Source organism: Tildeniella sp., from assembly GCF_059505325.1.
The window spans coordinates 1-57,671 of record NZ_JCACKI010000019.1 but is presented as its reverse complement, the minus strand read 5'-3'; the positions used below and the strand labels follow the sequence as shown (position 1 = coordinate 57,671).

Genomic DNA, 57,671 nt, shown 5'->3' with positions numbered 1-57,671 from the left:
TGGTCAGAATGTGGCGCAGTAGTTTTTCATCAAGGTCACACGTTTTTTGTATCGCCGTTTCCGTTTGAGTAAAGACGATCGCGTGTTGAGTGGCGATCATTGTGTTGTCATGCTGAGTGTTATCATGCTGAAAGTCTGCTATTAATTGACGACAAAAGTCGGCTAAAGCAACGGGCGCTGGATTGCACTTCAATTCGCCCGCCTCAGCCGCGCTAATAAGCAACACTTCTTCAAGTAACTGCTTCATGCGATCGACGGCTTCTCTAGCTCGATGCAAAAAAAGCTTCTTTTTAGCTAGTGTGAGTTGATTGTCGTAACGTTGCAGCATATCAATTGACAAGAGAATCGAACTCAATGGGTTGCGAAATTCGTGAGACACGATCGCAATAAAGTTTGACTTTAAATCGTTGAGCGCTTTCTCCTTTTCCAGCGCTGCTTTAATTGCTTTTTCTGTCTGATGTTTATTAAGAGCAACTTCGATCGCAGTGACGAGATGATGGGTTTCAAACGGTTTAACAATATAGCCATAAGGCTGTGTAGTGTTCACCTGCTCGATTGTTGCTCGATCAGCATGAGCAGTCAGAAAGACGATGGGAATTGGGTTTTGTTGACGAATTTGAGCCGCTGTTTCAATGCCCGTTCTATTGCCTCGGAGGCGGATATCCATCAAGGCGAGATCGGGATGCCAGCGATCGACTGCATCTAGCGCTAGTTCGGCACAGTCGGCGATCGCCACTACTGTATAACCCAGTTGAAGCAACTGTCGTTGAATATCTAACGCAATGACAGGTTCGTCTTCTACAACAAGAATTTTAGCGCTCATCGTTTTTCACATTCATCGTTGTTTAGGCTGGTTTTGGAAAAGAAAGCTCAAATCTACTGCCACAGGTGCGATCGAGCACTAAGGTGCCACGCAACTGATGCAAAAAGGCATTCACAAGCTGGAGTCCTAGTGAGTTTAGATTCGGTAGATTGTTAGTCTGAGACCAAACAATTGACTCTGGAATGCCGACACCGTTATCAGCAATGACCAACAAGCACTGATTATCTTCTCGCAACGAAAAGCAGATTTGAAGCTCACCAGCGCGATCGTTCGGAAACGCATACTTCAACGCATTAGTGACCAATTCATTAATCATAAAACCGCATGGAATGACGGCATCTACAGACAGGTTGACTTCAGAAATTTCAAGCTTCAGCTTTATCTTTGTGGCATCAACGCTGTAAGAGCGAAGCAAATTTGCGACTAAACTATGCACATAGTCATGAAAGTCGATTTTGGCTAAACTGTCAGATTGATAGAGTTTTTCGTGGAGCAGTGCCATTGCCTTGATGCGATTTTGGCTATCTTTAAAGAGTGACAGTATGGCTGGATCGCGAATGGCATTTGCTTGCAAATTAAGTAAGCTAGACACCGTTTGCAAGTTGTTTTTAACGCGATGATGCACCTCTTTTAGAAGAATTTCCTTCTCTTGCAAGGACGCTTTGAGTTGGTTTTCCGCTTGTTTGCGATCGGTAATATTCCGCACAAAGCTACAGTGATACTCTTTATTGCTCAACTTAATATAATTAGCCGTCACCTCAGTCAAAAAAATTGTGCCATCTTTGGCTTTGATGCGTGCCTCAAACGTAGACGAACCTTTCGCCTTGATCGCTTGCCAGTGTTCTTCCCAAGCCGTTATGGGTAAGTCTGGATTCAAATCAGAAACCCGCATACCGATGATCGCTTCACGAGGGTAGCCCAGATCGCGGCAGGCAGCGTCATTGACATAATAGATTGAGCCATCCGGCTCCACCCACCAGATGGGATCAGCCGCCCGATCAATTGAAAACTGAGTGAGCCGGAGTGCCTTTTCTGCTTGTTTACGCTCTGTGATATCGTCATAAGTACCCAAAACGCCGACGACAGCACCATCTTGATCGTGTAGCGGCACTTTGCTTCTTGTAATCCAGCATTGCTCTTGCCCTGCCTTGACCAGCGTCTCTTCAATGGCGAGTTGAGACTGATTAGATGTGATGATCTGTCGATCTTCTACCTGACAACGTTCTGCATGAACAGCCCAGGGCAGTTCAAAATCATTTTTACCGATGATGTCGTTTGGCGCAGTTAAGCCTGCATCGATCGCAAACTGATAGTTGCAACCGAGATAGTTAAAGTTTTTGTCTTTCCAGAAAATAGCAGTGGGAACGGTATCAATGACCCGTTGCAGTAACTGCTGACTTGCACGCAAGGCTTCTTCTGCTCGCTTGCGATCGGTGATGTCTTCAATCATGCCCAGGCTGTAAGTATGACCATTTGGATCGCAAATAAGAGCCACAGTCAGGGTTGTCCAAAGCCAAGCCCCATTCTTCTTCCGAAACCGTTTTTCGATTTGAAACCGTGAGATGGTTCCATCTCGCAATTGTTTGCTCAGGTCAAGGTTTTGGTTAACATCATCAGGATGGGTGAAGTCAACATAGGTCATTGCGGCAAGGTCGGTATCGCTGTAGCCTAACAGGGCACGATGAGCCTGATTGACTTTGAGAACGTGGTAGGTATCAGCATCGGCAAGGCTAATGGCGATCGGTGCGTTATCAAAGATGGCGCGAAACTGCTCTTCACTCTTGCGTAACGCGGTTTCGGTTTCTTCGTGAGCGGCGATCTCAGCCCGTAACTGTTGATTTAATGCTTCAAGCTGAGCGGTACGCTGCTGCACACGTGCTTCAAGTTCCTGGTTGAGGGTTTGGAGCGCCAGTTCTGCCTGTTTACGTTTAGTAATGTTCCTGGCAACGCCGAGCATACGGATAGGGCGACCCTGCTGATCAAAGTACACTTGACCCTGACTGCAAACCCAGTGCTGCGCCCCGCCTGCCCAATGGACGCGAAATTCAATATTGTACTCTGCCCCCTCCAGAGCAAGCGCTAATGCTTGTTTCACAAAGGCGCGATCGTCTGGGTGAACGTCATCTAAAAAGGATGCATAGGCATTGGTATGGATCGGTGAAGCGATCTCAAAGTCGGCGCTCAGGCTGCCAGCATAAATCGCTATATCAGTTTGGATGTCCCAGTCCCAGTTGCTCATTTGCGCCGCTTTGAGTGCCAGTCTGAGCCGGGTTTCGCTGTCGCTCAGGGCGGCTTCTGCCTGCTTGCGATCGGTAATGTCCTGAACCTGATACACCACGCAAAGGACGTTTTCCTGCTCATCGCGCACGGCTGAAACACTCAACAAGCCCCAAACGAGATGCCCCTGTTGATGAAAGTAGCGCCGCTCTACATTGTACGCGGTGAGTTCTCCTGACAGGAGCTGTTGCAGTGGTGCCTGCCCAGACTCAAAATCATCGGGATGGATCAGTTGTTGACAGGTTTTGCTTAGAAGTTCGGTTTGGGTATAGCCCAGCATTTGACACAACGCAGCATTGACCTGCAAGAGCACACCGTCGGGCAATGTAACCGTCATCCCTACTGCTGTCGTGTCAAACACGCTGCGGAATCGTTGTTCGCTCTCACGTAAATTGGCTTCGATGCCTTTCCGTTTGGTGATGTCTTGAAAGTAGACTGCAAGCCCGTTAGCAAGGGGATAGACGCGCACCTCAAGCCAGGCGTTGAGAGGCGTGTAAAACGATTCAAAGGCTGTACTGCACTGTGCTTCAACGGCTCGACGATATTCGCTATCAAAAATGGAGCCGACTGCTTCGGGAAAGCGTTCCCAGACGTTGTTGCCCAGTAAGTCTGCCCGCGATCGCTGGAGTAACTGCTCAGCCTGGTGATTGAGATAGGTAAAGCACCAGTTTTCATCCAGGGTGTAAAACGCATCGGTAATGCTTTCGAGAATATGTGTCACCCATTCATTAGGCGCATGTTCATTAGGCTCATGCATGGCAGCCCTGCTGACGCGCACCGCTGCTTCTGGTTCTGGGTTAAGGCTTTGCGGCGATCGCGGTTGCACCGAGGCTGAAACATCCCGAATGACTAGCATCACGCCATTCTCCTCAGGCAAATTAACTTCAAGCAAATGATCTTCAGGCAAATTGGCTTCAGGCAAATTGGCTTCTGCATCTGGTAACGGTGCGACGGTAATGGCAAGGGCAAAATTGCGATCGTGCCTGCGGAAGCCATACTCCCCTTCGCAGCGCTGCTTGGTTGCCAAACCCCAATTCACTGGATGCTGTGACAGTGGCAACGGTTCTCCCTGATGTGTCAGAGGCAGTAGCTGAGTCAGCCGTTGCTCTGCTAATGTCGTGGCGGTTTGGTTGACGAGGCGCTCAAAGGCGGCATTGCACCACTGAATCCTCCCCTCACCATTTGTCCAGACGATCGACTCATTGACCCAACTGAGTGCGAATGCCATGTTGCTCAATGTGGCTTGCAGTTGACGGCTCAAAACGGTTGAGTCAGCAGAATCGCGCATAGCAAAAATTTCCAGGAGCGGACGATCGATTCAATTGTGGCAAATCTGTACAAGATTTTTGCCTGATCGCTGCAAAACAGGTCGAAGCTAATACAATATCGGCACAGTGCCACAGAGCCGCACGTCGATCGCAGCTCTGTGGTGTTGGCTTTGAGGACGCATGAATTGACTGATGAGACTGAATCAGGACTTACGCACTTGGAGCTTCGATCCTCCCTAGCTCCCATTGAGAAGGGGAAAGTCTGAAAGCTCCCTGGGCGATCGCAACAATCAATGGTTGTTTGAGCAGTGAGATTGTTAGTTCCAGTAGGGGTGCTGAGCTAACCGCTAAGTTTGTATCGTGCGGAAGCGGGTGTTATGGCAGGAAAATCGGTTGATCGATCGCGGGTACAAGCGTTTAAGTCTCGCTTTCAACAGACGGCAAGGCGATCGAACGTTACAGATGGCTCTGTTTCAAAGGTAGCTGTGAAGCAAGTGCCCACGGTGGCAGAAACTAACGCTAGTGGAAGGATGAGTGGCGATCGCGTTCAGAATGGGTCTAACACCATCATGCCGCTGCGTCATAGTCGTTTGTCTGCTCAGATCACACGAGGCTTACGGTTTTTGGCGGCACCGTTGGTTTGGTTCTGTCTCCTGGCATTTTGTGGCGGTACGGGTGTGGCAGCGTTTCTCTGGCTGACAACACTGCCGCCTGTAGCCAACTGCCAGAAGCTGCTCCCTTCTTCTGCCGATACCGACAAACTTTACTGCGCTGAGCAAACAGCTCGATCGGGCAAGGTCGAATCGCTGCTGGCAGGGCTGACGCTGGTCAAACATTGGTCGCCTGACCATCCCCTCTACATTCGTGCGAACCGGGCTATTAAGGAATGGTCGAAATCCCTTTTAACGATCGCCCAGATCAAAGCAGATCAGGGTGATTTGACAGGCGCGATCGCTCTGGCAAAAAAGATTCCGGCTAACAGTCCAATTCATGCCGAGGTGCAGACGGTACTGCTGGCTTGGCAAAAAGGTGCCAATCGTGGACAGGCGATCGATGCCGTGATCCAAACCGCTCTGAAGCAACAAGACTGGCAGACGGCGGCAACGAAAATTCAGGCGCTTGCAAGTCTAGATGATAAGTACGCGCAGCAAAACCTCAGTCGTTTACGGCAGCAGTTGGTCGCCGAACGTGCCGCTCGTCAAACGCTTCAGCAGGCGCGTCAGGTGGCGGAGAGTGCCCCTGAAAATGTAGTTATGATCGGACGTGCGATCGCGCTGGCGGAGCAGGTTGGTGCCCGTACCTATGCCCATATTGAGGCACAGAACGATGTGCAAACCTGGGGGCAATTGCTGCTCAATCGTCTGACGGCGCAGTTAGGGCAAGCTGATCTGGCTGGCGCGATCGCGACTGCTCAGGGACTGCCACTCAGTCTGCCGTTACCAGCAGTAGTCCGCGATTTGGTGTGGTTCAGTCGTGCCCAACCGCTCGCCGCCAACCGTCTGCTAAACAAATCGGTAGAGGAGCAGTTTGGACAACTCTGGGTCGCCCTGGCGCAGGTACGACAAATTCGGGCAGATAGCCCCCTTTATCCACCAGCAAAACCGCTCCTTTCCCGACTAGAGCAGCAGTCGCAGGATTTAATTCAGATCAAAATGGCAACATCTGTCGCCAAACTCAAGCAGATTTCAACGCTTCAGGGAGCGATCGCCCTGATGCAAGCCGTAACGCCCGATCGTCCTCAGCGGCTCTATGCTCAAACGCTGATTGCTCAATGGCGCAAAGAAATTCAGCAGCTTGAAGACCGCCCGTATCTCATGCAGGCAAGGCAGTTGGCAGCAACAGGCACGCCTCCCAAGCTGACTGCCGCGATCGCTCAGGCACGGCAAATTGCCCCTGGTCGAGCACTACGGCTGGAGGCTCAAAGCGCGATCGCCAAGTGGACACGCCAGATCCAAACCATTGAAGATCAACCGTTGCTGAACCGGGCACAGGCGCTTGCCAAAGAGAAAAAGCTGAAAGAAGCCATTCAAACAGCGACCAAAATTCGTGCGGGTCGGGCACTATACAAAGATGCTCAAGCCTCAATTGGCACCTGGACTGCCCAAATTCAACTTGCCGAAGACCAGTCGTTACTTGATGAAGCCAGAGCGCTGGCAGACCGGGGTAGGCTCACTGCTGCGATCGACCTTGCATCTAGAATCGGTTTGGCACGATCGCTGTATGGTGAAGCTCAACAAGCGATCGATCGCTGGTCTGCCCAACGCGATCAGCGCCTGAAATCCCGCCGCTCTTCACCTCGCTATGAACAGCCGTCTAGCCCAGAACCCTACAGACCAGAACTTTATACACCAGAGCCAGAACCCGCTTATGTGCCTCCAGTGAATGCACCGACGCTATCACCGGAATTGCCGCCGCCTTAAGGTAGGGAGTAGGGAGTGGGGAGTGGGGAGTAGGGAGTAGGGAGTAGGGAGTTGAGGGGGTAAGTGGATGGGAAGATGAGGAGATGAGAGGGGGGAGCAGAGGGAGTAAGGGAGGCAGGGGAAGCAGGGGAGCAAGGGGGGCAGAAGGAGTAGAGGGAGCAAGGGGGAGATGTTTTTTGACCGCTGACCGCTGACCGCTGACCGCTGACCGCTGACCGCTAACTGCTGACCGCCGACTTCCGCCCTTTGCCTTTTACCTTGTATCTTGTCAGGATGAACTCATGTCAGCTTAGATCGATCGGAGGATTGCATGAGCCATTCACGTGAGACACGTCTGCACGATCGAGTCCTCAAAGTCATGCTGATTGAGGATGATCCAGTGTTTCGCCTGGGTTTGGTTGCGTGCCTGGAACCGCTTGCCGACTTGCAGGTTGTCGTGCAGGCTGATGCGACTGATAAAGCGCTACAACTGCTGTGGGAACTGTGCGCCTCAAGGGACACGATCGCCAATCAACCAAACGCCAATCAACCAAACGCCAATCAACCAAACGCCAAGGGCAATGAGAGGGCGGCACGATCGCTTGATTTAATCATTCTCAACCTGGATCTGGGTCAAGCGTCTAGTCAAGGGGTTGGGTTAGCGCTCTGCCAGCAGTTAAGAACACAATTTCCCCAATTTCCCCTGCTGCTGTTGGGGTCTACGTTAGAATTAACGCGACTAGCAGCGGCGTTTCAGTTGGGTGCAGGTGGCTACTGTCTAAAAGGAACGGGCGTGACGGAACTGGTGACGGCGATGCGCCAGGTTGCCTCTGGGCAGCCGTATTGGGCAGAAGGCATTCAGGCAATGAGTCAACTAACCCGACGATCGACTGCTGACGCTACCTCAGTGAGAATCTTGCCAAATGAAACAGTTTTGACACGATCCAACCAACGCTGGCTGACATGGCGACGGAAACTACGGCGGTCTGGAGTGGGGCAAATTGAGCAGGCGATCGCTGAATTAGAGATTGAACTGCAAGCCGATCGGTCAGTCCTCGATCGGTTAATTTTGGCAGGACAACGCCGCGAACTCTATACAGCTCGTTGGCTGGTCAATCGCTTGCTACCCGCTTCAGATGTGCTAGAGCAAATTGAAACAAGACAGACACTGAATGTTGATCGTCAAGCAACGCCGTCGCTTGCGGCTGAAGCAGCTTCAGAGGCAACCTCAAACAAGAGTCCATCTGCGTTAACAGAGACGATCGCGGACAGCATTCAATCGCCACAATCGGCGCTTTTTCAGATAACGTTCACTAAACTGCAAGGGAATCTGCAAAACCTCACCGCAACTGCACTCGAAATCGACATCTTAAAGGATGCAAAAAAGCGAGAACTGCTGCATATTGTGCTGCGAAACCTGCAAGACATTTTGGCTGCGTTGCGATCGCACCTGTTACCCGATCAGTTTGAAACGAAACGTAGCGCGATTTTACACGATCTATGGCAGGCAAGCGTCACAGATTTTTTTGGTAAATACTATACAGTGCAGGTTGATACGCAGCCGATCGAGGTTGTCGCTGTTTTGCTGCAAGATGTAGCGATTGTCGAGGCAGAAATGCTTGCTAAAATTCCGTTGTTTCCAGAATTTTTGTCTCATTTGCTTTTTCAAACACCATTAACGATTGAAGAGGCTACCTATGCAGTTGGCACCGTGGAAGCTAGAACACGAATAGAATTGCTGCTACAAAATGTGATGATTCAGATAGCGAATGCAGTCATGCAGCCCCTACTCAATCGGTTTGGTAGCGTCACTGCTATCAAACAAACGTTTTACGATAAACGGTTGCTTTCCAACCGTGAAATTGAGCGTTTTCGCAACGATTTGTCCTGGAAATATCGCACTCAGCGCGTGTTTGCAGAACCCACCGCCATTTTTGAAAGCCACTATAGTTTGCTGACTCTCACGGAAAATGGCATCAGCAAAACAACTATTTATGCGCCTCGCAACGATGAGCTAACTGAACTATCTGGGCTGCCGTTTCTGGTGACATTGATACTCGAAGCGCGCGATGCGATCGTCCCTCGTGTCCGCACCGCCGTTTCGTTCTTGGGCAGGGGCATTGTTTACGTGCTAACAGAAATCATTGGTCGCGGTATTGGTCTCATTGGTCGCGGCGTTATCAAAGGGGTTGGCAATGCCTTACAGGATACGAAACCGAAGCGAAGCGAACGCTGGCGTTAGTTGAGTACCCTAAGAGGACGTTTTAAAAGTCCAGATGCTTGTAGCTCTGGCGACTGAAGTCGCGGCTACACGCACAAAACCTGCCTACGCAGGTTCCAAAACCCTCGTGCTGAGGTAGTCCGCGCAGGCGGACTTTGTTGATGTAGTCGCGGTTTTAACCGCCAGACACTTTTCAAACAGCCTCTAAGAGGATAGTTTAAAGCTATGGCGCGGAAGGCTTGTGAAGCAATAGCAACAGAGCTTAAGTTAATCGCTCCAGTCAAGCAATCCACCTATCTGAGGGCAATGAGTAGTAGTCGATCACTTTAACTTGATACCGCTCAACTTTATGAATGTCTAGCGTTTAGATTCACTTCTAGCAACGATCGAGTAGCTGACCGCTGACCGCTATCCCAAAGTAAGCAGCTATTGTCTAATCAACCCCTACTCTGCGCCTTCGATCGGTGCAAAACCCTGACGCTGGATGTTTTCGGTGACAACACGGGGTTCCAGAAATTGCAGCAGGTAATCGGGTCCGCCTGCTTTGGAGCCAACACCGGAGAGCTTAAAGCCACCAAAGGGTTGACGCGCCACGATCGCCCCCGTAATGCCCCGATTGATATATAAATTGCCCACTTCAAAATCGCTACGTGCCTGCTCAATGTGTGACGGGGTGCGGGAGTAGAGTCCGCCAGTCAACGCGAATTGAGTACCGTTAGCAAGCTCTAGTGCCTCAGTAAAGGTTTTTGCCCGCATGACTGCCAGCACAGGACCAAAAATTTCTTCACGGGCGATCGTGGCGGTGGGTGGCACATCATGAAAGATCACGGGACCCACGAAGTAGCCGCCGCCCGGTGAAGGCATTTCTAAGGCGAGTTCACACTCCTGTCGTCCTTTTTCGATGTACTCCAGAATGCGATCGCGGGCAGCGGCATCAATGACGGGACCGACACGAGTGCTGGGGTGATCGGCGCGTCCCAGGTTGAGCGATCGGGTTGCTTCGACTAACCGCTGCAAGAACAGGTCGTAGATTGGCTCCAGCACGATCGCCCGTGAACAGGCAGAACATTTCTGACCGCTGTAACCAAAGGCAGACTGCACTACACCCTGTACTGCCTGATCCAAGTCGGCGCTTTCATCCACGATGATGGCGTTTTTGCCACCCATTTCTGCGACGACGCGCTTCAGATGCTTCTGTCCGGGTTGCAGGATTGCCGCATCGGCATAAATGCGACAGCCCACTTCCTGAGAACCTGTGAACGTAATCATATTGGTGTGTGGATGCTTAACCAGATGTGCTCCCACTGTGGAACCCTTACCGGGAACGTACTGGAACACGCCCTTCGGAATGCCCGCTTCAACCAAAATTTCGGTCAGCTTGGCGATGATTACGCTCGACGTTTCAGCAGGTTTCAGCAACACACAGTTACCCGCCACCAGTGCCGCAACCGTCATTCCGGTTGGGATCGCCAGCGGAAAGTTCCAGGGTGAAATGACGACGACAATGCCCAACGGTTGATAGTGGTAGCGATTGGTTTCACCCGGAAAATCGTAGGCAACACCTGCATCGAGCCGCTCCATTTCATCGGCATAGTAGCGGCAGAAATCGATCGCCTCTGACACTTCACCATTCGCCTCATTCAACGGCTTGCCTGTCTCAAACACCATCCAGGCAGCGAGTTCATCACGGCGCTGCGTTATCAGGTCGGCAGCGGTATACAAAATGGCGGCTCGTTTCGTTGGGGGCGTACGCTTCCAATCCAGAAAGGCGGTTTTGGCAGACTCCATCGCACGATCGGCTTGCTCAACGCTAATCTGCCCAACCTGTCCCACCGTTTCGCTAAAGTTCGACGGGTTCAGCGAATTAATGTGTACCTCAGTCGCCACATACTCACCATCAATCAGCGGTTGATAGGTTTTGCCAAGCTGTTGCCGTACAGTTTCGATCGCTTCTAAGGCACGATCGCGCTGTTCAACATTGGCATAGTCAGAGTCCGGAGCATTTTGAAAGGGGTGTGGGGTGTGGGGTGTGGGGTGTGGAGTCGCTTGATTCTGTCTTCTGCCTTCTGCCTCCTGCCCTCTGCCTTCTCCCTCCTGACTCCCTGGAACTGCTAACAATTCTTCGATCGGTCGCTCTTCCAGATTTTGGCGTAAAAACGAGCTATTAGCAGTATTCTCCAGCAGGCGACGAATGAGGTAAGACATACCCGGAATGAGTTCACCATAGGGACAGTAGACTCGCACACGGTAGCCTTTATCGACGATCGCTTTTGCCAGCTTATCCGCCATGCCATACAGCACCTGGAGTTCAAAGCGACGGGGCGGAATTTGGAGCGTTTCAGCGATCGCGATCGCGTATGCCTGAGAGCGAACGTTGTGGCTACCGATCGCGCCGTAGAGATGCTCGTGGTTCTCTAGCAACAGGCGCGTCATCGTTTCAAAGTTCGCGTCAGTCGAAGCTTTATCGTTGAAAACAGGCTGCTGCCAATCTTTTTGCGCGGCTTTGATCGTTTCTTGATCCCAGTAGGCACCTTTCACTAGACGGGCGGTGAGAGGCGTACCGCGCTGTTTTGCCCAAGCGATCAATTCGGTCAAGTCGCGCTCGCTGTCGCGCAGATATGCCTGTAGCGTTACACCCACATCGGTACGGGTACGAAACTCGTCTTCTAGCAGCAGATCTTTCAAGATCGCCAGCGTTGAGTCTTTGTAGGTGTATTGCTCCATATCAAAGTGGACAGCCGCACCAAGTTCTTTCGCCCGACGCAGCAGCAGTCGGATGGAGTGGCTGACTCGATCGCGACTGCCCTCAACGTCCAAGGGATCAAATTGAGAATAGAAGGCAGTGAGTTTGACAGAAACTTGCGCTTTGGACAATGCTTCACCGTCTGCCTGATCAATCTGTGGCACCTTTGACCAGTTTTTGGCAGCAGTGGTGAGTTGCGCCATCAATTCCAGGTAGCGATCGAAATACGATTGCGCTTCAGCCTCGGTGATGACTGCTTCGCCCAACAGGTCAACGGTGAAGGTCATTTTGTCCTTGCGCAGACGCTCGATCGTCTTCAGCACTTGCTGAATGGTTTCACCTGCAATGTACTTATGTGCCAGCGTTTCAACAGCAGTAGAAATAGTCGTTGCCGCCAACTGTCCGGGTACAGAATCGGGGTTGGCGAAATTGAGCATTCCTTTCAAAGCACTGGGTAGCTCGACGGTCGCATCACCCAGATATTCCTGAAGATGACGGGCAATTTCGGGTTTGCTGCGGAGTGAGGGCAGGCAGTCGATGAAGCGAAACAACTGCACCCGCAAGCCTGGATTGCCCATCGTCCAGGCAAGTAGCTTGTCATCCCAGCGCATCTGGTCGCGCATTTGAGCAAAGAACGAGCGATTTTCGCGGGTAGCGCTGAGAAGCTGACGGGCGATCGCCTGAGTTTGGGCTTCGTAGAGATTGGCAGACACTTGTGCGACCACAGCCGTTGGCTCCTAGTTAAATGCAGGCGATCGTTCCGTGCGACCGAATGCTGCAAACGGTCTAGCGGCGAGAGGATTCAGCCTATAGAACTTGTCTATTCTAGCGTCGATCGCCCCTGCCCAAGCGGGATGGAGTCTGGATTGAACACTTAGAGCTTGCTAAACAATAACTGCACACTTTTGGATCAGCGATCAGCGATCAGCTATCAGTTTTTCGCTGACGGCTAACAGCTACAGACCATGCTGTTAGTTCTGTACAACTCCTTACTCACTGTTACTAACTGTCACAACACCGTGAACAGCGCGTTAACGTGATGGGTCTGTAAAAATTGAGTGGCTTCTGTGGCTGGCAGTGGGCGGCTGAACAGGTAGCCCTGCATCTCCTCACAGTGACGCGATCGCAAGTAGTCCATCTGTACCTGTGTTTCAACGCCTTCAGCAACGACGTTCAGGTTGAGTCCGCGTCCCAGGGCAATGACTGCGTTGACGATCGCAGCATCATGCGGGTCGATCGTCAATTCGCTGATGAACGATTGGTCAATCTTAATCGTGTTTAATGGAAAATGCTTTAGGTAGCCCAACGACGAGTAGCCCGTGCCAAAGTCATCCAGAGAAATATGGACACCCAGCGCCTGCAACTCTTTGAGCAGTGACGTGGTGGACAGCACATTTTGCATTGCTACGGTTTCGGTAATCTCCAGCTCCAGGTAGTAAGGATCGAGTTGAGTTTCTGCCAGCAACTGGGCAACCGTTGTAACCAGACGAGACTGCTGAAACTGCCGCGCTGAAAGGTTTACTCCAATCCGCAGTGGTGGTAATCCGGCATTCTGCCACGCTTTGTTTTGAGCACAGGCAGTGCGTAATACCCATTCGCCAATGGACACAATCAGACCGTTTTCTTCTGCCAGAGGAATGAAGATAGACGGTGCGATCGCCCCCAGTATAGGGTGCTGCCAGCGGATCAGTGCCTCCATCGCCGTCACGCGCCCACTGTTAAGGTTAATCTGCGGCTGGTAGTACAGCACAAACTCATTGCGCTCCAGCGCCTGGTGCAGGCTACTCTCAAGCGCTAGCAATGCCGATGCGTGTGAGTTGATAGCGGGGGTGTAAAGTTGATAACCGTTACGTCCTTCCTCTTTAACGCGGTACAGAGCCGCATCAGCATTTTTGAGCAAGGTCTGGGCATCGTCGCCATCGTGGGGATAAAGGGCAATGCCAATGCTGCTGCTGATATAGAGTTCGTGTGTTTCGAGATAGAAAGCGGGCTTTAGCGCTTCGCCAAGGCGTTGAGCCGCTTTAGCCGCATCTTCAGCATTGCTGATTTGAGGCAACAAGAGGGTAAATTCGTCTCCACCCCAACGGGCGATCGTGTCGCCTTCTCGCAGACACTCGGCTAAGCGTGTGGCAACGGCTTGCAGAAGTTGATCGCCGATCGCGTGCCCCAAGGTGTCGTTAATAGTTTTGAAGCGATCGAGATCGAGAAACATCACAGCCAACATCGTTTCGTTGCGATGCGCGTTTGCCAGTGCCAGGGGTAGGCGATCGTTAAACAACATCCGATTGGGTAAGCCTGTCAACAGGTCATGAAATGCCTGATAACGAATGGTGGCTTCTGCCTGCTGGCGTTTGAGCGCTCCGCCAACGCTGGCAGCCATCGCTACTAGAATGGACTCTTCATTACCAGACCAGCGGCGTTGTGTTTTACAGTCATCGAAACCAATAAAGCCCCAAAACTGACTATCGACCAGAATCGGCACCAGCAGCACCGAAAGAATGTGATCGAGTTGCAGCGCCTGCTGTTTGGGTGCGTCAAAGTCATCCACGATCCCACCCACTGACTGCCCACTCGATAAGGCATCGTACCAGCCATCTAGCGCAGGCGTAGTATAGGGTTGGTTCTGCCAATACGGTTGCTGAAGGGTAGTTGAAATCGACTCGCGCACCCATTCGTAGCGGATGCTCGTAACACTCTCGCCTGTTTCGGGGTGAGGGTGGTTCTCGTAAATATAGACGCGATCGACTCCAGCAGCCTGTCCTAATGTTTCCAGAACTTTGGCGATCGCCGCTTCATAGTTAGTATCGGTCAACAAATAGGTCATAGCAGTGGCAACGCCTTGCAGCAGGTTATCGCGTTGCAGCAGCTCGGCTTCTGCCTGCTTGCGTGACGTGATATCTTCGACGGTGCCTTCATAACCCAATAAGCAGCCATGAGAATCACGCATGGCGCGGGCGTGTTCAGAAATCCAGATGATGCTTCCATCTTTGCGGTAGACTTGCGACTCAAAGTCTAAAACGGCATCCTGCGCCTGTAGCAGCCGACTGAACTCATCCCGTCGCTGCGGGTCAACGTAAAGCTGATGTCGAATATCGATCAGGCTGGTCGTTAATTCTTGCGGAGAGTCGTAGCCGTAGATCTTTGCCAGCATGGGGTTCGCGGTCAGGTAGCGACCGTCTGGCGTAGTTTGAAAAATGCCCTCAACGGCGTTTTCAAAAATACTGCGATATTTTTCCTCCGCTTGTTTGAGTGCGATCTCTGCCTGTTTGCGATCGGCTTCACTCCGCTTGCGATCGCTCACATCCCGACAAACGCAGAGCAAGCTGTCATCGTTTAACAGTGTAACTGAGACTTCTTCGGCAAAATTGCTGCCGTCACGCCGTTTGGCTATGACCTCTCCCTGCCAGCGTCCCTGCTGCTGCAAGGCTGGAAACACTTCACGCTCGTAACGCTGTGCTTCATCAGGAGCATAGAGGATGCGCCAGTTTTTGCCAGTTAAGGCAGCCTGGTCGTAGCCGAAGCACTGCGCGTGTGCCGGGTTCAGGTAGACAAATTCGCCGCTGGCGTTAATGACCGCAATGCCTTCGGTGCAAGCTTCGATCGCGGCAAGCTGAAGGTGAATCACTTCTTCTGCCTGACGGCGATCGGTAATATCCTCAATGGTGCCCAGGACACCGATCACTGTACCGTCAGCATCGTGAATCGGCAGGATGTTTGCTTGCGTCCAGTTTTGACCTTCCTTGGCGAGCGTATTTGCTTCAATGAGTCCCAGGAGTGGCTGCTCAGAGGCAATGACTTGACGATCTTGCTGCTGAAAGTGTGCGGCGATGGGGCGCTTGTAGGGCAGTTCGTAGTCAGTTTTGCCCAGCACACTGGCAACCGTATCAAGCTTAAGATTCTGAGCAAACTGTTTGTTGCAGCCCAGATACACTGAGTTCGTGTCTTTCCAGAAGATGGCGAGGGGAAGGTTATCGAGCAACAGTCTCAGGAAGCCTTCTTTTTCGCGCAGAGACTTTTCGGCTTGCTTTAGTTCTGTAATGTCGGTAATAAAGCCTTCAATGCCAAGTACGGCACCGTTTGAGTCGTAGAGTCCATGTCCTTTCTCCCATAGCCATTTTTCCGGTCCGGCTTTGGTGTAGATACGGTACTCAACGACATACGGCTCTTGACGGGCGATCGCCTGCTCAATGCTGCTGAGAAGAGAGGGTAAATCGTCGGGATGGCAAATATCGTTGTAGGAACGCTGTCGTTGGCTGCCAGCAAGCTCTTCATTGCGATAGCCAGTGATAGCCAAACAGCCTTCGCTGAGGTAGAGCATGGTCCATTCTGGGTCGCTACCGCCCATGAACACAATCCCTGGTAGTGAGTTAATCAACCGACGTAGCCGCTGCTGGTTCTGCTCCACCGTTACTTCGGCTTGCTTATGCTGAATGACGGTGCCTAGCTGTGTCGACACATTGCAGACAATTTGTACGTACGCTTCATCTTCAAAACGTGGTGTTGCCAGGAAAAAGACAATCGTCGCCAGAACCTCACCCTTTGCCAAGATGGGCACTGCCAGCGCCGCTTTCAATTGAGCCGCTTGAGCAAGGCGTGCCCTTAAAAAATCGCGGTCAGACGATCGGCTAATATCAGGAATCCATTCTGGTTGTTTGGTGAGCCACACGCGTCCCGGCAACCCCTCACCGCAGGCAAACACTACGTTTTCGCTGGCGGCTCTGAAGGCTTGCAGTTCATCTTTACTGTCATACCAGGCGCGACTGTATTCCAGCTGAGTCTTGGCAGTGTTGGGCACCCAGGCTTCAGCAAACACCCAGTTTAGGCTCTGGCAAACCTGCTGCAACGCCAAGCTTAACGCACGATCAAACGTTTGCGATCCCACGATCGCATCGGTAATCTCTTGCAAAAGGCACACTTCTGCTTGCGATCGCTCACATGCCGCTGCGCTTTGCTCTAAATCGGCGATGTTAAACGTAGTGCTACCTGGTTCAGTCTTTGACATCAGCAGTGTAAAAGCTCGGCTTCAGCGATGGTACTGACTACAGCAGCATGAGCGGTAGACAAATGATGCACTACGTTAACCTGGCTATCAGTGATATATATCACCTTGCCTAGCGTGAATATACGGATCTAAGTTAACCAAACTCAATCTCAGCATGTCAGGTTCTTTGCTTGACTCAGCTAGAGCGAGGTGCCGCTTCAGCGATCGGACATACAGTTGGAAACAACGACTGACATAGCTGATTTAGCTGAAAACGCACCCTGCTACTGATAAAACTGGACATCTTTCCGTAGGCAAAAGGAAAAGCGTGGGAAGTCTCTTTATTTGTTCTAGTGTAAGCCTTAACCTTACTTTGCAGCGAGGTCTAGTTTTAGTCGCTAACAACATACACAAAGGAGCGACATCAAGCCTCTGTGCAGCTTTAAGCGACAAAAGGGGCAAACAGTCGTTTACTTCTGGCGGCAGTGAGATGGGCTGCGACAGCGTTGTTCTCTCTAGAGTCCCCAGTTTTAGCCGCCAACGAACTCAAAGAGCACGATCGGCGATCGCATGCATGACCACTGCATTGACTGCTACTGTAACCGACGTTCCAATCTTGTCTGTTGTCTGTAGTACTCCTGCGAGGCGGCATCGTACTGTAGGATGTCTAGGCGAAACGTGGCACACGCAACCCGCGCTGGTCTTAACCGTCTCAACCAACCCGAAAGGAGGAGTTAGCATGTACATTGAGGAAATTATTGCAAGCGAAGTGCTGGACTCACGCGGCAATCCTACGGTCGAAGCACGCGTGGTGCTGGAGGATGGCACAGAGGGATCGGCGATCGTCCCTTCAGGTGCATCAACGGGTGAGAAAGAAGCGGTCGAACTGCGCGATGGTGACCCGAAACGCTACGGCGGGAAGGGCGTGCTCCAGGCGGTTGAGAACGCGAATCACAAACTTGCGCCTGAACTGGTTGGCATGGTCGTCACTGATCAACGGGCGATCGACCTTGCCATGATTGAGCTAGATGGCACACCCAACAAAGCGGCAATGGGCGCAAATGCCATCCTTGCGATCTCGCTAGCGGTTGCCAGGGCTGCTGCAAACTACCAACAGTTGCCGCTCTACCGTTACCTGGGCGGCATCAATGCGTCGCTGCTGCCTGTTCCCTGCATGAACGTCATTAACGGTGGCGGTCACGCCGATAACACAGTGGACTTTCAGGAGTTTATGATTGCGCCTCACAACGCGCCTTCGTTTACCGAAGCGATTCGCATGGGCATGGAAACATTCCACGCACTTAAGTCGATCCTCAACAAAAAAGGTTTGAGTACAGGTGTGGGCGATGAAGGTGGTTTTGCTCCTAACCTCCAATCCAACGTAGAAGCGGTAGAAGTCATTTTAGAAGCGATCGAGAAGGCAGGCTACAAGCCCGGTGATGACATTTCTATCTGTCTTGATCCTGCGACGAGCGAAATGTGGAAAGACGGCAAGTACGTCTTCTTCAAATCCGATCAATCCACCAAAACGTCTGAAGAAATGGTGGACTTGTGGGCATCCTGGGCACGGCAGTACCCGATCGTCTCCCTCGAAGACGGCATGGGCGAAAACGACTGGCAAGGCTGGAAGCTGTTAACAGACACGATCGGCGATACTGTTGAACTCGTCGGCGATGACCTGTTTTGCACCAACACCAAAATTCTTGCTGAAGGCATTGAGGCGGGTGTGGCTAACTCGGTGCTGATTAAAGTGAATCAGATTGGTACGCTGACTGAAACCCTGGACACGATCGAACTGGCGGGCAAAAACAACTACAAGTACTTCGTGTCCCATCGCTCCGGTGAGTCAGAAGATACGACGATCGCAGATCTGGCGGTTGCCACCAGCGCTGGTCAAATCAAAACAGGCTCTGGCTGCCGGGGCGAACGGGTTGCCAAATTTAACCAACTGCTCCGCATTGAACGCCAGTTGGGTAAGTCGGCACGGTTCGCAGGTAAAGCGGCGTTTAAGTAAAGTACGGTGTTTCGGATCGGTTGTCTTTGCAGAGACGTGAGGAAACTGCGGGAAAAACAAACGGCGTTGCTGAGTGCAAGGCAGTCAACTCAACATGCAAAACGTTTCTCCTTCACGGTACTTTTATGACACTGTTGAGTTGAGCAGGTTAGAATCCTGACGAAATCGATCGCAAAGCTCATGAAATTTTTCTTCCGCACAGTCGCGGCTGTCAGCGTCGCCGTTTTGTTGAGCGGAAAGTCTTCTGCCTTATCAGCAGCGGCGTTTCGGTCACAAACGCATCTCGATCGTTTGCAAATGCAGACTGACGTATCGTTGTCTCAGCAGGTGATTTCAGTTTTACCTCAAGAGACTCGACGCATCAGTCAAGTGGACAGCAAACCTGATCTTTTGCTTCTATCTAAAGTCATCACAGGGTTTCTCAAGAGTGACGACTATCAAACGCAGTCCACGATGAATGTGAATGCCGTCATTGGTAATACAACCGTCACGTCCGATGCTCAAATACAGACAACCGCTCAATTTCCCAATAAATTTCGGACAGAGGTTTTATTCGCTAAACCAGGAACAAAGACGCAAATTAAAACGCTGATTGTTTCTGATGGCAAGCTGGTGTGGGTGTACCGCGCCGATTTAAAGCAGTATGCCATTTTCAATTATGAGAAATTTGACCAGTTAGAGGATAGCTACTGGATTGGTTTTGCCACAACGATGTTTGCCCAAACGCCGCTAGAGGTAAAAACCGCCGTAGCGAAAGGTGCCTTGTCTGATACGAATCTATTGCAGGAAATTGGCTTAGCGCTGAGCGACTTAAAGGGAGGTACTCGCACCGTTGATAGCCAAACGTTCTACGCCTATGAATACAACGCCGCGAAACAAGGCTTTCTCATGAGTGCCTTTATAGAACCTGATTCTGCTGTACTCAAGCAGTTGCGGATTGTTGGAAAGTATCTAGACTCCGATATTTCAATGGTCGAACGCATTCTGAGCCGCGTTGCGATCGCGCCTGTCAGCACTAACACATTTACCTTTACACCACCAAAGGGCACAAAGAAAGTAAAGGCTTTGGTGCTAGGACCGTTGTAGAAAGAAGGCAGGAGGCAGAAAGCAGAAAAAGCTAATAGCTGATAGCTGATAGCTGATAGCTGATAGCTGACCGCTATCTAAAGGTTGTCGATCGCGACAGGTTCCACATCATCCGCCATCGCAAACCCAAACACTCTGGAGTAAAAGTAGAATTCTCCATCCAATGTGCGTTTGATGTTTTCGGCTTTGCGAAAACCGTGCTGTTCGCCTGCAAAAAGCACATAGGCAACGGGGAGCTTTTTGGCACGAAGGGCATTGACCATCATTTCTGCTTGATTGGGCGGCACAATTTTGTCTTCGTCGCCCTGAAAGAAAATGACGGGACAGGCTAGGCGATCGGTCGCATAAATGGGCGATCGCTCTTGATACAGCGCTTCGGCTTCAGGATAAGGACCAATCAAACCGTCCAGATAACGGGACTCAAATTTGTGGGTGTCTTGTGCCAGCGCTGCCAGATCGCTTACGCCGTAGAAACTTGCCCCTGCTTTGAAGACTTTGCGAAAGGTCAGCGCTGCCAGGGTTGTGTAGCCGCCTGCACTACCACCGTCGATGACAAGGCGATCGCCATCCACCGCCCCAGACTTTGCCAAATAACTGGCACCATTGGCGCAATCATCGACATCCACAATGCCCCACTGCCCTTTCAGGCGTTCACGGTAGGCGCGTCCGTAACCTGTACTACCGCCATAGTTAACATCTAAAACGGCAAAGCCACGACTCGTCCAGTACTGAATTTTGAGGTTGAAAACGGTTGAAGTCGAGCCAGTCGGACCACCATGACTTTTGACTAACAGGGGCGGGCGTTCATTACTTGAAGCGGCGTAGTCTTGATTTTTAGGTGGATAGAAAAAGCCATACGCCGTCAAGCCGTTTTCAGTTGGGAAGGCGATCGACTGTGGCACCGACAGATAGCCAGGATCGATCGTCAACGTGCTGGAGCGTTGCAAGACCTCAAGCGTCTGCGTTGTCAGGTCTAGCTGCACGATTGCCCCTGGTTCTGTTGCCGAACCTGCATTAAACAACACGCGTTCGGGTGCAACGTGAATGCCGCCAATTTCGGTATAGGGCGTTTCGATTAACTCCAGTTGCTTGGTTTGCGTATCGAGACGGGCGAGGTAAGAAAGCCCTTCTTTGCTGTAAGTGCAAATCAGATGCTGCGCCGATTCAAACCCATAGTTTGAAATGCCAAAGACCCAATGCGGCGAGCCAAATTCGGCTGCCATCGGGCAAAGCGGCTCAATGTCTCCTTGCCAGCGGTAAAGATTCCACCAGCCAGAGCGATCGCTCACAAAGTACAGCACCCCATCCGGCGACCACTGCGGTTCCAATACCGACTCGTTAATGCCGCCTGCAATCTTCTGTGGTGCTTCTAGCACATTAGCTGCGACCGTTGCGATCCATAGCTCGGTGCCATCCCACGGCATATTCGGATGATTCCAGCTTAGCCACGCCAGTTGGGAACCGTCTGGACTGAGGCGCGGTGACGAGTAGAAGTCACTGCCAGAAACGAGTACTTGCTGTTCAGTGCTGCCATCAAGACTGATGCTAGCGATCGTATTCACCGCTTCGCCATCGCCACTATGGTCTTCCCGCACGCAGATTAACCGCTGCCGTTGTACGTCAACCACACCGTCGGCGTAGCGCAAAGCGGCTTCGGGTGTAATTGCCACTGGCTCTGCATCAGCATCCTGGCGATAGAGCCGTTGATCTGCAAAATGAGAAAAGTAGACAGTGCCTTGATGCACCAGGTAAGAGCCACCACCGTACTCATGCACCCGCGTCCTGACGTTGAACGGTTTGGGCGTGATGTCTGTCATTTTGCCATCAGGAGTTCGACGTACAAGCACATTACGACCCGCTTCGGTTGGGCGCAGTTCAGTCCAGTACACAGACTCGCCATCCAGCCGAACGCCACCCAGCCCGATCGTGCCAGCCACAATCAAATCAGAAGAGATGGGAGATTTCCAGGAGCCGTAAGATGCAGTGAGAGATTCAACCATGAGTTTGGAGTAATTTTGAGTTAGTTTAGCTTTCAGTTATCAGCTTTCAGCCATCAGCTTTCAGCTTTCAGCCATCAGCTTTCAGCCATCAGCTTTCAGCCATCAGCTTTCAGCCATCAGCTTTCAGCCATCAGCTCTCAGCCATCAGCTTTCAGCCATCAGCCTTGCTTTTTGTAAGATCATGAACAATGGCACTAAAAATGTCATCGATCGCCTGCTTTGCAACATGAAACTCAGGCACGTTCCACGATGGCGGCGTTGCTTTCTCTAGCTCAGCAGCGTTGAGATACACATGATAACGAACTTCAATCTGAAGCGCTTCAACACCTGGCATCTGACCATAGTGACCCGTAATGTAGCCACCATTAAAAACTTTGTTTCTCACAACTTGATAATTTTTGCGGCGGAACTGGGTTTCTACAGAGGCAATTAAGCGTTCCGAGCATGTTTTACCGTTGCGATCGCCCAAACAAACCGCTTCAGTAATGGGACCAAAAAAGCTGTGTAAATCCAAAAGATACACCTTACCGAAAACAGCAACCTGTTTTTTGAGAAGTTCGGTTAGCTTTTGATGATAGGGAACGTAGAAGTTTTCAACGCGTTCTTGTAACTGTTCTAAGCTTGGAGCCGTTGCGTAAATCGGTTTTCCAAAGGCAGTTTGTGCTGGTATGACCGATGCCCAAAAACTACCAAAAATGGGTTCTTGTAATTGCCGATTAAGGTCAACAACATAGCGACTGTGGGTTGCCTGCAATACTGTAATGCCCAAGGCAGGCAGCGATCGATATAGTTGATCAAGATGCCAATCGGTGTTAGGTAATGATTCCAATTGCGCGGGTAGAAACTGTGCCGCGATCGCATCAGGAACCAACAGACCGCTATGGGGAAGATTGGCGACGATCGGCACTGTCTGCCCTTGCGGTGTATGCAAAAGAAATGGTTCCATCGGTTACGCAATCTACTCTAATGTCTAGCGTAACGCACTCGCTTCTCCATGTTCATCACTGAGCATTGGTGAGCTATTCTACGATCGTGGTTGCTTTTTGTTTGCGAAAAACAGCCGTTTTCTTTAAGAAATTTAACTGCCCTGGCTCAGTTTGAAGGGCAGATTTAAACAACTTCAGCGCCGTTAAGCGAACGGTTAGTTTACGCTTTAAATGATAACGGACTGAGTGCGTTATTGATGGGCAGCGATTGTGGGAGCGATCGCAGACCACAACTTTAGGTGTAATTTTGTAGTATTTGCATTTCGGCGATCAATCTGATTGGTGCAGCCTTCTTTAAATAGCCATTATAAACGGTCGATAACATCATGCATACTGCTATAGCCTCTGCTCTGACCCAAACAAGCGTTTGCTTACTGGCACCGCTGTCCGGCTATCTCCTTGCGATCGATCGCGTCCCTGATCCTGTATTTGCCCAAAAAATAGTAGGCGATGGCATTGCCATTGACCCCACCAGTCAAAGCCTTCAGGCACCGTGCGATGGAGAAATCATTCAGCTCCATCCCTCGCACCATGCGGTCTCAATAAGAACCGCCGAAGGCTTAGAAATTCTCATGCACATTGGGCTGGATACGGTTGAGTTGCGGGGCAACGGATTCACACCGCAGGTCAAAGTGGGCGATCGGGTAAAAGCGGGTGATGTGCTGATTGATTTTGATGCCGATTACATTGCGCTGCACGCGAAAAGTTTGCTGACGGAAATTGTGATTACGAATGTCGATCGCGTTGGCAGCCTGTCTTGCCGCTCTGGGTCAGTCGCTGTGGGAAAAGATACAGTCTTGGAAGTCACCCTCGCTGAAGGGGTGGACGCTGCGGTCGCAACCCCAGTCGGTGAGCAAGTGACATCAGAGCCGATCGTCATCCCCAACCCAGTGGGACTGCACGCTCGACCCGCTGCCGTTTTAGCGAATCTTGCCAAAAACTATCAAGCCAAGATTCAATTGCATCGCGGCAAGGACAGTGCTAATGTCCGCAGCGTGATTGCGCTCATGAGTCTGCAAGTAGGACACGACAAGACAGTGACGCTAACCGCGAGCTGATGCCAACGCTGCCGTTTTAGCGTTGACGGACGCGATCGTCGGTGGCTTAGGAGAGGATGTCTCGGTTCCCGCTGCCGTATCTGAGAAGCGGGAGCAATCGCAGCAACGTCTGCCGCCACCTCCTCGCTCTACCGACGCGAACCTACTGTTGGGTGTTTCGGCTTCTCCCGGTCTCGCTGTTGGTCAAACCTATCGCGTGCGCGAACAGGCGTTGGAGCTTGTGGAAACGGCTCAGAATCCGGCTGAGGAGAAACAGCAGCTTGATGGCGCGATCGCCCAGGCATCGCTAGAGATAGACGCAGTACGAGCCAAAGTCGAACGTCAGGGCAAGCCAGACAAAGCCGCTATCTTTGCGGCTCACCGTGAACTATTGGCAGCTCCAGAATGACTGGATGTCGCACACAGCAACATTGATCAGGGTAAGAGCGCAGCCTACGCCTGGAAGCAAGCGTTTACTTTGCAAGCAGAACAGCTTGCCCAGTTGCCAAATGAACTGTTTGCCCAGCGTGCCAATGACCTGCGTGATGTCGGACAGCGCGTGCTGCGTCTGCTTATAGGAGCCAGCACCGTTACAGCAACCTATCCACCCAATACGATTCTGCTGGCGGAGGACTTTATGCCCTCGGATATGACAACCCTCGATCGAGAGACTGTTAAAGGCTTCTGTACACTGGCAGGCGGCGCGACTTCTCATGTGGCGATTCTGGCGCGATCGATGGGCATACCCGCGATCGTTGGCGCAGAAGCCCACCTTTTAGACTTGCCAGACGGAACAGCGGTCATCCTCGACGGCAGCAAGGGCACCTTACGCCTCAATGCCTCACCTAACGAACTGGCACAGGTACAGCAACGCATCACACGACAACAGACAAAGCAAACGACTGATCGCCAGTGGGCAACGCTACCTTCCGTGACGATCGATGGCTACCGGATTGAAGTCGTCGCTAATATTGGCAGCCTTCACGATGCCAAAGAGTCTGTCGAACTCGGTGGCGAAGGGGTAGGACTGCTACGCACCGAAGTGATATGACGAAGGTAAACAAAGCAAAACTCAAAGCTCTCGGCGCTTCGGGCGTGCTGGAAATTGGTGACAGCGCTCAGGCGATTTTTGGGACGCGATCGGAAAACCTGAAAACTGACATGATTGAATATCTCAAGACCGCTGGGGCAGACGCTGATCCAGTGGATGATCTGCCTGATGAACCAGTAGTGACCGAGATGAAACCGTTAGAAGAGCAGCCTGCAATGATTCCACCCGATCCAAATGCTGCCAATAAAGCTCAAGCCATTGTGAACGGTCTGGGTGGTCAAACCAACATTCGACAGGTTGAGTCAGTTGCACTCACACGGCTCTGCGTTGAGGTGATCGATCGTGCAGCCGTAAACGAACAAGCGCTGCAAGCCGCTGGCGTAGAGGGCATTTTGAGCTTGCCGGAGGGCAAGATGCATCTACTCGTCGGGTTAAATGCCGCCCAGTATGCCGCCGCAATGGATAGTGTCCAGGATCTAACGATAGGGACGTAGAGTTTCTGTTGGTCTAGATCGATTGGTCTATGAAAGTCGGGATGCTTATCCTGGTATGAATGTCATTGCCACACCGTTCATGCAATAGCGTTTGCCAGTCGGCTTCGGACCATCATCAAACACATGCCCTAGATGCCCACCACAGCGATGGCAGTGCACTTCCACACGAGTCATAAAGAGTGACGTGTCGGTTGTGGTATCTACAGCCCCTTCAATAGGAGCGTAAAAGCTGGGCCAGCCCGTACCGCTATCAAACTTAGTCGCTGATGTGAACAGCGGCAGAGCACAGGCAGCGCAGGCAAACGTACCCTCACCATGCTGCTGGTTGAGCGCACTGGTGCCAGGGAGTTCTGTTCCCTCTTGACGCAACACCTTAAATTGCTCTGGTGTCAGGATTTTGCGCCACTCTTGTTCCGTCTTCGTAATCTCAAAGCTGCTTGTCTTTTGCGAGTTTGTGGTTGCCATTTCTGCTCGTGTCCCAGGAACATGGCGTGATAACCAGGCTGTGCCAAGCATAGCTGTGCCAGCCCATAAAAAATAGCGCTTCTTCATGTTTCAGTTTCGTTGCTACGTTGCTCGTTAATCCGACCTGTAAATCATTGCTAAGGCTAGACCACTATCATGCACAACGCATCTGAATTAAGCATGAAGAATACCTTAGAAAGCGCTAAGCAACCTCTAAGGTCAAGACCATTTTGCTGGTGTAAGCTACTCTTGGTAGATGGAACAGCAGTAGAGAACAAAGATGGGCACGGTCAGGGTCTTTAAGAGCGCTCAATTTTTGCAGCCGACGGATGAGGAGCCGATACGATCGGTCGTCACAGAATCTAAAGCTGCCGTTGTAGTTGCCTGGTATGTCAAACCAGGTCAGACAATTCCTGCACACTGTCATCCTAACGGACAGGACACCTGGACTATTTTAGCTGGGAGCGGAGACTATTACCTGGATCAAGCGGGTATAACCACGCCGATCGCAGCCGGAGATATTGTCATTGCACCGATCGGCTCTGTACATGGGGTTGTCAATCCTGGTGATGAACCACTGATTTTCATCTCTGTGGTAACGCCAGCCGATGCAGGGTATCAACTGGTGGCGTTAGACGAGTCGTTGATCCTCCCTTCCTAATCGCAACCAAATGTTACCGCTGGTGAAGATGGCGATCGTCAGCTAAGATGGAACGCATGAACTAATCTGAAGTGGTCGTCATGAATATCTTTCGGCGCGTATGGGACTCATTTGGGTTTGAGGATCGCTACGACGAGAACGAGTATGACTATGAGTACGAGGAAGAAGACGGCTCTGCCTATTATGCCTCTGACACGATCGACCCCGCGCAACAGCAACTGACTCCGCCCAGTAATGTCGTAGGGATGCCAAACCGTAAAATGGCGCATACAGAAATGTACCTGATGGAGCCGCGCTCATTTGAGGAAATGCCCCAGGCGGTAACGGCATTACGCGAACGGCGATCGATCATCCTGAACCTGAGCTTAATGGATGCCGATGCCGCACAGCGCTGCGTCGATTTTGTTGCGGGTGCAGCGTTCGCCATTGATGGACACCAAGAGCGCATCGGTGAGCATATTTTCCTGTTCACGCCGAGCTTTGTGCAAATCAGCAGCTATCCGACCGGAATGCAGCCAGCACCACAGCGGATACCAATGCCACCAACTCAGATCACTCCGCCTGCTCCTGCCTGGGGCAATACAACCCAGATGAGCCATTAGAATCCGTTTAGCATCACGCAAAGCCAAAGCCAGCGTGTAAGACAGCAGCGTATTCAAATGCTCTCACATAGCCACCTAACTCTCGTAATCTACCATTGGTAGGCATGTACTGAAGAGGTTGCGATCGCCACTGTACTGAGGTTTTTTGTACTCAATGCTGAAGACTGCATTCCAATAACGCTGTTTTCGTTTGTACCTAACGTCTAAGCTAACCGGACAACGGTAACTTCTGCAAATTCAACAATTTGCGGCTAGGTCCGGTTCAGCGCAGTTGTTAGGTGACTGGCAGTAATGGGACTTTTTCAAGTAGACTCTCTGGAACACTGTATGTACTTTCCAAAAGGAATGGGTCATGCGAAAATAATTCTGCCCAGTCTAAAATCAACTCAGGCGTTATTAAGCGATTTACCTCTTCTCGCAACGCCACAGTCTTCTCTTGAGGAAGGAAATATATATTGTCGTTGTGCTCTTCCATTGGCGGGTATTTTGCATCTACCGAACCAGCGATAGAACCAAGCATTCTTGAGCCTTGCCAAATAACTTGAGGAATGGCTCTATCCACATCAGAAGGAACAATTATAGATTTGCATAATAAATCGCTAGCGCCCAATAACCAAACTGACAGTGCACCTCTCCAATATGGATCATAAATTGAAATACAAGAATGTATCCATGTATAAATTTCTTTTGGCTCCAGATATTTTAAGCAGAAGAACATCATGGATGAGAGGTTGCAATTTGCTTTTCTTGCATTCCAATCCATTCGTAAAGTGTCATTTTTGTTTCTCCAGATTTGAAAGTTAAATTTGGGGTATGAACTTTTCGTAAGTTCATCTTGATAATCAATCCATAAATCAGAAACCATAAGACTGACAGATAACGAGCAAATAACATCCTCCCGAAACTCAGGATATTCTTCTGGAATTCCTTTCCAATAAATACACATAAACGCTGCTGCAATATCTTGAATCAGCAGCGTTTCGTCATAACTTACCAACTCATGGCAGCGAGCAATTGAATACGGCAGCAGATACTTAAACCATTGATCCCACTCATCTCTATGACCAAAACAACAAGTTCCAGAAGATATTTCAGTCAGTGCTTTCGACAAAATCTTGACTGGGACTTGTTCAATAGGTTGCTCCATCAGCTCATGGAACATACGTCTTTTTTCGCTCATAAACCATGCTTCACCCATTGGTTCCAAAGGTTTGTGGAAATGCGCTTGCATTCTGCCAAGGGAATCTAACGCAATCTCTTGCTTCGGTATCCATCGGTATTCAGGTTTACTAGCCATGTCTGGTAGTTATTTCAAAGCAATTACCTTACAAAACTCTAACGAAAAACTCTTACGCATTGCTCAACTCAGTAGATGAAGCCACCTAACTACTGATTATACGGAAAGTTTCCGTATATCTCCCTGATTTGGGCGGATACCCTGAAACTTTCCGTGTATTTTCCCTCACTTTCCATTAGATATTTTGATTACATAAGATTAGAACCATTATTTTGCTGAAGAATCATAAAATTCTATGGATGAGCGTCCCAAAATACTATTGGAGGTTGTGCGGGACACAATTCGGCCCAAACATTACTCGTGTCAAATTGAAAAAGTTATGTTCAGTGGATTAAGCGATACGTTGCTTTTCATCACAAGCGGCAGCCACGGAAAATGGGGCTACCAGAAATCGAAGCATTCTTGACGCGTTAGATGAATACGCAGGATCGGGCAGTGCATGATGGCGCACTAGCTCAGACTGCTTGCTTTTCAACGGCGACTTAGCTTTCGTAAGCAGTCATGGGTGGGCAGGTGCAGACAAGGTTGCGATCGCCATACGCCTGATCAATCCGTCCCACAGCCGCCCAGAACTTGTTGTTGCGTGTCCATGCGGTTGGATAGGCAGCTTGCTGACGCGAGTAAGGATGATCCCAATGGTCGGACATCAGTGCCGCAGCAGTGTGAGGGGCGTGCTTGAGAAGATTGTTTTGGCGATCGACTGTACCATCCTCAATTGCCTGAATTTCAGCGCGAATCGCAATCATGGCATCACAGAAGCGATCGAGTTCCTGCTTCGACTCACTCTCTGTGGGTTCTACCATGATGGTACCTGCAACGGGCCACGACACCGTAGGCGGATGGAAGCCATAGTCGATGAGCCGCTTGGCGATGTCATCCACTTCAATCTCAGCGGTTTTTTTGAACTGACGTAAGTCCAAAATGCACTCATGAGCGACCAAGCCATGCTTGCCCTTGTAAAGTACTGGATAATGACCTTCCAGCCGTTTGGCAATGTAGTTTGCGCTGAGAATTGCCACCTGCGTCGCTTTAGTCAGCCCGTCTACACCCATCAGCGCAATGTAAACCCAGGAAATTGGTAGAATGCTGGGGCTACCCCATGGCGCGGCTGAGACGGCACCAATACCCTGTTTGCCACCGACGGGCACGATCGGGTGTTGAGGCAAAAAGGGGACAAGATGCGCTGCTACGCCGATCGGACCCATACCCGGACCGCCGCCGCCATGTGGAATACAGAAAGTCTTGTGCAGATTCAAGTGGCAGACATCCGCACCAAAGTCACCGGGGCGGCACAAGCCTACTTGCGCGTTTAAGTTAGCACCGTCCATGTAAACCTGTCCACCGTGAGCATGAATCGTCTCGCAAATGTCTTGAATCGCCTCTTCAAAGACACCGTGCGTGGAGGGGTATGTCACCATCAGCGCGGCTAGATGCTCTCGATGCTGCTCTGCTTTTGCTTTGAGATCAGCAACATCAATATTCCCGTCGCGATCGCAGGCAATGGGCACTACGTTCATCCCTGCCATGACCGCGCTGGCAGGATTGGTGCCATGAGCCGATTGAGGAATCAGGCACAGATTGCGGTGCCCTTCGCCACGCTGCTCGTGATACTGATGAATGACCAATAGTCCGGTATATTCACCTTGTGAGCCTGCATTTGGTTGGAGCGATACGCCAGCGAACCCCGTAATTTCTGCCAACCAGTGCTCTAGCTGCCGAAAGAGCGTCTGGTAACCGTGTGTCTGGTCAAGTGGTGCGAAGGGATGAATCTGCCCGAACTCTGCCCAGGTAACGGGTAGCATTTCGGCAGTCGCGTTGAGCTTCATCGTGCAAGAGCCAAGGGGAATCATCGCCGTTGTGAGCGATAGATCTTTGGACTCCAGACGATGCAGGTAGCGCAGTAGCTCTGTTTCTGAGTGGTAGACATTGAAGACGGGATGCGTCAGGTAAGGCGTAGAGCGGAGCAACGATGACGGGATGAGGTGAGGCGGCGCGGCGGTGAGCAAATCTTCGGGGGTGAAGTGAGTAATTTCTGCACCCGCAAAGACCTGGAAGAGAGCAAGCAGGTCATCTGAAGAAACGGTTTCGTCTAGAGCGATCGTGAACGTCTGGGCATTGAGCTGCCGCAGATTAATTTGGTGGGAATGTGCCCGCCGAGTGATTTCGGCTACTTTATCGTCAGGGACGGTAACGCGCAAGGTATCAAAGAACGGCTCTGCACTGGGGGCATACCCTAGCCGTCGCAAGCCTTCTGCCAGGATGACTGTGAGACGATGGACACGATCGCCAATCTGCCTTAATCCAACGGGACCGTGGTATACCGCATACATACCAGCCACGATCGCCAGCAGCACCTGTGCCGTACAAATATTGCTGGTCGCTTTGTCTCGCCGAATATGCTGTTCGCGGGTTTGCAGGGCAAGGCGCAAGGCAGGCGCTCCATGCACATCTTTGGACACCCCTACCAGGCGACCCGGCAGTTGTCGCTTGAAGGCATCCTTGGTGGCAAAGTAAGCGGCATGGGGTCCGCCATAGCCCAGCGGCACACCAAACCGTTGGGTATTACCGATCGCAATGTCTGCTCCAAATTCGCCCGGTGGCACTAGCAGCGTCAGGCTCAACAAATCGGCGGCAACAGTAACTAAGGCTCCAGCAGCATGAGCGCGATCGCAGAAATCCCGATAGTCATAAATCGCCCCATCGGTGGCTGGGTATTGCAGCAGCACGCCAAAGACAGGTTGATCAAACTGGAAGGTGTGGTGATCGCCCACAATTACTTCAATGCCCAAAGGTTTAGCGCGAGTTTGCACTACCGCGATCGTCTGCGGATGGCACGCTTCAGACACCCAAAACGCGGTTGCTTTCGTCTTGCTCACGCCATAGCTCATCGTCATGGCTTCTGCCGCTGCCGTTGCTTCATCCAGCAGAGACGCATTTGCAATTTCCAGCCCCGTCAGATCTGTCACCATTGTCTGAAAGTTGAGCAGCGCTTCCAATCGTCCCTGCGCGATTTCGGGCTGATAGGGTGTGTACTGCGTATACCAACCGGGATTCTCTAGAACGTTGCGCTGGATCACAGGTGGCGTAATGCAGTTGGCGTAACCCATGCCAATGAAAGAGCGAAACACGTGGTTTTCTTGCGCAATTTCTCTCAGCTCTGCCAGCAGCTCATACTCTGCTTTGCCCGATTCGAGCCGCAGTGGTTTTCGTAGTCGAATGGCGCGCGGAATGGTTGCGTCAATCAAGGCTTCCAGGCTGTCGAACCCGATCGCCGCCAGCATTTGGTCAATGTCAGGCTCACGTGGACCAATGTGGCGATCGACAAAAACATCGGTGTACTCTAGCGGGTTAGAGGTTGAGACGCTGGGCGGAGAAACGGTAGCCCCGTTCACCTTCGGCTCGGTTCTCTTGGTCTCACTGAAGCTGGATTGAGAAGGCTCTAGCATGGACGGCTCTGCGGTAGGGCGTTAGTGAAAACAGTAGCAGCCCGATCGCGTTGTAGATTAAGACACACTACACGCATTTACGACAGGCTGTCTTCATATTCTGCAACATTTGGGCAGAAAGCGTGGTGTAGGCGATCGCTGGCATCGTGATCGATCGCACAGTGCGGATTACCATGAACCTAGAAGATTTCTGACAAAGAAACTACCCGCTGGCTTCGACTTCGCTCAACCAGTTTGCACTCTGAGCGGAGTCAAAGGGTAGAATCTTTTCTGAAAATCGCCCTAGCTTTCCCGATGCGCCTGTGTACCCGGCAGTTAGCTTACTCACCTTCGACTTGCTGGCGATACTCATCTGCCGAGAGCGCGTCATCTAAGTCGTTATGATTGTTGACTCTGACCTTCAGCAGCCAACCTTCGCCATAGGGGTCTTCCGCAAGCTGCTCTGGTGTCTCAATGAGCGGAGCGTTGACTTCAATGATCGTGCCTGTAACGGGAGCGTTGAGGTCTTCAACCGCTTTAACCGATTCTACAGTGCCAAACTTTTCACCTTTTGCGATCGCATCGCCCATCTCTGGCAGTTCCAGAAAAACAATATCGCCCAGTTGATCGACCGCAAACGCACTGATGCCGATCGTTGCAATTTCGCCTTCCAGTCGGGCGTATTCATGCGAGTCCAGGTACTTTAGATCATCAGGATAGTCAAATGTCATGTGGGTTCCTCAGAGCAATTTGGAATACAAGCTATCAGCGGTTAGCGGTCAGCGGTCAGCTATCAGCGGTCAGCTATCAGCGGTCAGCTATCAGCGGTTAGCGGTCAGCGGTTGGCGGTCAGCGGTCAGCTATCAGCGGTCAGCCATAGTGATCCTACTTGAATTGTGTCGATCGTTTGGTTTAGACAACAGCCCGTTACACAAAGCTGACGGCTGACCGCTGACCGCTACTTTGCACGACGGTAAAAGGGCTTTTTAACGACCAGAGCCGGGTAAAGTTTACCTCGAATGTCTATGTGTAGCGTCTGATTGAGTTTAGCAAGCGGTGTGGGCACATAGGCGAGGGCGATCGCCTGCTCTACCGTGGGACTTTGGGTACCGCTAGTCACTTCACCGACAGGCTGCCCCTCATAGAACACCCGGTAGCCGTGACGGGCAATATTGCGCCCTTGCATTTGTAGCCCAACAAGCCGCCGCTTCACACCCGCTTGCTTTTGCTGCTCTAGCACCGATCGTCCGCTAAAGTCGCCTTTACTCTCCAGATGTACCAGCCAACCCAAGCCCGCTTCTAAAGGTGTGGTCGTGTCGTCAATATCCTGTCCATAGAGCGCCATGGCGGCTTCTAACCGGAGTGTATCGCGCGCACCGAGTCCGCAGGGGATAACGCCTGCATTGAGGAGCGATCGCCACAGCTCCACACCCATCGCTGGATCAACCATCACTTCAAAGCCATCTTCACCCGTGTAGCCTGTGCGCGCTAAGAAGCCTGGTTGCCCTAGAATGGTGCCCTCAAAATGACCAAAGGCTGGCACTGTTGACAGATCTTCCAGGACAAGCGGTTGCAACTGCTTCACCGCATCAGGTCCTTGAACCGCCAGCAGTACTTTGGTCGTTGAGTCATCCTGAAACGTGACCCGGCTGCGATCGAGATGCTCTAACAGCCAGGTCTTGTCTTTAAGCGTTGTCGAAGCATTGACGATCGCATACCAGCGCTCTTGACCCGTTTGGTTCAACCCCTGGTAGTAAAAAATCAGGTCATCCACAATGCCTGCCTGGTCATTCAGCAGCACGGTGTATTGTGCTTGACCGGGCTGTAACCGTCTCAGGTCAGAGGGTACTAGCCGTTGCAATTGCTCCACCAGTCGATCGCCTGTGAGCCGAAATTTGCCCATGTGCGAAATATCAAACATGCCAGCCGCCGATCGCACTGCCTGGTGCTCACGTGTAATGCCGCTGTACTGGATGGGCATCTCCCAACCAGAAAACCCAGTCATCCGCGCTTTCAGGTTAAGCCCCAACTCAAACAGAGGCGTTCGCGCTAATGGAAGCGGTAGGTCTGATGGTGGCGCTGCCTTCGTGTCGTCTGGTATCACAAGTTCTGCTTCCGTGTCGCTAACATTCATCCTAAAGGAAACCTGGTCGCTGTGATTGTAGCGACGCGCGATCGCCTGTGAAGATGGACGATCGCTGCTGCTTGCATGGGTGATTTCCCTCATCCCCAGCCCTTCTCCTCAAGGAGAACGGAGAAGGAATCCAGTTCCCTCGCCTTTTGGGAGAGGGCTAGGGTGAGGGCGGATTTTGCGTTTCGTCCCTTGATTCAAAAATGCCAAGATGACCATCGCTACCGAACCCTTTGACTCGATCGCAGTAGCAGTCATTGAGAGCGTCTACTGGGCGGACTGAAGGAATCTGGCGCTCTCTTGCCTGTTTCGTCAAAGGGCGGCAGCAGCAGGCTTCTCAGTACCCCTTCAATGCGATCGCGCTTATCTTGCTCAGCATTTCTAGCCTGCCCAAGAGCGGTATTAATTTGACCAAAGATGGAATTGAGCAAATCAGGAACGCCGATCGGGTTAATGGGCACCGAAAAGTAAAACGGTTGTGCCTGTGACGAACTGCCATCGGCTCCAGGACGCTCTCTGCGGACTGTTTCGGCATACTCTCGAAACGCCGCAGCCTGATTGATGGCAGTTGCCAAGCGCTGCTTAAAGTCAACCTCAGAGAGTTCGGTGCGAGTCTGGTTTGCCAGCATAACTTGCACAATGACAGCGTTGATTGCAGACGCTGCCTGATTGTAAAGCTGCCGTCCCCTTCTGTATTTGTTCCAGTCGGTTTCACTTAGACTGTCGCTCGTACCAGTCGGTTGAAATTCTTGCTTAAAGGTGGCTATGGCACCTTCGACGCTGTAGCGTGCCTGCACAAACGGTGCCAGTGGATCAGGGTTAAGTAGGGGATCAGACCGACCGCAACTCGCCACTAACACCGCACAGGCTAAACCCATTAAGTTGACCTTGATGATCGACGCAACCCGTCTTTTCCAGTCATCATTCGCAATGCGATCGCTCATTCCTCTTCCCTGGCAAACTCTGACCCGAAAATTTTGGCAGCCAATGCAGAACGTCAGGGTATTACCAACTCCAGCTATCCTACGCTGACATAATACTGTTCACGAAGCATTTCAGACCAACGCATTGTCAAGAGTAAGCATATTGTCAAGAGTAAGCATGAAGATGATGCAGCGTACGATCGTGTTGCGAACGACCATCCGTTGTACCGATCGCTCTCAACAAATGAGCCTCGGCGATCGGTCAATTGTCGCCGCCTACTTAGGAGTTGTACAGAACTAACAGCATGGTCTGTCGCTGTCAGCCGTCAGCGAAAAGCTGATCGCTGATCCAAACGTGTGCAGTTGTTTTTTAGCAAGCTCTTAATCAAATTTAATCAGTCTGTTGCGGCGTATCTGACGGAAGCGCAATACTAGACCAAGCGTAATCTGCTTCATGATCCAATACAGAATAGTGAGACCGATAAAGGTAATGAAAATCACCAGCAGAGGCAGCTTTGCGGTTAAGTCATCCATTGTTGCTATCAGTACATTGCCAGGGTCAGTCACGAGATCCCAACTGTTGTAGCGGCGGAATCTGCCCAAAAAGATGCCGATCGCGCACAGTCCATGCATTGCCAGCTCAGACCATAGAACCAGATGCCGTTGCCCTTGCTGCTTTAAGTAATGTCCTTGATTAATGAGGGCAACCACATACGCCTCAAAGCCGCTCGTAATTGCTGCAATGTGTAGCGGAATGAAAACCAGCGCAATAATCCAGGTCGCATACCCAGCCCGGGTGCCACGAATCAAATGAATAATATCGGTCAACAAATACGGCGCATTGGGCAGAAAGGCGATAAACACAATCCACCCCAGCCACCACAACGCTGAGCGATCGATCGTTCGCCGCCGAAAGAGCCAGAAGCTCAAGACCAAAGGAATAAATGCTAAAAAGAGATTCCAGAGAATCCAACCGCTGTAAACACCAGAGAAGGCTCCGATCGCCTCCAAAAATCTTGATTGCATTTCGATCGCTCGATTTCGATAGACTTACCTTGCCACAGGTTAACCTCAAGTTAAAGTAACTTCCAACTCACTCTGAAGGCATCAAGGGCTACAGCTTTCAGTTCAGAAACCTGTAAAAGATGAAGAAATCGGGTTGTCACGGGGCGATCGCAAGAACGCTTTAGAACAACCCGGTTTCTCCTGAAGCTCTAAGGGCAAACACCCAGATTGCTGCTGCCACCTGGGAAGCCATTTGACACCCATCCAGCCGCTGGTTTGGCAATCTGTATCCAATTACGACCATCAGGTCCACGCTTCGACGTAGCAGGTGTTGTGGTCAGATCAAGGCGCTCCAGATACGCTACACCGCTGATGTAAACCGAATCGGGTGAGGCTTCTCTGCGGATGGCTAAACCCAGAGGTTGAATGACACGGCGGCACGTGTTGCCTACAGGCGGAGTGCCACTGCACAGTTTCAAGTTAGCAACCTGTACGTAACCACTGACTGGGCTACTGATGCCGATAAAGCCACCACTGCCGTTGTCAGCCAGCGTGACTTTCGTCTCAGCATTGAGGGTGCTCACCACTGCGCCCGTAGTCGATGCCTGCTTGTAGACCGAAACCCTTTTGTTAACAGCGCGACACTGACCAATCAGTGCTTGAGCTAGATTGGTAGGCTCACTCAGTACAGATCCAGCAAGGACAGGTGCACTCAGCCCTGTAGTGGCGATCGCTATGGCTACAGCGCCAACAGACAGTTGGAAACATCTGGCTTTGTTCGTTGCTTCTTTCATCGAAAACACTCCTCTTCAAATTCAAGTTATTTGTTTAAACGTTCGCGGCAAAATTCCTGCACTGCATCTTACACGCAAAGGCTAGATTCAAAACTAAAAAGCATGAGAGTGTAACGATTGAAGTAGAAGCGGTCAGGGGTCAGCGGTCAGGGGTCAGCGGTCAGCGGTCAGCAGTCAGCGGTCAGCCGTCAGCCGTCAGCGGTCAGCGGTCAGCATAGAAGTTAGAGGATGCTTAAGAAGTACTGGGCGAATCGCATTCGTTACTACAAAGGTGAAGTCCGCCTACGTGGACTCACGCAAAAGCAAGGTTTTGAGCCTCTGCGTTGCTAAAGCTAGTCCTTTAGACTCAAGCAGCTTATAGCCCTCTGGGCATGGCTGCGCTAGTGTCTTTGTAGCCGCAACATCCAGCCGCCAGGACAAAGGAAACCATGCTTTTAAGACAGCCTCTTAAAGCTGACGGCTGAAAGCTAAAACGGGGTAGTGTTCGCAAACCAAATAAGGTTATTCAATCTCGCTTTCAGCCATGTTCAAGATTCGCTTTTTCCGCTTCTTTCGATATCTCACGCTGGCAACGCTACGCAACATTTTCGAGCAGACGGGGCGGCAGCGCTTGCCTGGTCTTGCTTCGGAGATGGCATATAACGGAATGCTGGCGTTGTTTCCCGGCATTTTGGCATTGCTAACCGCGATCGGGCTGTTTGGCGTTTCTCAAAAGACGTTTCGAGACCTTGCCAGTCAGGTGAGCCAGGTGGCACCTCAAGAGGCGCTGACGTTGATTCAAAATTTTGTGGGTGAAATTGGCGCTCAACCGAATCGAGGGCTTTTTTCCGTTAGCTTCATTGTGTCGCTGTGGGCAGCGTCTGGCGTTCTCAGTGCAGCGATGATTGCACTGGATCAGATTCATCAAGTGCCACAGAAACAACTGCGACCCTTTTGGAAGGCAAAACTGGTCTCGTTGGCGCTGACGATCGGCACGATTCAACTGGTGATTTTCGCTTCAGTGCTGGTTTTTATCAGCGATTTTATTGTACGCGTGTTAGCCTATCGCAGTGGCGCTTTGCAACCAGGAGTCATCGCTCTCTGGCATTGGTTTACGTGGCCCGTTGCTTTGAGCATCATTGCCGTTGCCTGTGCCTTCATCTATCGCTATGGTCCAAGTCGCTGGACGGCTGGAACGCCCATTCTTCCTGGTGCGATCGTCGCAGCGGTTTTTTGGGCAGTGCTTTCAGGTCTGTTTCGCTTCTACGTCTCCCAATTTGGTAACTACAACCGGGCGTATGGTGCGATCGGGGCAGTCATCGTGCTATTGCTGTGGCTCTATCTCAGTTCGCTGATGATGCTCATCGGTGCCCAGCTAAACGTCACGATCGGAGAGGCAATGCGACGGCAGAGGCGAAAAAAGTAAGTTTCTTCTAAAGTCGAACTGTTATCTGTCGTTATCTGTGATCGTTCAACTCAAGGCAATGCATTAACGGGCACAGGAGATGGCAAGCCAATCATGCTGAAGTTTCGTCATTACCTGACAGGCTGTTTGCTCTGCTTTTGTCTGCTTATTTTGTTGGATTTTCAAGTGGCAGCCGCAGCCCCGAATGTCACGCGGTTAACGCTCTGGCAAGGGGTCAATCCGCCCCCCAATCGCGCGGTTCTGGAACGCCTGGTTGACCAGTTTAACCGTGAGCATCCTGCCATTCAGGTCGAGTCGCTCTATGTAGGACAGAGCGACCAGCAGTTGCCCAAAATTCTAGCGGCGATCGTTGGCAATGCGGCTCCCGACCTGCTGTGGTACTCTCCCTTACTGACAGGGCAACTGGTCGAACTGGATGCGCTCCGTCCGCTGGATGATTGGCTCAACAACTCACCCTTGCGGCAGCAGCTTGATCCAGCGCTCTTTGAGAGCATGACGTTAGAAAACCATCTCTGGTCGATTCCCTTTGGTACGAACAACGTTGGTATTTTTTACCGTCCGAGTTTATTTCGGGCGGCAGGCATCACCCAATTACCGCAAACCTGGACAGAATTTCGCCAGGTTGCCCAAAGGCTGACTCGTGATACTAACGGCGATGGACGCATTGACCAGCACGGTCTGTTGCTGCCCTTGGGCAAAGGGGAGTGGACGGTGTTTATGTGGTTACCTTTTTTGTGGAGTGGAGGCGGTGACTTGGAGCGTGGGGGGTGGGGAGTGGGGAGTGGGGAGTGGGGGAAAGAGACACTGCGATCGCGCGTAGGGGAACCAAAAACGAACGTTCAATTGGTGAGTTCTGGCGCGATCGCTGCCCTACAATTTTGGCGTGATTTGATTGAGGACGGTTCTGCGGTGTTGTCAGCACCAGAGCGAGGCTACGAGTTGGACAGCTTTTTGGCGGGTAAAGTGGCGATGCAGCTATCGGGTCCGTGGACGCTGGGACAACTTGAGGCAACGGGTGTGGAGTTTGGCGTGCTGCCGATTCCGCGGCAGGTCATTCAGGCAACGGCGATCGGGGGCGAAAATCTGTTTCTGCTCAAAACCACACCCGCACGAGAACGGGCAGCGCAGGTCTTTGCAGAATATGTGTTGAGTGAAGGGTTTCAAACGCAATGGGCGATCGACACGGGCTACCTCCCCACTAACCTGCGATCGCGCCAGAGTGAGGCGTACCAAGCTTACAAGGCAAAGCGACCTGCCGTAGAGGTCTTTCTGTCGCAGGCAGCGTCTGGACGATCGCGCCCCATTTTTCCTGGCTACAATCGGCTTTCTGAGCAGTTGGGACGCGCGATCGAAGCCACACTTTTAGGTCGTGGTACGCCTCTGGAAGCACTAACTACGGCACAAAAACGCCTTGACTCAATGTTCAGCCAGTCATAAGAGGGCGTTGCTGAATCGAGGTATGAACCGCGAAAGTCGCCCTCACCCTCTACCTTTGGGAGAGGGGACAGGACTTCTACCTCCCTTCTCCCTGGGGAGAAGGGCTGGGGATGAGGGCAAATCATACTTGCATTCAGCAATGCCCCAGTCATGAGAGTAGAGGTCGAATAACACTGCTTTTGTCGGTCAGGTGTTGGCTGGCTAACACTTCATCGTCTTCACTAGGGCTGACATAGAAACCAGGTTTCTTCATAATGAAGATGCCGTTTCAGCCTTCAGGTGGGTTTCAGAAGCCAATCTCTTTTGTAAGTTCTGAAGCGGGGTTTATCGTATATCCCTACAGTAGTGGAAGACTGGATTGCCTTCGCCTTCATGGAATTTGGCAAAGATAAACGGGAAGAGGCTAGTTCAGAACAGGGAGTAAGCAACGCATGACAGTATTACTGGCTGGCGACATTGGCGGCACAAAGACGATTCTGCGATTGGTTGAGGCAAAGCCATCCAAAATTGGAATAACGCTCAAGCCGCTGTACGAGAACCGCTATCGTAGTGCCAGCTTCCCCGATCTGGTGCCGATGGTGCGACAGTTTTTAGCAGAGGCAGAGCAAGCGTCAGGTACATCCGTCGTTGTGGCGAAGGCGTGCTTTGCGATCGCGGGTCCGGTTGTGGATGATACGTCTAAGCTCACGAACCTCTGCTGGTCTCTGGCTGCGCCGCGCCTGAGCCAAGAGTTAGCCATCGATCGCGTTTCGCTGATTAATGATTTTGCCGCTGTTGGCTACGGCGTACTGGGACTAGAAGACTCCGATTTGCTGACCTTGCAGGCTGGCAAGCGCAATCTCCATGCTCCGGTCGGTGTCATTGGTGCGGGCACTGGCTTAGGGCAGGGCTTTTTGATCTACCAGGAAGGCGATTACCGCATCTATGGGTCTGAGGGTGGGCATTCTGATTTTGCGCCTCGATCGGAAATTGAGTTTCAGCTTTCGCGCTATCTGCTCGAAAAGCACAATATTCAGCGGATCTCGGTCGAGCGCGTGGTTTCTGGACAAGGCATTGTCGCCATTTATCAGTTTCTACGCGATCGGCAATTTGCTGAAGAATCGCCTGATGTCGGCACGATTGTGCAAACTTGGGAGCGCGAAATTGGGCGTGAAAAAAGCGTAGACCCAGCCGCCGCGATCGCCCAAGCTGCCTTAGCAAAGAGCGATCGGCTCTCAGAACAGACGATGCATATGTTCGTTGATGCCTACGGTGCCGAAGCAGGCAATCTGGCGCTCAAGCTGCTGCCTTATGGTGGGTTATACATCGCTGGCGGCATTGCCCCAAAGATCCTACCGCTCATTCAAGGCAGTAGTTTTCTTAGCTCCCTTATCGACAAAGGACGGATGTTGCCATTGCTAGAGATGGTGCCCGTCCATATTGTGCTTAATCCCCATGTTGGGCTAATTGGGGCGGCTCTCTATGCCTCAAAGCTGTAAGCGCCTCAAAGCTGTAAGCTACCGCTCCGATCGTGCCTGCAAGTAGCGTTTTACATGAACAGAGCTGCGACTAATTTACCCCAGTATCTTTTCTGTAGCTTGCTTCCTCTAGCCCCTAAAGCCTGTTTTGCGAACCATACCCTTCTCACTCATACCCTTCTCACTAAAGAGAAGGGCTTGCCGACGCTTCCATTAGTCACTTTAAAGACTGGCAGTTTTACCTGTCTCTGCCTGCGTTGGAGCTGGCTTGACGTCGCTGTAGCCCATGCCGCTGACAATTTCGCGCAGTAAGGACATTTGCTCCTCAAACTCCAATCCTTCAATATGTCCGAGTGCGTCTGTTACAGCCTGCGTTGCCTGATAACCTGCTGGTAAACCAACGACCGTCTGACCCATTGCTTGCGCCCAGGCAAACCAGACCATCAACTGGTTGTTTTCTTTCAACGCCCCATAAGCATGAGAGTATTCGGTATTTGCACAATTCACGATAGCTCGCATGACATCAAGCTGCTTTTCGTGAGACAGGCTGTAAAAATCATCCATCAGAAGAGGTGCCAGCTCAGGGTTAGCGGCGGTAGGAGCAGCAGGAGTAATCGAGCTTCCCATTTTTTGATACACCAGGTAGAGCAATGCCAGTTTAGCGTCGGCATCCAGTTTGCTAAACCCATCAAGTACTGTTTGGGTCTTCCCAGGTAAATACTCAGTCGATGACACATTTTGACTAGCAGATTGAGACATAGCGCTACTCCGATACAAAACGATAAGACCATTTAAGGTGTATCGAAGTTTACAGTCTGCATCACCTTTCCCAGGGTGGAGATGTTTTGTTTGCCCAGAGTTTTTTGCTGATATCTCTTGTGAGAGCGAAGTTAAGAGCTTGCTAAAAAATAACTGTACACTTTTGGATCAGCTATCGGCTATTAGCTATCAGCTATCAGCTATCAGCTTTTCGCTGACGGCTCACTTTTGGATCAGCTATCAGCTTTTCGCGACGGCTGACGGCTGACGGCTACAGACCATGCTGTTATTTCTGTACAACTTCTAAGGATCTATCCAAAGAGGTTCAGTTGAACGGGGATCGCTTTGGTAAGGTAGCGGCATTAGTTGCATAGTTCTAACAAGGAGTCTTTATGTCTGGAGTTAATAACAATGTCGATACATCTGAAAGCTACGATGCTCAGCAAGCGGTAGAAGATATAGCTGGGGGCGATCGCAAAGCACCAGATGCAAATGTAGAAGCAGATTATGAAGCATCCAAACAGTTTAGTGTTAGCGACATCGACCGTACCAGCGAAGGTGCAACTGCGGCAGAAGCTGTAACGTCACCACAGCTTGAGGTTTCTGAGCTTGAACCCTCAACGTTGACAGAAGACAGTACAGGCAACCCCAACGATTACAAAAAAATGGCAAGTGATGCAAGCTCTAGTACGCCAAACGTGGGGAACGTGAGCGACGACCTTGTACAAAAAGCCTTAGAGAAGGGCAGCACTGGAGAGCAAGGCTAAGGACTCAGTACAACTTGAGGTGAGCTGAAGGGGTCGGCGATCGCCGACCCCTTCGCTGTTTGATGCTGTATGGGTGTAACGCAGTCGTCTTGCAACCCTTACTGACCACTTTGAAAAACGCTTCCTACGGTTTAGGCAACTAAAATGTGCGTAGAGATACAGTTTGCTGATACAGAAGCCGTTTAATGACTGCTTAGAGGCGATCGCGCGCAAAGTGGACTGCAAGCATCCGACCTGAGGCTATTGATGGCTTGAAACGCTCTGCTTTAGTCCCTCCAACGTCCCCAGCCCAACGCCTGTTTTATCAAAAGGAATTCTAGAGAGCATGACTGGAAAGTACGATCGTCGTCAGTTTCTTGTGTATGGTTCAGCAGCACTCGGCAGTAGCCTATTGTTCAATGCCTGTGCCAGCAGTCCTACTACCAGCAATAGCCCTGCACCGTCCGCCGCCTCGCCATCAGCATCGCCCAGTGCCTCTGGCTTCAAAGCAGCTATGGTGCTACCCGGCATTATCACCGACAAAGCCTGGAACCAGGCGGGCTATACAGGGTTAGAAGAAATCAAGTCTAAGCTAGGAGCCGAAACTGCCTACGTTGAGAAAGTGGGGCAGGCAGACCAGGCAGAAGCGCTGTCTGATTTTGCTCGCCGTGGTTTCAACCTGGTCTATGCTCACGGTGGACAGTTTGATGCGGCTGCGAAGCAAGTTGCCGCCCAGTTCCCCAAAACCTTTTTTGTTGTCGTCAACGGAGCCGCAACGGGAGCCAATGTCGCCTCGCTCCGACTGGATAACCTGCAAGTCAGCTATCTCTGCGGCATTTTGGCTGCGTCAGTGAGTAAGACGGGCAAGCTTGCCTACATTGCTGGACAAGAGTTTTTGGCAACGCAGGAAGAATTGCGCGGCTTTACGCTGGGTGCAAAGTCCATTAAGCCTACCATTCAGGTTAAATCTACCTTTACAGGCGATTGGAATGATGCTGCGAAGGCGAAGGAAGCCGTCGATGCGCTGGTATCTGCGGGCGCTGATGTGGTCTATCCCTGGCTGGACAATGCTGCGCCTACTGCATTGAAAACGGCAGAAGAAAAAGGTGCCTATACGATCGGCAATACCGTTGACCAGTTCGACATCACGCCCAAATCCATTTTAACTAGTGCGGTGAAACGAATCGATTTGGCGATCGGCAAACTCGCCGATCTCTCCTCCAAAAACGAACTCAAAGGTCAACTTTACTCCCTCGGTCTCGAAGAACCAGACATTCTTTATCTTGGTAAATACGGCACTGCTGTCCCTAAGGCACTACAAGATAAAGTGAAAACAACCGAAGACGCAATTCTCGCCAAAAAGATCACCTTTGAAAGCTGCTCGGAAGGCGGGAAGGAAACCCGCTGTGTGAAAGGAGCTTAGAGAGGGGTTAGGGAGATGAGGGGATGAGGAAGACGAGGGGCAAGGGAAGCAAAGGAAGCAGGGGAGCGGAGAAAGTTTTGAGTTTTGAGTTAATTTAGCTTTTAGCTTTTAGCCTACTGCTTTGCAGAAGCAAGCTACATCCTTTAGCTTTCTAACAACTAACAGCCAATAACCCCTTCCACCGTCCGACTACTCCATGCACCCCACACCCCACACCCCACACCCTACACCCCCTTATCTCCGTCTCGATCGCATCACCAAACGCTTTGGCACCTTTACCGCCAATGACAGCATTAATTTAGAGATTCCAACGGGTGGCATCCATGCCTTGCTGGGCGAAAACGGTGCAGGCAAGACAACTCTGATGAATATTCTGAGCGGACTGTACCGTCCTGATGCAGGGCAGATTTACCTTAAGGGAAAGCCTGTCGAAATCACATCGCCCAATGTGGCAATCCAGCAGGGGATTGGCATGATCCATCAGCACTTTATGCTGGTGCCGCAGTTAACCGTCGCTGAAAACATTATTTTGGGTACGGGAGCGTCTTTACGGCTTAATCTGCGGCAGAAAGCGCAAGCCATTGCAGCAATGTCAGAGGCATACGGTCTTGCGGTTGACCCCTTTGCGGTAGTGGGTGATTTGCCCGTAGGCGCACAGCAGCGCGTAGAGATTCTGAAAGCGCTGTACCGTCAGGCGAAATTGCTGATTCTGGATGAGCCAACGGCAGTGCTAACGCCACCAGAAATCAAAACGTTTTTTGATGTGTTGCGTCAGTTAGCGGCAACAGACCATACGATTATTTTCATTAGTCACAAGCTGGAGGAAGTGCTGAGTCTCTGTGATGCTGTGACGGTTTTGCGGCGGGGACAGGTGGTTGCAACCACTACAACCAACGGTGCGACTCGCCAGGATCTGGCAAAGCTGATGGTCGGGCGAGACGTGCTGTTTCAGTTGGATAAAACTAGTGGCACTCATGCTGAGAGTGCGGTCGATCGCACCGTTCTAGCGATCCATAACCTCCATGTCAGTGACGATCGCGCTCTGGCAGCCTTGAAGGGCGTTTCGTTCCAGCTACAGGCAGGCGAAATTCTGGGCGTAGCTGGAGTGGATGGCAACGGTCAGCGAGAACTGGCAGACGCGATCGCCGGGTTGCGCCCTGCCACTCAAGGCACGATCGCGCTAAACGGCACCGATATTACCCATTGGACAGCCCAACAGCGAGTCAAACAGCTTAAGTTCGGCTATATTCCCGAAGACCGCCAGAAAATGGGGCTGGTGATGCGCTTTAGCATTGCCCGCAATCTCATCCTCAAAGCCTTCCAGCGCTTACCCTTTTGTCGTCACTGGCTGCTCCAGCGATCGGCGATCGACGCTCACGCCAACCACGCCATTCAGACCTTTGACATTCGAGCAACCAGCGGCAAACTACAGCTCAATCAACTGTCGGGCGGCAATCAGCAAAAGGTCGTGTTGGCACGTGAACTTTCAGGCGAACCCGCGTTGATTATCGCCATGCAGCCCACACGCGGCTTAGATGTGGGCGCAACCGAGTACGTGCAAAAGGCATTACTAGCCGAACGATCGCGCGGAGCCGCTATTCTCTACATCTCTACAGAACTAGAAGAAGTCATGGCAATGAGCGATCGCATTGCGGTGCTTTACGAAGGTCAGTTTCTCGCCGTGCTGGATGCTCAAACAGCGACTTCTGCAACCATTGGGTTATTGATGGCGGGTGATCGATCGTTACTCAATTCGCTGAACTAGATCCCCGACTTCTTCAAGAAGTCGGGGATCTGAAGTAGTTGATCACTCCAACCGCTAAAGCATCTTTTCGAGGAACTGCTTGGCACGATCGCACTGTGGGTTGGTGAAAAACGTATCGGGGTCTGCGTCTTCGGCTAAGCAACCCTCGTTGAGAAACCAGATGCGATCGGCGACTTCACGCGCAAAGCCCATTTCGTGGGTCACGATCGCCATCGTCATCCCCGTTTTTGCCAGCCCTTTCATCACTTCCAGCACTTCTTGCACCATTTCGGGGTCAAGCGCAGAGGTGGGTTCATCAAACAAAATCACGTCGGGTTGCATTGCCAGGGCACGGGCGATCGCCACGCGTTGCTTTTGTCCACCCGAAAGCCTGGAGGGATAGACATCTGCTTTCTCTTCCAGCCCCACTTTTTCCAACAGATCCATACCCAGCGTTCTCGCTTCGTCAGAGGAAACCTTGGATATTTTGGTCGGGGCATAGGTGACATTCTTCAGCACCGTCATGTGTGGAAACAGATGGAAGTGCTGAAACACCATCCCTAAGCTTTGACGCACTTTAGAGATATTGGTTTTGGGTGCTGTAATCTCTTCGCCCTTAAAGAAAATCTGCCCTTGTGTCGGCGTTTCTAACAGATTCATGCAGCGCAGTAAAGTCGATTTGCCGCAGCCCGAAGGACCAATCACCGCCACTACTTCACCTTTACGAATTTCAGTAGAAATGCCTTTTAGCACGTCCAGCTTGCCAAAGGATTTATGCAATCCCTCAGTTTTAATAATGGTTTCGCTCATGGTTTTTAAACTCCTGATCTAAATGGTCTAAGCGTAAATCTGCTACTAGCATGTCGCAACCGCCATTGGGATTACTGCGTCATTCGCTACGCCTTAAGCGCCGTTCGAGCGCACTGGCAGCATAGGTCAGCCCCATGACGAGAATGTAGTAAATGAGTCCAGCAAACAGCAGCGGCTCAAAGTAGATGTACTTGTTGGCACCCACAATTTGCGCAGCGCGGAGAATTTCTACCACGCCGATCGTGGAAACCAGTGAAGAATCTTTCAGCAAACTAATGGTTTCGTTGACCAGCGCAGGCAGAATGTTTTTCAACGCTTGCGGCATAATCACATCCCACATCATCAGCCAGTAAGGGATGCCCAGTGAAAGTGAGGCTTCTGCCTGACCTTTATCCACTGCCTGAATACCTGCTCGAATGGTTTCAGACATATACGCCCCAGAGTTAAGCGTGAAGGTGAGCACACCTGCCTGATACGGCGTAATGTTATAGCCCGTTAACTGCGGTGTAGCGAAGTAGACCAGCGACAACTGCAACAGCAACGGTGTGCCCCGAAAAATGGTGGTGTAGAGAAAGGAAAACCATTGCAGCGGCTTCACACCCGAAATTTTGCAGAGGGAGAGCGCCGATCCCCACACTAACCCCAACAACACAGACGAAATGGTGAAAATCAGAGTAACGGGGATGCCTGCCAGAATGAAGGGAATATCTGGCGCGATGCGTCCGAAGTCAAGATCCAAGCCGCCTTTACTGGCGGGGGCTTCGGCAGGTGGGGGAGCGGGTACTTGAGCCACGATCGCCCCCTGATGAGCCTCACCAGTGCGTTCGATCGCAGTGGTAGGGCTTTGCGCGATCGATGGTAGCGGTTGTGCCACCAGGTAACCCGCAAAGACAATCACCAGAAACGCTTGGAGGGCAACGATCGCCCAGCGCGATCGGGTCAACACAGGAATCACAGCACGTTTGTTGAAGCGTAGAAACATAAAGCGCCTTCTAATGCAGCGGGCAACAGGGTAGGGACATTACCTGTAACGTCCCTACTACGGAAGAAACGAAGAGATTTGAACCAATCGCTCAAAAATGCTTGTCAGACTACTAGGTAGGACTCACGCAAAGATCCCCGACTTCTATAGAAAGGTGATGCAGAGAGCGCCAGACTCCTGCCAGAAGTCGGGGATCTAAACCTTGTGTAAGTGCCGTTAGGGTGACTTACTGGGTGATGGTGACATTGCCCCAGAAGGCGATGGTGAGCCAGAGGGCGAGGCAGCAGGGGATGGGGGCGCACTGGTCGCAAACCACTTTGCCGCGAGGGTTTTGATTTCGCCGCTTGCCTTCATTTTTTCTAGTGCCTTGTTGAAATCGGCGACCAGTGGTGACCCTTTAGGAAAGGCGATCGCAGAGCCAGACGGACCTTCAGGCGGGATGACGTTGAAAACCAGATCGGTGCTGGAATCGGTAAAACCTTTGGCAACGGTATCTTCCACGATCGCGGCATCAATGCGGCTGGATTTAATTTCCTGGATGATATCTGGCACTTTGTTGAGCTGCTTGACCTTCATCCCCGGCACTTTTGCAGCAATTTTCTTCGCATCGCCTTCTTGAATCGAGCCTAGCTGTACGCCCACCGTTTTGCCTGCCAGATCTTTCGTCGTTTTCAAATTGCTTGCCTTGGGCGCGATGATCGTGTTCTTGGCATCGTAGTAGATGGTCGAGAAGTCAACGTTCTTCTGACGTTCGGGCGTGGGGGTCATCCCTGCCATTACAAAGTCAGCCCGCTTTGCCTGAAGTGCAGGCACCAAACCGTTAAAGTCCGATTCGTTAATTTTGAGTTCGTAGCCCAATTCACTGGCAATTTTGTTAGCAATATCCACGTCGAAACCCACAATCTTACGTTCACCACCGCCAGTGTCGTAGTACTCGTAAGGTGGATAGTCGGGCGATGTCACCATTGTCAGCACTTTTTTGCCGCTGCTTGAGGTGGTGTTTTGCCCCGGCTGGGGTGGTTCGCAGCTTGCCAGCGCACTGACAGCCACGATCGTAGTCAAGGACAATGTTAAAAGCGATCGACGTTTCATCAAACTTAGTTCCTTGTCAATGGGGCGTTGAGGTTAACGGTCTGTAATCAGGCAAATTTCACACGATCGGTACACGTTGCAAAGCCCCTGGCACAATTCTTAGCGTCACAAATTGCCTCAGCCAAGCTTTCGACCTGGAGCGATCGCGTTACAAGCAACGTTAGAACACAAAGGTGGTACGAATCACGCCCACCACAGCATCAGGATTGCGATCGTCGTGGTTAGGAGCCGTAAGCCAGATGACACCGGGCGTAATCGAGATGTTGTCTGTCAACTGGTAGCGATAGAACACTTCGATGTGGTAGCCCGTATCTCGATCGTCGCGTTGCCCCGCTGGCAGCCCGATCGCGCTGGCAACCGCTGCATTGCTGGTGCCTGTCAGCTTTGGCTGCATCCCAAACACAATGCCGCCCAGATTGCCTTTTTTACCCAAATCGGGGAAGGCTAAATTGACGGCAAAGTTCCAGATATCAGCATCGCCTCTGCTGCCCGCGCCTAATGTTCGCGCCTGTGTAAGACCGACCCAGCCGCCCAGTTCAAACCAACTGGTAATGCGGTAATCCAGCTCAATGCTGTAGCCATTGCCCACCACGGGACCCGCGCCCAGTATCTTTGCCGCATTACTGCCAGCGAGCGTATCGACCCCAAACTGTGGCGAGTAAGAGTTGATGTAGAAAAAGCCCAGCTTGAAGGTGCCGGAGTAAACAATGAGATGGGCAAAGGCGCTGTACCCGCTGTTAAACACGCCAAGCTGAGGATTATTGGGACTGTCGCCCTCGCCCTGGTAGCCAAAATCTAGTTGAAAATTGGGGCTGATCGCGTAGTTAACGGCAACGCCTGCCTGGTTGCCGATCGGAAACCAGACAGGGTTAATCTGCGCGAAGTTAGACGGCGAACCCGTTGCCTGATCGTTAAACGGCGTGATGGGATCAGTGACGATCGACGGGTCGATCGTGTTGGCATCTAAAAAGACCGTTAACTTATCGCCGATGGGAAACCGATACTGGAGTCGGTTCAGCGTCACATTGCTATTGGAACCAGTGCTAGTAGCCAGAAAGCGCGTTTCATCTGACAAATCGCTGGTGGCTCGACCCACAGGCGACACACCAAAGTCACTACCAATGTCAAACTTCCGTAGATTGGTCGCTTGCAAACGCGTACGCAGGCGATCTTTACCTGTAAAACTGGTGTCGAAATCAAGGCGCAAACGGAACCCAATGTCGGTATTGTTACGTGCGCTCGTCCGCTCACCAAAGGCATTTGCAAGATACGTAATCAGCTCTGTACCGAGCTTAGTGGTGGTTGAAAACTGCTGCTTTTCCAGCGTGGCGGCACGTGCTTCTAACGCACCAACGCGACCGCGCAGAGTGGCAAGCTCAGCGGCGAACTCTTCCTGTAGTTTTTGCAGCGCCAGCAGGTCTTCTTTTTTGACTAGATCGGCAGTGCCAGCGGCAATCAGTTCATTAATGCGATCCATACAGGCGTTCAAACCCGCTGCAAACTCATAGCGCGTTAGGGCACGGTTGCCGCGATAGGTTTTGTCGGGATAGCCCACAATGCAGCCGTAGCGCTCAACCAGCGATTGCAATGCTTGAAATGCCCAGTCGGTAGGCTTTACATCTGTGAGCTGAGAAACAGACGTGACTTGATCTACCTCGGCGATCGCTTCATCTGCCTCTGACAGCGCTGTCACTTGCTCCAGCGATCGCGCCTGACTTGACGGCTTCGCAACTTCACCCACCAGCACTGACGACTGCAAATCCAGTTTTGCTGTATTTTGAGTAGCTGCATTAGAACCGATCGTACCCTCTGGCGGTTTAACATCAGCTAATGCCGCTTGCTCAAGCAGCAAGCCACCACCCGCAAGCGCGATCGTTGCGCTCAGGGCACTCCCAAAAAGCTTCTTCATATTTTGTCTCACTCACACCACGAAAATAGTTGGCAAACACCACTGACCTTGAGCTTGCTGATGACCTTAAGCTTGCTGATGACTGTAAGCTGGCTGATAATGAGCAGGAAAGCAATCGACAATGTGGCTCAATCGTGCTCCGAGAGGCTTTGTCACATTGCGCTGGCTCTTGATTAAACACATAGATTCGATCGCTGGACATCCTGCGATGTGCGACTTTCCTAAAACCCCGAAAAGTCCGAAAGCCCTTTTCCCCAGGGAGAAGGGTGGGGATGAGGGCAAATTTAGTTGCACATCGCGTTAGTTTCTGCGATCGATGACCATTTAAAGTGGCGCGACTTGCCGAAGGAACCAAGCCTAAGCAAATTTGACACCAGAACCGAGAACCCTATGATTAAAAAGCTTGCACCCCAAGAGATTCTGTTAGATTTGATCACTTTTCAGCGAAATCACGACTCATGACTGATGCTTTTCTTCCTGCTCTCATTCAGCAGATGCTAGAACCAACGTTCTATCCTCATCCTGTCAATGAGCCGATTCAGTGCATTCAAACTCATATTTCTTATGTTCTCTTAACAGGCGACTATGCCTACAAAGTGAAGAAGCCGATGAACTTTGGGTTTCTTGATTTCTCAACGCTAGAAAAACGACACCATTTCTGTGATGAAGAACTGCGATTGAATCAGCGCGGTGCCGCAGAACTGTATTTGTCAGTTCTCCCCATCATCCAGACCGGAGAGCGCTTTCAGCTAGATGGCACAGGCGATGCGATCGAGTACACCGTCAAGATGCAGCAGTTTCCCCAATCGAGTTTGTTTACAGAACTGTTCGATCGGGGCGAGCTAACTGCGTCGCTACTGGAGCAGTTGGCACAGGTGCTGGCAGACTTTCATGCCCGTGGCGCAACCAGTGACTACATTCGCAGTTTTGGTACAGTCGAAAACATTCGAGCCGCGATCGACGAAAACTACGAGCAAACCATTCAATACGTCGGTGGACCGCAAACCCAACAGCAGTTTGACGAAACGCGCCAATACACCGATCGCCTCTTTACCGAGCAACAGGCACTCTTTGACAGCCGCGTGAAGCACAACTGGATTCGTGAATGCCACGGCGACGTGCACCTGCGAAATATTGCCTTCTGGCACGACAAGATCTTGCTGTTTGACTGCATCGAGTTCAACGAGCCGTTTCGATTTGTGGATGTCATGTTCGACATCGCTTACATCATCATGGATCTGGATGCGCGCGATCGGCGTGACCTCAGCAACCTGTTCCTCAATGCGTATCTTGAACAAACCGGAGACTGGGAAGGCTTACAGGTATTGCCGCTCTACCTCAGCCGTCAGTCCTATGTGCGGGCAAAAGTCACCTCCTTTTTGTTAAGCGATCCATCCGTTCCTGAAGCCACCAAGCAAGAGGCATCTGCCACTGCTGCCCGCTATTACCGTCTGGCGTGGGAGTATACCCAACCGCAGCAGGGACGCTTAATTTTGATGGCAGGCTTATCTGGCTCTGGTAAAAGCACCGTTGCCCGCCAACTTGCCCAACAATTGGGAGGTATCCAACTCCGATCGGACGCTGTACGCAAGCATTTAGCAGGCATTCCTTTAGATTCGCACGGGAATAATGACCTCTACACGCCTGAGATGACTCAGAAAACCTACGATCGCCTCCTGCATCTCGGCATCACCTTAGCAACGCAAGGCTACACCGTCATTTTGGATGCCAAGTACGATCGTCAAGCACTCAGGGAGGCGGCGATCGCGCAAGCACAAGCGCATCACCTACCCCTGCAAATTCTCCACTGCATGGCACCCTTACCTGTTCTACAAGAACGCCTGCATCAACGCCGTGACGATATTTCTGATGCTACGGCTGACCTGCTTTCACAACAGCACATGGATGCTTTTGGGGAAGCTGAGCAAGCGTATGTTACCGCGTTAGACACAACACAAGACTTGGCAGCACAATTAGAGAAGGTAACGGCTAAAAGGGAGTGAAAAGGCTGAGGAAACTGGGAAGGTAAGGAGCCAGCATTAACTCAACCCTCTCACTCCTCACTCCTCACTCCTTACCTCTCAGCCCCTACGCAATGTCCAAAAAGCCAGATGTCAACGTCGGTTTAGCTACGGGTGTGAAGTACTGGCTAGTCTTCATGCTTGGTTTCGCTGTGCTGGGTTATGGTCCCCTGCTGAGTATTTCTTTTGGGGCGATCGGTGGCATTGCCAGCGGGACGATTGCAGCATGGCTCAAGCCCAAAGATGAATATGAGCCAACGAAGGCAGAGCAGCAGGCAAAAGAGGAAGCAGAAGAAGGAAAAGAGGAGCCATCAGTCACCGAACCAACACGACGAGCTAGATTTCGTAAGCACGGTACTCCAGCTACACGCCGACAGCATCAATCACGCGGTCGCAAGCACTTTGGCTGGTTGTTTCGCAGAAAAATTTAGTGCCTGTAAAGAAATAAGGGCAAGCTCTTGAGCGGTTAGCGGTTAGCAGTCAGCGGTCAGCGGTCAGCGGTCAGCGGTCAGCAATAAATTTAGAAAAAAGCTGATAGCTGATAGCTAATGCAAAAGTGCGCGGCTATTTGAAATAAGCTTTTGATCCTGGAACGCAAAACATTTTAGGGCTTTTGAGGCTGCGACTGCTTCAACGTTTGAGTTGGCGACGGCTGGGCAACGGGTTCTTTTACCTTCCAGTCAGCTAACGGACGGTTCACAGCATTCTCAAAGTCGGTAGAAACTAACGCCACAGCTAAATCAGCCTTTGCCTGAGCAGGCGGATCAACCTGAGCATACAAGGCGCTACGATCGAAGTTTGGCTTACCTAGCACCAGGCGATGGGTTTGCTGGTTGGCAAGTTTTACGTCAGCGATCGCGATCGGCTTGTCTAGCCCAAACTCCGCTTGCTTGTTAGCAGGTACGGTGAGCGTTTGCTGACGCTTTCCTGTTGTTAGCAAATTGAGCAAATAAGCAACAGAGGCATCATTCGCCGCTGTTTTGTCGGGTGCCGTCATCGCCCAGACCAGCGCATCAGCAGGCGTTTGCGCCGTTGCCTGATCCGTTTTTGACGCAGTCACTCGCGCTGCCGGAGTTTTCGCAAAGGCTAATGTTTGCGTTGGCGTTGTTAGGGTTAGCGATCGTACCTCATCCTCTTTGAACGCGAAAAGCTTTTCGGTTTGTGCTTTTGCGTCTTCTCGCTGAGGCTTTCCCTGCACTTCATACAGGTAGACAAAGGCACCGAGTAAAAGGGCGATCGCCAACAAAATTAAAGGCGTTTTTTGAAATTTCATAGTGCTAAAAAAAGAAAAAGATAAAGCATGAATGCTAAAGGCTAAAAGCTGACCATTGAGCCTTTAGCCTTTAGCCTTTAGCCTTTCCACTACCGTCTCCGCCACCAAACCCCAAACGCAGCGCCAAAGCCGAGTAAGGGAAGAATGACGATCGCTGTCCAGATTGCCAGATTAGACTGCTGACCCGACAGTCCTAACCGACGATTTTTGGCTTCTTTGGGACGAATGGAAAGAGATTGGTCATCGGCGCGACTAAGCCAGCGCACTGAGTTGATGAAGACATCGCCGTTGATGCCCTGATTCACGCCACCATCTTCGGCAAAGCGGGAATTGCCGATGACGACCAAACGCGATTCTTTTGGTTTTGGGTCAGTTGCAGCGGTTGCTGGTGAAGGACTGGGGGATGAACTCGCAGAAGCAGATGGAGAGGGGCTGGCTGAAGGACTGGGTGATGGTCTTACTGGGCTGGCTGACGCGGAGGGTGAAGGACTGGGCGATGGACTGGGTGTAGATGAGGTGGCAGTGCGAGTGAGGGCAAAGCCGATGACTAACGGTCCTGGTCGATCGCTCCCTTGATCAAACTTCAGCGGTTGCGCTTTGACGTTGCTTTCTGCCCAGCTTCGTTCACTGGTAAACAGCAATGGCGTGGATTTCACGTCTGTCTGGGGCTTTACATCGATCGGCTGCGCCAGCGGATAGATCGAAAGCGCACTGCCAAAATCCTTGGTAATCGGATGGTTGCCGTACTGACTGACGGACGAAAACGCGGGACCAAGCTGAGCCAGCCTGCCAGAGACATCAATCACGACTCGCTTGTCCACAGTCACGCCCCAGCTAGTGAGCAGACTATCCAGACCCGGAGTGGTGTTGGGGTCAAGCATGAGGAACAGATTGCCACCGCTTTTGAGGTAAGTATCCAGGGCGCTGACTTCTGGTGCTAACAGCGCTTTCTGCGGTCCCGCCAGCACCAAAACATTGGCATCGGTAGGAATCGTCGCTGTTTCCAACAAGTTGAGCGGTTTGACGGTGAAATTTTTCTCTTGCAGCCCTTTTACGGCTTGCGAAATTGCGCCCTGAGACTGGTCGATCGGGTGTTCACCATGCCCCTGAATCACATAGGCAAACGACTGACGATTGCTAATCAGTTGCTCCAACGCACTGGTGAGCTTGACTTCCGATAGGTATCCCCCATCGCCGACCAGACTATCTCCCGTCGTTGGCGCGATCGTCTGCACATACTGCTTGCGACCTTCGGGCTGAAGTTCGGCAATGACATCGCCATTACTCTTGACCTCTAGCCGTTGCACAACCGATGGCTGCGTGTTGGGATCAACAAATTCATAGCTCAGTCGATCGCTCTGACGGTGATAGCTTTCTAGCAACTCACGATCGCGCGCACTGGGCTGTGGCACAAACACCCACACTTTCACAGGCTGTTTCAGATTCTTCACCAACTGCTGCGTTTCGGGTGCCAGCGAGAACAACTGATTCTCCGTCAGATCCAGCCGTCCTACATGATTGGCTGCTAGAAAGTTGATCAAGCCCAAAATCGCCACTACCGATAGGGTGGTGATCAGCGCATTGGCACCGACCTGCGTCGATCGCTGGCTCCAGAACCCTGGCTGCGTCGAGTGGTCAGCATACGTCGATTGAAATACCAGCCACAGACCAACGACAACCACGCCTGCAATAACGAGTCCCAATGGGATGGGGCTAAAGGAACCGGAGACAATACCCGCGATCGCGCCTGCAATCACCAGCATCGGTCCCAGCCAGAAGAGGTATTTGAGGTATTTCAGATTGGGAGAAAGCGTTTTCATATAACAAGAAAAATGGGAATGAAGAGAAATCGGGTTTCTGGGCGTAGCTTTGATATTCACAGCCTATGCCTACAAAGAAACCCGATTTCTGCGGTTTACGATCGCTGAAACCTAAACGCATCGATCGACTGCGCGGTCAAAAATAGCCCCAACACAATGTAGCTGGCAAACAAAACCAGGCTACTGCTGTCCAGAATGCCCTGGGTCAAATTGTTGTAGTGCTTCAGCAGAGACAGGTGACTCAACGCTGCGCCAGCAGGTCCACCGAGCTTTTGACCAAGGATTTCGACGACCCAGAGAAAGAGGACTAAGCCAAAGGTGCCGATCGCAGCCAGAATCGTACTATCGGTCAGCGAGGAGACGAACATTCCCAGCGAAAGAATCGCCGCTGCCAGCAGAATCAAGCCTAGATGCGCCACCAACACAATGGTAAAGCTGAAAGGCGGCGTGGTGGTACTGAAAACGATCGCCTCATAGATCAGCAGCGGCAGCACCATCGTCGCAAAAAAGGTCAGCACGCCTAACAGCTTACCGAGCGCCACCGCCCAATTGGTAATCGGTGACGTTGCTAAGAGTTCCAATGTGCCACGCTTGCGTTCTTCGGCATATAAGCCCATCGACAAAATCGGCAGGATAAAGAGAGCAATGGAACCCAGGGTACTCAAGAAGAACTGCAAGAACTGATAGGGCACATCGATCGGCGACTGATAACCAGCACTATCCGCGTAAGCAACCTGCTGCGTAATGCCGCCCAAAATAGAAATAAAGAAAAAGCCTGCCAGCAGCCAGAACACACCCGCGATCGCATAGGCAAGCGGCGACGCAAAGTAGCTCTGTAGCTCGCGGCGGTAAATTGCCAGAATGTTGCTCATAATCACACGCATTAAGCTGCTTCTCCCGCTGATGGTTCAGCCTCTTCGCCCTCAGATTCGCTCTCAGACTCCAAATCGGTGGTGGTATCCAGAGGCTTTTCCTCGGTCGTCAGTTCCAAAAAGACATCTTCGAGTGTGGCTTGCGATCGCCGCATTTCGTACAGCCCCACACCCGCACCAACGACAGTCTTGGCAATATCTCGACCGACCAGTTCTGTCCCTGGTTCAGCAATCACCCGCAGCTTGTGGTGCTCCGGCAAGTCGGTAGACACTCGCTCGACCAGCTTGACGTTCGGCAAACCCTGGAGAAAAACCATCAAACGGGAGTGAATGTCTGCTGCCTCGCCATCGACTTCTAGCTCATAACCAGAGCCGCCTGTAAGCTGTGCCATCAGGTTTTCGGGTGTATTGGTCGCCACGACACGACCTTTGTTGATGATGGCAATGCGATCGCACGTCATGCTCACTTCCGGCAAAATGTGCGTCGAAAGAATCACCGTATGATCGCCTGCCAGATTCTTGATCAGACTGCGAACTTCGGCAATTTGACGCGGATCTAACCCGACGGTTGGTTCGTCCAGAATGATGGCTGGCGGATCGTGGACGATCGCCTGTGCGATACCCACTCGCTGCCGATAGCCTTTGGATAGCTTGCGAATGAGCGTATGGCTCTTTTCGGTCAGGTTGCAGCGCTTGATGGCGGTTTGGACGCGATTCGGGCGATCGCCCGCACTCACACCTTTAATCCGTGCCACGAAATGCAAAAAGCCTTCGACTGTCATATCTGGATACAGCGGTGGCGTTTCGGGCAAGTAGCCAATATGCTTCCGCACTGCCATCGAATTGTCGTGGACTTCAAACCCTGCCACCTTTGCCGTTCCCGCTGAGGCAGGCAGATAGCCCGACAAAATCCGCATCGTCGTGGTCTTTCCGGCTCCGTTGGGTCCCAAGAACCCCAAAATCTCCCCTGGTTCCACCGCGAACGTGACATCCTCAATGGCAGGGGTTGAGCCGTAAACTTTGCTTAAGTGCTCAACTTCAATCATGTGAACCTCACGAATCAGGGCAGCTTGATAATACCCATCTCTACCCCAGGTTATATCAATTGAGACGGTACAGCGACAAGCCAAGTTTCAGTGAAGTTACTGAGCGTCATTTTGAAAGGCGATCGCTAAAGGGTTGTAAAAGCTATCAGCTATCAGCTATCAGCTATCAGCTATCAGCTATCAGCTATCAGC

Annotated in this window: 43 protein-coding genes and 1 pseudogene (1 of these 44 running past the window's edge); 21 read left to right on the top strand and 23 right to left on the bottom strand. The window is 51.5% G+C overall.

Going from position 1 to position 57,671, the window contains the following annotated elements; all coding sequences use genetic code 11:
* Both AC5JO6_RS08205 and AC5JO6_RS08200 read right to left on the bottom strand, forming a co-directional pair.
* Nucleotides 1–823, bottom strand: the 5' portion of a protein-coding gene (locus tag AC5JO6_RS08205; RefSeq protein ID WP_496080570.1) for a hybrid sensor histidine kinase/response regulator. The gene continues 317 nt to the left of window position 1, outside the view; the window shows 823 of its 1,140 coding nt (coding positions 1–823); it begins with the start codon at nucleotides 821–823; the stop codon falls past the left edge of the window.
* Nucleotides 824–845: 22 nt separating this feature from the next.
* Nucleotides 846–4,388 (bottom strand): PAS domain S-box protein, encoded by a 3,543-nt coding sequence (locus AC5JO6_RS08200; protein ID WP_496080569.1) that lies wholly within the window; start codon nucleotides 4,386–4,388, stop codon nucleotides 846–848.
* Nucleotides 4,389–4,745: 357 nt separating this feature from the next.
* Here AC5JO6_RS08200 and AC5JO6_RS08195 point away from each other — a divergent pair, with 357 nt between their 5' ends.
* Together AC5JO6_RS08195 and AC5JO6_RS08190 are read left to right on the top strand one after the other, a co-directional pair.
* Nucleotides 4,746–6,788 carry a hypothetical protein gene (locus AC5JO6_RS08195; RefSeq protein WP_496080568.1) on the top strand — a complete coding sequence of 681 codons (2,043 nt, stop codon included), beginning with the start codon at nucleotides 4,746–4,748 and terminating at the stop codon, nucleotides 6,786–6,788.
* 310 nt (nucleotides 6,789–7,098) lie between these two features.
* Nucleotides 7,099–9,009 (top strand): DUF3685 domain-containing protein, encoded by a 1,911-nt coding sequence (locus tag AC5JO6_RS08190; RefSeq protein WP_496080567.1) that lies wholly within the window; start codon nucleotides 7,099–7,101, stop codon nucleotides 9,007–9,009.
* Between the two features lie 423 nt (nucleotides 9,010–9,432).
* Here the strand turns inward: AC5JO6_RS08190 and pruA are convergent, their stop codons facing one another.
* Together pruA and AC5JO6_RS08180 are read right to left on the bottom strand one after the other, a co-directional pair.
* On the bottom strand, nucleotides 9,433–12,456 hold the full coding sequence (gene pruA / locus AC5JO6_RS08185) for an L-glutamate gamma-semialdehyde dehydrogenase (protein ID WP_496080566.1): 3,024 nt from the start codon (nucleotides 12,454–12,456) through the stop codon (nucleotides 9,433–9,435).
* 284 nt (nucleotides 12,457–12,740) lie between these two features.
* Entirely contained in the window at nucleotides 12,741–16,733 is a 3,993-nt protein-coding gene (locus tag AC5JO6_RS08180) for an EAL domain-containing protein (RefSeq protein WP_496080565.1), read from the bottom strand.
* Nucleotides 16,734–17,451: 718 nt separating this feature from the next.
* Between AC5JO6_RS08180 and eno the strand changes: the two genes are divergently transcribed.
* Nucleotides 17,452–18,726, top strand: a complete 1,275-nt coding sequence (gene eno / locus AC5JO6_RS08175) for a phosphopyruvate hydratase (RefSeq protein WP_496080564.1) — start codon at nucleotides 17,452–17,454, stop codon at nucleotides 18,724–18,726.
* A 180-nt stretch (nucleotides 18,727–18,906) separates the two neighbouring features.
* Nucleotides 18,907–19,812 (top strand): LolA family protein, encoded by a 906-nt coding sequence (locus AC5JO6_RS08170; protein ID WP_496080563.1) that lies wholly within the window; start codon nucleotides 18,907–18,909, stop codon nucleotides 19,810–19,812.
* 77 nt (nucleotides 19,813–19,889) lie between these two features.
* On the opposite strand, the gene AC5JO6_RS08165 is transcribed toward AC5JO6_RS08170, so the two are convergent.
* Together AC5JO6_RS08165 and AC5JO6_RS08160 are read right to left on the bottom strand one after the other, a co-directional pair.
* Entirely contained in the window at nucleotides 19,890–21,812 is a 1,923-nt protein-coding gene (locus tag AC5JO6_RS08165; RefSeq protein ID WP_496080562.1) for a S9 family peptidase, read from the bottom strand.
* A gap of 151 nt (nucleotides 21,813–21,963) precedes the next feature.
* On the bottom strand, nucleotides 21,964–22,758 hold the full coding sequence (locus AC5JO6_RS08160; protein WP_496080561.1) for an N-formylglutamate amidohydrolase: 795 nt from the start codon (nucleotides 22,756–22,758) through the stop codon (nucleotides 21,964–21,966).
* Nucleotides 22,759–23,124: 366 nt separating this feature from the next.
* On the opposite strand from AC5JO6_RS08160, the gene AC5JO6_RS08155 reads away from it, so the two are divergent.
* The 4 genes from AC5JO6_RS08155 (at nucleotide 23,125) to AC5JO6_RS08140 (ending at nucleotide 25,380) form a co-directional block, all read left to right on the top strand.
* Entirely contained in the window at nucleotides 23,125–23,856 is a 732-nt protein-coding gene (locus AC5JO6_RS08155) for a glucose PTS transporter subunit IIA (RefSeq protein ID WP_496080560.1), read from the top strand.
* 22 nt (nucleotides 23,857–23,878) lie between these two features.
* Nucleotides 23,879–24,244: a phosphoenolpyruvate-utilizing N-terminal domain-containing protein gene (locus tag AC5JO6_RS08150; protein ID WP_496080559.1), complete on the top strand. Its 366-nt coding sequence runs from the start codon at nucleotides 23,879–23,881 to the stop codon at nucleotides 24,242–24,244.
* A gap of 69 nt (nucleotides 24,245–24,313) precedes the next feature.
* Nucleotides 24,314–24,886, top strand: a complete 573-nt coding sequence (locus tag AC5JO6_RS08145) for a PEP-utilizing enzyme (RefSeq protein ID WP_496080558.1) — start codon at nucleotides 24,314–24,316, stop codon at nucleotides 24,884–24,886.
* The gene (locus AC5JO6_RS08140) at nucleotides 24,883–25,380 is read left to right on the top strand and encodes a PTS sugar transporter subunit IIB (RefSeq protein WP_496080557.1); all 498 of its coding nucleotides are present in this window, start codon (nucleotides 24,883–24,885) and stop codon (nucleotides 25,378–25,380) included. Before AC5JO6_RS08145 ends, AC5JO6_RS08140 begins: the two co-directional genes overlap by 4 nt.
* Nucleotides 25,381–25,425: 45 nt before the next feature.
* Here AC5JO6_RS08140 and msrB read toward each other — a convergent pair whose 3' ends face one another.
* On the bottom strand, nucleotides 25,426–25,932 hold the full coding sequence (msrB, locus tag AC5JO6_RS08135; RefSeq protein ID WP_496080556.1) for a peptide-methionine (R)-S-oxide reductase MsrB: 507 nt from the start codon (nucleotides 25,930–25,932) through the stop codon (nucleotides 25,426–25,428).
* A 193-nt stretch (nucleotides 25,933–26,125) separates the two neighbouring features.
* On the opposite strand from msrB, the gene AC5JO6_RS08130 reads away from it, so the two are divergent.
* Together AC5JO6_RS08130 and AC5JO6_RS08125 are read left to right on the top strand one after the other, a co-directional pair.
* Nucleotides 26,126–26,506 carry a cupin domain-containing protein gene (locus tag AC5JO6_RS08130; protein ID WP_496080555.1) on the top strand — a complete coding sequence of 127 codons (381 nt, stop codon included), beginning with the start codon at nucleotides 26,126–26,128 and terminating at the stop codon, nucleotides 26,504–26,506.
* 80 nt (nucleotides 26,507–26,586) lie between these two features.
* Entirely contained in the window at nucleotides 26,587–27,108 is a 522-nt protein-coding gene (locus AC5JO6_RS08125) for a cell division protein SepF (RefSeq protein WP_496080554.1), read from the top strand.
* 274 nt (nucleotides 27,109–27,382) lie between these two features.
* On the opposite strand, the gene AC5JO6_RS08120 is transcribed toward AC5JO6_RS08125, so the two are convergent.
* Complete coding sequence (locus tag AC5JO6_RS08120; protein ID WP_496080553.1) at nucleotides 27,383–28,405, bottom strand: hypothetical protein; 1,023 nt, start codon at nucleotides 28,403–28,405, stop codon at nucleotides 27,383–27,385.
* 330 nt (nucleotides 28,406–28,735) lie between these two features.
* On the opposite strand from AC5JO6_RS08120, the gene AC5JO6_RS08115 reads away from it, so the two are divergent.
* Nucleotides 28,736–28,819 (top strand): hypothetical protein, encoded by an 84-nt coding sequence (locus tag AC5JO6_RS08115; RefSeq protein ID WP_496080602.1) that lies wholly within the window; start codon nucleotides 28,736–28,738, stop codon nucleotides 28,817–28,819.
* Nucleotides 28,820–28,887: 68 nt separating this feature from the next.
* Here AC5JO6_RS08115 and gcvP read toward each other — a convergent pair whose 3' ends face one another.
* Both gcvP and gcvH read right to left on the bottom strand, forming a co-directional pair.
* Entirely contained in the window at nucleotides 28,888–31,851 is a 2,964-nt protein-coding gene (gcvP, locus tag AC5JO6_RS08110; RefSeq protein WP_496080552.1) for an aminomethyl-transferring glycine dehydrogenase, read from the bottom strand.
* A gap of 320 nt (nucleotides 31,852–32,171) precedes the next feature.
* Entirely contained in the window at nucleotides 32,172–32,561 is a 390-nt protein-coding gene (gene gcvH, locus AC5JO6_RS08105; RefSeq protein WP_496080551.1) for a glycine cleavage system protein GcvH, read from the bottom strand.
* Between gcvH and AC5JO6_RS08100 the strand changes: the two genes are divergently transcribed.
* Nucleotides 32,560–32,778, top strand: a complete 219-nt coding sequence (locus AC5JO6_RS08100) for a hypothetical protein (RefSeq protein WP_496080550.1) — start codon at nucleotides 32,560–32,562, stop codon at nucleotides 32,776–32,778. The two genes, gcvH and AC5JO6_RS08100, sit on opposite strands and share 2 nt — an antisense overlap.
* A gap of 10 nt (nucleotides 32,779–32,788) precedes the next feature.
* Here AC5JO6_RS08100 and gcvT read toward each other — a convergent pair whose 3' ends face one another.
* Both gcvT and AC5JO6_RS08090 read right to left on the bottom strand, forming a co-directional pair.
* Nucleotides 32,789–34,057, bottom strand: coding sequence for a glycine cleavage system aminomethyltransferase GcvT (gcvT, locus tag AC5JO6_RS08095; protein ID WP_496080549.1), 1,269 nt, complete (start codon nucleotides 34,055–34,057; stop codon nucleotides 32,789–32,791).
* A gap of 158 nt (nucleotides 34,058–34,215) precedes the next feature.
* Entirely contained in the window at nucleotides 34,216–34,905 is a 690-nt protein-coding gene (locus AC5JO6_RS08090; RefSeq protein ID WP_496080548.1) for a hypothetical protein, read from the bottom strand.
* 157 nt (nucleotides 34,906–35,062) lie between these two features.
* On the opposite strand from AC5JO6_RS08090, the gene AC5JO6_RS08085 reads away from it, so the two are divergent.
* Nucleotides 35,063–35,185, top strand: coding sequence for a hypothetical protein (locus AC5JO6_RS08085; protein ID WP_496080547.1), 123 nt, complete (start codon nucleotides 35,063–35,065; stop codon nucleotides 35,183–35,185).
* A gap of 80 nt (nucleotides 35,186–35,265) precedes the next feature.
* On the opposite strand, the gene AC5JO6_RS08080 is transcribed toward AC5JO6_RS08085, so the two are convergent.
* Both AC5JO6_RS08080 and AC5JO6_RS08075 read right to left on the bottom strand, forming a co-directional pair.
* Nucleotides 35,266–35,910 carry a DUF1361 domain-containing protein gene (locus tag AC5JO6_RS08080; RefSeq protein ID WP_496080546.1) on the bottom strand — a complete coding sequence of 215 codons (645 nt, stop codon included), beginning with the start codon at nucleotides 35,908–35,910 and terminating at the stop codon, nucleotides 35,266–35,268.
* A 188-nt stretch (nucleotides 35,911–36,098) separates the two neighbouring features.
* On the bottom strand, nucleotides 36,099–36,683 hold the full coding sequence (locus AC5JO6_RS08075) for an SH3 domain-containing protein (protein WP_496080545.1): 585 nt from the start codon (nucleotides 36,681–36,683) through the stop codon (nucleotides 36,099–36,101).
* 523 nt (nucleotides 36,684–37,206) lie between these two features.
* On the opposite strand from AC5JO6_RS08075, the gene AC5JO6_RS08070 reads away from it, so the two are divergent.
* The 3 genes from AC5JO6_RS08070 (at nucleotide 37,207) to AC5JO6_RS08060 (ending at nucleotide 41,003) form a co-directional block, all read left to right on the top strand.
* Nucleotides 37,207–38,088, top strand: a complete 882-nt coding sequence (locus tag AC5JO6_RS08070; RefSeq protein WP_496080544.1) for a YihY/virulence factor BrkB family protein — start codon at nucleotides 37,207–37,209, stop codon at nucleotides 38,086–38,088.
* A gap of 93 nt (nucleotides 38,089–38,181) precedes the next feature.
* A complete protein-coding gene (locus tag AC5JO6_RS08065) occupies nucleotides 38,182–39,525 on the top strand; it encodes an ABC transporter substrate-binding protein (protein WP_496080543.1) in 1,344 nt (447 codons plus the stop codon).
* A gap of 431 nt (nucleotides 39,526–39,956) precedes the next feature.
* Nucleotides 39,957–41,003 (top strand): glucokinase, encoded by a 1,047-nt coding sequence (locus AC5JO6_RS08060; protein ID WP_496080542.1) that lies wholly within the window; start codon nucleotides 39,957–39,959, stop codon nucleotides 41,001–41,003.
* Between the two features lie 201 nt (nucleotides 41,004–41,204).
* On the opposite strand, the gene AC5JO6_RS08055 is transcribed toward AC5JO6_RS08060, so the two are convergent.
* The gene (locus AC5JO6_RS08055) at nucleotides 41,205–41,741 is read right to left on the bottom strand and encodes an orange carotenoid protein N-terminal domain-containing protein (RefSeq protein ID WP_496080541.1); all 537 of its coding nucleotides are present in this window, start codon (nucleotides 41,739–41,741) and stop codon (nucleotides 41,205–41,207) included.
* A 392-nt stretch (nucleotides 41,742–42,133) separates the two neighbouring features.
* On the opposite strand from AC5JO6_RS08055, the gene AC5JO6_RS08050 reads away from it, so the two are divergent.
* From AC5JO6_RS08050 to AC5JO6_RS08040, 3 genes are all read left to right on the top strand, one after another.
* Entirely contained in the window at nucleotides 42,134–42,508 is a 375-nt protein-coding gene (locus tag AC5JO6_RS08050; RefSeq protein ID WP_496080540.1) for a hypothetical protein, read from the top strand.
* A 325-nt stretch (nucleotides 42,509–42,833) separates the two neighbouring features.
* Nucleotides 42,834–43,910 carry a BMP family protein gene (locus AC5JO6_RS08045; protein ID WP_496080539.1) on the top strand — a complete coding sequence of 359 codons (1,077 nt, stop codon included), beginning with the start codon at nucleotides 42,834–42,836 and terminating at the stop codon, nucleotides 43,908–43,910.
* A 196-nt stretch (nucleotides 43,911–44,106) separates the two neighbouring features.
* Nucleotides 44,107–45,675 (top strand): ABC transporter ATP-binding protein, encoded by a 1,569-nt coding sequence (locus tag AC5JO6_RS08040; RefSeq protein ID WP_496080538.1) that lies wholly within the window; start codon nucleotides 44,107–44,109, stop codon nucleotides 45,673–45,675.
* A 54-nt stretch (nucleotides 45,676–45,729) separates the two neighbouring features.
* Here the strand turns inward: AC5JO6_RS08040 and AC5JO6_RS08035 are convergent, their stop codons facing one another.
* The 4 genes and pseudogenes from AC5JO6_RS08035 to AC5JO6_RS08020 form a co-directional block, all read right to left on the bottom strand.
* Entirely contained in the window at nucleotides 45,730–46,464 is a 735-nt protein-coding gene (locus AC5JO6_RS08035; RefSeq protein ID WP_496080537.1) for an amino acid ABC transporter ATP-binding protein, read from the bottom strand.
* Nucleotides 46,465–46,543: 79 nt separating this feature from the next.
* Nucleotides 46,544–47,215: pseudogene (locus tag AC5JO6_RS08030) on the bottom strand (amino acid ABC transporter permease); the annotation flags it as partial.
* A gap of 447 nt (nucleotides 47,216–47,662) precedes the next feature.
* Complete coding sequence (locus AC5JO6_RS08025; RefSeq protein ID WP_496080536.1) at nucleotides 47,663–48,538, bottom strand: transporter substrate-binding domain-containing protein; 876 nt, start codon at nucleotides 48,536–48,538, stop codon at nucleotides 47,663–47,665.
* A 160-nt stretch (nucleotides 48,539–48,698) separates the two neighbouring features.
* On the bottom strand, nucleotides 48,699–50,447 hold the full coding sequence (locus AC5JO6_RS08020) for an iron uptake porin (protein WP_496080535.1): 1,749 nt from the start codon (nucleotides 50,445–50,447) through the stop codon (nucleotides 48,699–48,701).
* A gap of 458 nt (nucleotides 50,448–50,905) precedes the next feature.
* Here AC5JO6_RS08020 and AC5JO6_RS08015 point away from each other — a divergent pair, with 458 nt between their 5' ends.
* Entirely contained in the window at nucleotides 50,906–52,450 is a 1,545-nt protein-coding gene (locus AC5JO6_RS08015) for a bifunctional aminoglycoside phosphotransferase/ATP-binding protein (RefSeq protein ID WP_496080534.1), read from the top strand.
* A 92-nt stretch (nucleotides 52,451–52,542) separates the two neighbouring features.
* Entirely contained in the window at nucleotides 52,543–52,899 is a 357-nt protein-coding gene (locus AC5JO6_RS08010) for a hypothetical protein (RefSeq protein ID WP_496080533.1), read from the top strand.
* A gap of 173 nt (nucleotides 52,900–53,072) precedes the next feature.
* Here the strand turns inward: AC5JO6_RS08010 and AC5JO6_RS08005 are convergent, their stop codons facing one another.
* The 4 genes from AC5JO6_RS08005 to AC5JO6_RS07990 all read right to left on the bottom strand — a co-directional run bounded on the left by AC5JO6_RS08005 (nucleotide 53,073) and on the right by AC5JO6_RS07990 (nucleotide 57,479).
* Nucleotides 53,073–53,741, bottom strand: coding sequence for a DUF4340 domain-containing protein (locus AC5JO6_RS08005; protein ID WP_496080532.1), 669 nt, complete (start codon nucleotides 53,739–53,741; stop codon nucleotides 53,073–53,075).
* An 89-nt stretch (nucleotides 53,742–53,830) separates the two neighbouring features.
* Complete coding sequence (locus AC5JO6_RS08000; protein ID WP_496080531.1) at nucleotides 53,831–55,561, bottom strand: GldG family protein; 1,731 nt, start codon at nucleotides 55,559–55,561, stop codon at nucleotides 53,831–53,833.
* A gap of 95 nt (nucleotides 55,562–55,656) precedes the next feature.
* A complete protein-coding gene (locus AC5JO6_RS07995; protein ID WP_496080530.1) occupies nucleotides 55,657–56,445 on the bottom strand; it encodes an ABC transporter permease in 789 nt (262 codons plus the stop codon).
* Nucleotides 56,445–57,479 carry an ABC transporter ATP-binding protein gene (locus tag AC5JO6_RS07990; RefSeq protein WP_496080529.1) on the bottom strand — a complete coding sequence of 345 codons (1,035 nt, stop codon included), beginning with the start codon at nucleotides 57,477–57,479 and terminating at the stop codon, nucleotides 56,445–56,447. Before AC5JO6_RS07990 ends, AC5JO6_RS07995 begins: the two co-directional genes overlap by 1 nt.
* Nucleotides 57,480–57,671: the final 192 nt, after the last annotated feature.

Excerpts from the sequence above, each read along its gene's own strand:
- AC5JO6_RS08200 (WP_496080569.1), bottom strand. The coding sequence starts at position 4,388 with ATGCGCGATTCTGCTGACTCAACCGTTTTGAGCCGTCAACTGCAAGCC.
- AC5JO6_RS08195 (WP_496080568.1), top strand. The coding sequence starts at position 4,746 with ATGGCAGGAAAATCGGTTGATCGATCGCGGGTACAAGCGTTTAAGTCT.
- AC5JO6_RS08190 (WP_496080567.1), top strand. The coding sequence starts at position 7,099 with ATGAGCCATTCACGTGAGACACGTCTGCACGATCGAGTCCTCAAAGTC.
- AC5JO6_RS08180 (WP_496080565.1), bottom strand. The coding sequence starts at position 16,733 with ATGTCAAAGACTGAACCAGGTAGCACTACGTTTAACATCGCCGATTTA.
- eno (WP_496080564.1), top strand. The coding sequence starts at position 17,452 with ATGTACATTGAGGAAATTATTGCAAGCGAAGTGCTGGACTCACGCGGC.
- AC5JO6_RS08170 (WP_496080563.1), top strand. The coding sequence starts at position 18,907 with ATGAAATTTTTCTTCCGCACAGTCGCGGCTGTCAGCGTCGCCGTTTTG.
- AC5JO6_RS08165 (WP_496080562.1), bottom strand. The coding sequence starts at position 21,812 with ATGGTTGAATCTCTCACTGCATCTTACGGCTCCTGGAAATCTCCCATC.
- AC5JO6_RS08160 (WP_496080561.1), bottom strand. The coding sequence starts at position 22,758 with ATGGAACCATTTCTTTTGCATACACCGCAAGGGCAGACAGTGCCGATC.
- AC5JO6_RS08155 (WP_496080560.1), top strand. The coding sequence starts at position 23,125 with ATGCATACTGCTATAGCCTCTGCTCTGACCCAAACAAGCGTTTGCTTA.
- AC5JO6_RS08140 (WP_496080557.1), top strand. The coding sequence starts at position 24,883 with ATGACGAAGGTAAACAAAGCAAAACTCAAAGCTCTCGGCGCTTCGGGC.
- msrB (WP_496080556.1), bottom strand. The coding sequence starts at position 25,932 with ATGAAGAAGCGCTATTTTTTATGGGCTGGCACAGCTATGCTTGGCACA.
- AC5JO6_RS08130 (WP_496080555.1), top strand. The coding sequence starts at position 26,126 with ATGGGCACGGTCAGGGTCTTTAAGAGCGCTCAATTTTTGCAGCCGACG.
- AC5JO6_RS08125 (WP_496080554.1), top strand. The coding sequence starts at position 26,587 with ATGAATATCTTTCGGCGCGTATGGGACTCATTTGGGTTTGAGGATCGC.
- AC5JO6_RS08120 (WP_496080553.1), bottom strand. The coding sequence starts at position 28,405 with ATGGCTAGTAAACCTGAATACCGATGGATACCGAAGCAAGAGATTGCG.
- gcvP (WP_496080552.1), bottom strand. The coding sequence starts at position 31,851 with ATGCTAGAGCCTTCTCAATCCAGCTTCAGTGAGACCAAGAGAACCGAG.
- AC5JO6_RS08100 (WP_496080550.1), top strand. The coding sequence starts at position 32,560 with ATGTGGGTTCCTCAGAGCAATTTGGAATACAAGCTATCAGCGGTTAGC.
- gcvH (WP_496080551.1), bottom strand. The coding sequence starts at position 32,561 with ATGACATTTGACTATCCTGATGATCTAAAGTACCTGGACTCGCATGAA.
- gcvT (WP_496080549.1), bottom strand. The coding sequence starts at position 34,057 with ATGAGGGAAATCACCCATGCAAGCAGCAGCGATCGTCCATCTTCACAG.
- AC5JO6_RS08090 (WP_496080548.1), bottom strand. The coding sequence starts at position 34,905 with ATGAGCGATCGCATTGCGAATGATGACTGGAAAAGACGGGTTGCGTCG.
- AC5JO6_RS08085 (WP_496080547.1), top strand. The coding sequence starts at position 35,063 with ATGAAGATGATGCAGCGTACGATCGTGTTGCGAACGACCATCCGTTGT.
- AC5JO6_RS08080 (WP_496080546.1), bottom strand. The coding sequence starts at position 35,910 with ATGCAATCAAGATTTTTGGAGGCGATCGGAGCCTTCTCTGGTGTTTAC.
- AC5JO6_RS08075 (WP_496080545.1), bottom strand. The coding sequence starts at position 36,683 with ATGAAAGAAGCAACGAACAAAGCCAGATGTTTCCAACTGTCTGTTGGC.
- AC5JO6_RS08070 (WP_496080544.1), top strand. The coding sequence starts at position 37,207 with ATGTTCAAGATTCGCTTTTTCCGCTTCTTTCGATATCTCACGCTGGCA.
- AC5JO6_RS08065 (WP_496080543.1), top strand. The coding sequence starts at position 38,182 with ATGCTGAAGTTTCGTCATTACCTGACAGGCTGTTTGCTCTGCTTTTGT.
- AC5JO6_RS08060 (WP_496080542.1), top strand. The coding sequence starts at position 39,957 with ATGACAGTATTACTGGCTGGCGACATTGGCGGCACAAAGACGATTCTG.
- AC5JO6_RS08055 (WP_496080541.1), bottom strand. The coding sequence starts at position 41,741 with ATGTCTCAATCTGCTAGTCAAAATGTGTCATCGACTGAGTATTTACCT.
- AC5JO6_RS08050 (WP_496080540.1), top strand. The coding sequence starts at position 42,134 with ATGTCTGGAGTTAATAACAATGTCGATACATCTGAAAGCTACGATGCT.
- AC5JO6_RS08045 (WP_496080539.1), top strand. The coding sequence starts at position 42,834 with ATGACTGGAAAGTACGATCGTCGTCAGTTTCTTGTGTATGGTTCAGCA.
- AC5JO6_RS08040 (WP_496080538.1), top strand. The coding sequence starts at position 44,107 with ATGCACCCCACACCCCACACCCCACACCCTACACCCCCTTATCTCCGT.
- AC5JO6_RS08035 (WP_496080537.1), bottom strand. The coding sequence starts at position 46,464 with ATGAGCGAAACCATTATTAAAACTGAGGGATTGCATAAATCCTTTGGC.
- AC5JO6_RS08025 (WP_496080536.1), bottom strand. The coding sequence starts at position 48,538 with ATGAAACGTCGATCGCTTTTAACATTGTCCTTGACTACGATCGTGGCT.
- AC5JO6_RS08020 (WP_496080535.1), bottom strand. The coding sequence starts at position 50,447 with ATGAAGAAGCTTTTTGGGAGTGCCCTGAGCGCAACGATCGCGCTTGCG.
- AC5JO6_RS08015 (WP_496080534.1), top strand. The coding sequence starts at position 50,906 with ATGACTGATGCTTTTCTTCCTGCTCTCATTCAGCAGATGCTAGAACCA.
- AC5JO6_RS08010 (WP_496080533.1), top strand. The coding sequence starts at position 52,543 with ATGTCCAAAAAGCCAGATGTCAACGTCGGTTTAGCTACGGGTGTGAAG.
- AC5JO6_RS08005 (WP_496080532.1), bottom strand. The coding sequence starts at position 53,741 with ATGAAATTTCAAAAAACGCCTTTAATTTTGTTGGCGATCGCCCTTTTA.
- AC5JO6_RS08000 (WP_496080531.1), bottom strand. The coding sequence starts at position 55,561 with ATGAAAACGCTTTCTCCCAATCTGAAATACCTCAAATACCTCTTCTGG.
- AC5JO6_RS07995 (WP_496080530.1), bottom strand. The coding sequence starts at position 56,445 with ATGCGTGTGATTATGAGCAACATTCTGGCAATTTACCGCCGCGAGCTA.
- AC5JO6_RS07990 (WP_496080529.1), bottom strand. The coding sequence starts at position 57,479 with ATGATTGAAGTTGAGCACTTAAGCAAAGTTTACGGCTCAACCCCTGCC.